The sequence below is a fragment of the Burkholderia territorii genome (genome assembly GCF_001718335.1).
Classification (GTDB): domain Bacteria; phylum Pseudomonadota; class Gammaproteobacteria; order Burkholderiales; family Burkholderiaceae; genus Burkholderia; species Burkholderia territorii.
This window is the reverse complement of sequence record NZ_CP013366.1, coordinates 801269-858287: the sequence shown is the minus strand read 5'-3', so window position 1 is coordinate 858287 and position 57019 is coordinate 801269. Positions and strand designations below refer to the sequence as shown.

Below are 57019 nucleotides of genomic sequence, written 5' to 3'. Positions count from 1 at the left end.
TATGCCGGCGAGCCGCGGCCCGCCCGGCTCGGCGAAGGCCGTGCCGTATGCATCGCGGATCTGCTCGAGCAGGACGCGGTAGAGCGCGTCGGCGTCAATGGAGCTCATGGTCGGACAATTGATCGAGATACTGTTGAAGGATCACGCGCGCGGCTTCGGCATCGAGCATCTCGGCGCGCGCGCGGCCGCGCACGTTGCGCTCGCGCATCCCGGCCTCGGCCTCGACCGACGAATAACGTTCGTCGACCCACGTGACGGGCAGCCCGAAACGGCCGTTCAACTGGTTGCCGAAACGCTTCGCCTGCTGCGTCATCTCGTGCGGCGTGCCGTCGGGATGCATGGGCAGCCCGACGACGAGCGCGTCCGGCCGCCATTCGGCCAGCAATTCGCCGACCGCCTTGAAGCGGTGCTCGCGGTTCAGGTTGGGAATCACGACGAGGGCGCGGGCCGAGCGCGTCAGCGCGTTGCCGATCGCGACGCCGATCCGCTTCTCGCCATAATCGAACGCCAGCAGCGTTGCATCGCGCGCGCTCGCGCCGCTCATGCGTGCCCTGCTTCGCCGGACAGCATCGACGAGCTGACGCCGAGCAGGCCGAGCGCGGCCTCGAAGCGCTCCTCGGCCGGCGTGTCGAACACGATGCGGGGATCGGCGGCCACGGTCAGCCAGCCGTTGCGGGAAATCTCTTCCTCGAGCTGCCCGGCGCCCCAGCCTGCATGGCCGAGCGTCAGCAGGAAACGTTTCGGGCCGGTGCCCGTCGCGACCGCCTCGAGCACGTCCTTCGACGTCGTCATCTCGAGCCCGCCCTCGACCGACATGGACGAGTTGTAGTTCGCGCCTTCGACCGGCTCGTGCAGTACGAAGCCGCGCTCGGTCTGGACCGGGCCGCCGAAGTACACGGGAATGTGCAGCAGCGGCTCGATGTCGAGCTTCAGGTCGATGCGGTTGAACAGCGATTCGAGGTCGATGTCGGTGGGACGATTGATGACGAGGCCGAGCGCACCGCGCTCGCTGTGATCGCAAAGATAGACCACCGTTCCCGAAAACGTCGGATCCGCCATGTTCGGCATGGCGATCAGGAACTGGTTGGTGAGATTGATGCGATCGGAAGGCTTTGACATGGTTTGAATTTTAGCAAAGACGCCGCGACCTGACCGGGCCGCGATCAACAAGCAACGCCGCGCGGCGCTGGCAACGACGCGCGCGGATCACACGGCACTCTAACACGCGCGCGGGTGCTGTCGGCAGCGTGTTGCGGCCCGCGCGACAAGGGCTGCCGCCAAGGTCGCGCCCGTTGCGCATCAGGCGCATCAGGCGCATCTGGCGCATCTGGCGCGGCCGAGCGCCGCGCCGAGCGCCCCGCACGCCGCGGTCAGGTCCGGCGGCGCCACGCCCGCGGCAATCTTCAGCAGCGCGGCACGCAGCATGTCGGATGCACGGGTGTGAGCGTCGAGCCCGCCGTCGGCGAGCGGCAGACCGTGCGCGGCGCGGCGCCACGCGAGCCCGAGCGTGTCGGCCAGCAGCGCCGCATGACCGAGCCCGAGCGCGCACGCAGCGGTGCCGACCCGGTAGGCCGCCGCGGATGCGCGCCATGCCGCCCCCGCATCGGCCGCAGCCGGATCGGCGGCCAGATCGGCCATCGACGCGTCGGCCGTCTGCAGGAAATCCTCATACGCATGCGCATTGACGGTCACGACCCCCAGCATGCGCGTGGGCGCCACGGCGACGGCATCGCGCTCGGCGCGCGCGGCGTCGGCTTCCCACAGCGCCTCGGACGCGGGCGTGCCGGCGACGTGCCAGTCCACGGTCAGCCCGTAGTCGTGCAGCACGTCGACGAGCGCGACGTCTTCCGCGGCTGCGCCGAACAGCGCGAAATCGCGCCACAGCAGCGCAACCGTCTCGCGCACGAGCGCCGGCGGTGCACTGCGCCTGCCTTGCGCGTGCTCGCCGAGCAGCAGGTTGGTTCGCGCGAGGAAACGCTTCAGTTCGGGCGCGGCGCTGGCGCGCAGCGCGCGCAGGCATGCGGCGGCGAGCCGCCAGAAGTCGTACGGCACGCCATCGGCCAGCGCGGTCAGGATCGCGTCGAGTTCGTCGAGCGTCGCGTCAGGCGCGCGTTGCGACGCACGCAGCACGCCGAGCAAAGCCTGCTCGTAGCGGGCGCGCGCGCGGCTTGCGAAGGCGTCGGGCAGCACGCGCAGCGTCGCCGGCGGGATCGCGCGCCCGACGAGCGCCAGCACGTCGAACGGCACGCTCGCGTGCAGGTCGGCCGCGCCTTGCGCGCGCAGCGCACGGAAATGGTCGAACAGGACGGGCGAGCAGGCCAGCTCGCGCAGATTGTGACGTCCGACCGCCGCGCGGAAATCGCGCAGCGCGGCGCGCCAGGTCGCGGAAGTCGGTTCGGCGGCGACGAGCGGCACCGCGGCCGCCAGCTGCCCCGCGAAACGCGCGGCCGGCAGCCAGCCGGCCTCCGCCAGCACGGCGGCAGCGGCCGACAGCGGTGCAGCCGCGTCGTCTCGGTGCGCGAATGCGTCGGCGGCCGCCGCGAGCCACGCGTCGGCCGCGCGCACGGCCCCGCCACGCGGGTTGGGCAGTGCGTCAGGGTGGGGAGGGTTCGCCGGATCGGACGTCATGGACACGCGCGCCTGTCATCGTCAAGTCGCTCGCGTCGGCCGCGGCGCGCAAGCGCCGGGCAATCGCGAGGCCGAAGCGGTGTGTCCGGGGGCCAAGGGTCCGGTCAGATCTGGACCATCTCGAAGTCTTCCTTGCGGGCGCCGCATTCGGGGCACGTCCAGTTGATCGGGACGTCTTCCCAGCGCGTGCCCGGGGCGATGCCCTCTTCGGGCAGCCCGGCTTCTTCGTCATAAATCCAGCCACAAATCAGGCACATCCAGCTCTTGTATTCCATCTTAAGCCGCGTCGGGAAAAGTCGGTAAATTCGGGAGCCATGATGGTACCGTGTCGGGGCCGGACTGCCTAGCAATCGCGCTGGAGTACGGCGACTACGTTGCGCTGCGCTAAAAATTCCGACGTGCGGGCCAAATTCCGCCGCATAATGGCTGAAAAGTGCGGCCTGCCGGGCAACACGGGGGCCAAATGCCCACTTCGCCTCGCCGTCCGCAGTTCTGTCGCTTCCCCGTTTTTTTCTTGCCCCATTTCTACATGTCCAGCAACGCCCCTCCGATCGTCCTCACCTTCGGCCTGTCCGATCCCACCGGCGGCTCCGGCCTCCAAGCCGATCTGATGACCCTGGCGAGCATGGGCTGTCACGGTGTGTCCGTCCTGACGGGCTACACCGTGCGGGACTCCGCCGCCTGCGACGAAGTGACCGGCCTCGATCCCGATGTCGTCGCCGCCCAGGCGCGCATGCTGCTCGAGGACATGCCGGTCGCGGCGTTCAAGATCGGCGCCGCGACGCGCGCGGAAGTCGTGAGCGCGATCGCGGAGGTGGTCGCCGACTACGACGGCGTGCCGCTCGTGCTCGCACCGGACTTCACGCTCGACGACGAGCACGTGCTTGCCGCCGACGACCTGCGCGAATCGATCGCCGACCTGCTCGCACCGCAGACGACGCTGCTGGTCGCCGACCACGCGACGCTGATCGCACTCGCGCAGCCGGACGGCGATGCCGAAGCGCCGAATCTCGATGCCGCCGTGTCGCACCTGCTGTCGCAGGGCTGCGAGTACATCCTGTCGTCGGAAACGGGCTCGCACCGGCTCGTCAATACGCTGTACGGCGAGGAAGGCCAGCTTCGCGAGGACATGTGGGATCGCTCGCCGCACCGGCTGATGGGCATCACCGACACGCTCGGCGCGGCGATCGCGGCGCTGCTCGCCAATGGCCAGGAACCGCCCGAAGCGGTGCGCGAGGCGCAGGAATACCTGTACCAGGCCGTGCGCGACGCGTTCCGGCCCGGCATGGGCGCATATCTGCCCGACCGGTTCTTCTGGGCACGCAGCAACGACGAGGAAGGCGGGCGTCCGGTGACGGAAAGCAGCAAGGCCTCGCCGCGGATCGCCCGGCACTGACGCGTGCGGGGCGGCCTCGCGCCGCCATTGCGCGCAAACTGCGCTCGCTTCGGGGCGGCATGACCGCCCCTTTTTACGTGCGCATAAAAAAAGACCCGCATCGCTGCGGGTCTTTTTCTTTGGCTGGAACGCGCATCGCTGCGCGCCCCGGACATCATCGACCGAAGTCGATTACATGTCCATGCCCATGCCGCCCATGCCGCCCGGCATGCCGCCCGGCATCGGTGCATCTTCCTTCGGCAGTTCTGCGACAGCTGCGTCCGTCGTCAGCAGCAGGCCTGCAACCGAAGCTGCGTTCTGCAGCGCGGTGCGCGTGACCTTGGTCGGGTCGACGACGCCGGCTTCAACCATGTCGACGTACTCGCCCGTTGCTGCGTTGTAGCCGTAGTTGCCCTTGCCTGCAGCAACTGCCGCCACCACGACGCTTGCTTCTTCGCCGCCGTTCGTGACGATCTGGCGCAGCGGCTCTTCCATTGCGCGCAGCACGATCTTGATGCCGGCGTTCTGGTCGGCGTTCGAGCCGGTCAGTTCGGCGATCGCGGTACGTGCACGGATCAGCGCAACGCCGCCGCCCGGGACGATGCCTTCTTCAACGGCAGCGCGGGTTGCGTGCAGCGCGTCTTCGACGCGTGCCTTCTTTTCCTTCATTTCGACTTCGGTCGCAGCACCGACCTTGATCACTGCAACGCCGCCGGCCAGCTTGGCCACGCGCTCTTGCAGCTTTTCACGGTCGTAGTCCGACGTCGCTTCTTCGATTTGCGTGCGGATTTGCTTGACGCGCGCTTCGATGTTCACGGCTTCGCCTGCGCCGTCGATGATCGTCGTGTTTTCCTTGCCCACTTCGATGCGCTTCGCCTGGCCCAGTTCTGCCAGCGTTGCCTTCTCGAGCGTCAGGCCGGTTTCTTCCGCGATGACTTGACCGCCGGTCAGGATCGCGATGTCTTCCAGCATGGCCTTGCGGCGATCGCCGAAGCCCGGCGCCTTGACCGCAACGGTCTTCAGGATGCCGCGGATGTTGTTGACGACCAGCGTTGCGAGCGCTTCGCCTTCGACGTCTTCAGCGATGATCAGCAGCGGACGGCCAGCCTTCGCGACTTGCTCGAGCACCGGCAGCAGATCGCGGATGTTCGACACCTTCTTGTCGTGCAGCAGCACGAACGGGTTTTCGAGGACGGCGACTTGCTTGTCCGGGTTGTTGATGAAGTACGGCGACAGGTAGCCGCGGTCGAACTGCATGCCTTCGACGACGTCGAGCTCGTCAGCCAGCGACTTGCCGTCTTCGACGGTGATCACGCCTTCCTTGCCGACCTTGTCCATCGCTTCAGCGATGCGATCGCCGATCGACGAGTCGCTGTTCGCCGAGATCGAGCCGACCTGTGCGATTTCCTTGTTCGTCGTGCACGGCTTGCTGATCTTCTTCAGCTCTTCGACAGCCGCTGCGACTGCCTTGTCGATGCCGCGCTTCAGGTCCATCGGGTTCATGCCCGATGCGACGTACTTCATGCCTTCGCGGACGATCGATTGCGCGAGGACGGTAGCCGTCGTCGTGCCGTCGCCTGCGTTGTCGCTGGTCTTGGAAGCAACTTCCTTGACCATTTGCGCGCCCATGTTCTGGAGCTTGTCCTTCAGCTCGATTTCCTTCGCGACCGACACACCGTCCTTGGTGACCGTCGGGCCGCCGAAGCTGCGCTCGAGCACGACGTTGCGGCCCTTCGGACCCAGCGTGACCTTGACTGCGTTGGCGAGAATGTTCACGCCTTCGACCATCTTCGAACGGGCGGAATCGCCGAATACGACGTCTTTAGCTGCCATCTTCTAACTCCTTGAATTCTCGAGAATATGTGCGGACAGTGGACGCTTACTTGGCGTTGACCACGGCCATGATGTCTTCTTCGCGCATGACCAGCAGTTCCTGGCCGTCGACCTTGACGGTCTGACCAGCGTACTTGCCGAACAGCACACGATCGCCGACCTTCACGTCGAGCGCGATCGGCGCGCCCTTGTCGTCGCGCTTGCCCGGGCCGATGGCCAGGACTTCGCCTTGATCCGGCTTCTCAGCTGCCGCGTCGGGAATCACGATGCCCGAGGCGGTCTTGGTTTCCTGATCCAGGCGCTTGACGATCACGCGATCGTGCAAAGGACGAAGGTTCATATTCACTCCTCTCTTGACTGAGATTGAAGAACGCTTAGGGAATCTGCCCGGCAGGTTGCCCGGCAGAGAATTGTTAGCACTCTCGTGCAGCGAGTGCTAATTATATGGACGGGTTTTGACAAATTCAAGAAGGGAAGCCGGAGGTTTTTTTGCGCGGCGACGAACGGCCAAAAGACGTGGGCAAATTGAAAAAATCCATTTAAAACAATTACATAACCATCCAGACCGAAGACTGCGAGCGACCGGGATACGGGATTTCCCGACCCCCGCCCCAATTTGACACGGGTCGAGCGCCGAGTTCCCGCGGTCGTCCGGCATCGCATGAAAACGCCTGCTGGGGCATCCGACCGGCCCAAACGCCCGCCGTGGAACGTCACATGTCCGGACAGCCCGCGACCGGCTGGAACGTCCGGCCGTCCGCCTCGACCGTCGCGCCCAGCAGACGCGCGAGGCCTTTCGCGCCTTCGCGCATCACGACGTCGTGATTCCACGCGAACAGCGGTCGCGCGACCGGCTCCAGCCAGTTCATCCAGCGCTCGCGCGTGCGGATGTGCCAGTCGTAGCGCACGACCGTGCGCGTGCCGTCGCCGGCGAACGACCAGCGGCCGTCGCCTTCGATCGCGCCGCTCGCGCGACCTTCGAGCACATGCGGGCGCTCGACGCGCAGCACGCGCATGTCGAAGGTCAGCCGGTACGGCAACGCGCCTTTCCATGTGTATCGCTGCAGCGCGCCGACGCCGCGTGCGTCGCCGCGCTCGAGCTCGACGGTCCGCACTGCACTCTTCCACCAGTCGGGCCAGCGATCGACCTGGTAGATCGCGTCCCAGACAGCCGCGAGCGGCGCGTCCACGCGCCACGTCGTCGAAAACCGGTATTCCGCCATGCTGCCTCCGGCGCGAATCAGAATCGGAATCAGGGCGCGAAAAAGCGGGCGGGAAACGCGACGTCGATCTCGACGTCGTCGAGCGTCACCGTTTCGAGCGGCGCGTCGTCGTCGTCCGCGAAGCTCACCACCTTCAGCGGAAAGCCGTCCTCGGTGTCCAGCCACAGACGATAGCGATGCACGCCGTCGACCACGTGCGCGGGCGCGCCCGTCACTGACACGCGCAGTGTGGTGTGCCCGCCGATCGTCTCCTGGCCTTCGGTCACGGTCACACCGCCCTGCTGCAGCGCATGCACGTTGCGCAGCAGCACGCCGACGTCCGAGCGGTCGACGCGATGCCCGCTGCGGTCGCGCAGCAGCGGATTGGACGGCGACAGCGTCAGCGCGGGCAGCGCATGCTCGCCGAACGGGCGCAGACGCACCTTGCCGTCGCCGGGGTCGTATGCGAGCACCGCGCCGTGATGCGGCGACACGAAGTCCATTCGGACGAAACCGGGTTTGCAGTACGCGTAGCGGAATTCGGCGTGCTCGCCGCTGCGCGCCGACGAGCGGATCGTCGCGCGGTACGACTGGACCTGGTCGAAATGCGTCTGAGCAATGGTCACGGGATCGGCTGTCATGCTCGCTCCTATCAGGCCGGCGGCCAGCAACGCGGCGATCACGGCGCCGCCTCGACGTCGAGCACACCTTCCATGCCGCGCTCGCGATGGCTGCGCAGGAACAGCAGCCGATGCGTGCAATAGTAGGCGAAGCGGCCGGGGGCGGTCGGCGTGAAGCGAAACGTGCGCGGCGTCGCGCCGAGCTCGGTATGCACCGCGATGCCGGCCTGCGGCGAGTCGATCTCGAAACTGTGCGGCACGACGCCCGATTCGGCCGACACGGTCAGCTCGACCGGCACCTGCGCGCGGACGATCACGTGATTCGGACGAAAGAAATAACTGCCGCCGACGATCGCCACCCGCTGCACGCCGTCGGCGTCGACCGGCACGCGCACCGGCGCATCGCCGTCCGCCCGCGCGGGCCCGGCGCCCGCCACGAGTGCAATCATCACCATCGCCGCCATCGTGTTCATCGTCGACTCCCTGCCGATGTCGCCGCGTCATCCCCTCCACGCGTCGGTCGGCCCGCCAAGCGCGCCGCATGCTTCGATCGCGAGCTCGCGCAGGCGTCGTTCGTCGGCACGTCCCGAGAGCGCAAAACCCATGCCGCGATCGGACCAGAAATACGTGTCGCGGCCGCCGGCCGATATCGCCCGGGGCGCAAAGCGCCGCGCATCGTAGGCGGTCATGTAGAGCGTCACGCGCTCGCCGTCCGCACGCTGGTACATCAGTTGCGCGGCCGGCCCCGCGTCGTCCGCCAACAGCCGGCCGCCCAGCAATGCATAGCCGTATTCGTCGAGCGACGGCGCGCGCACGGGCCGCCCGAGACGCGCGGACAGCCACGCGGCAAGGCGCGCCGGATCGCGCGCGTCGACCTCGACCGGATGCTCCCGGTCGGCCGCGTACACGGCGTACGCGACGGACGCGCGCGCGGCGAAGGCCGGCTCGGCGCCGAACGTCGTCCAGCCCGCGTGCAGCGCCACGCCGATCACGAGCCCGGCCGCCAGCCCCGCGAACGCATACGCGACGCCGCGCCAGCGCGGCGCGCGCCGCTGCACGAACAGCGCCGGCGTGGCGGCCGGCAGCGGGAACAGCGCTTGCAACGCGGCGCGCTGCGCGCCGTAATGCGCGAACCGGTCGGCTTCCCGCGGATCGGACGCCAGCCGTTCGAGCACCTCGCGGCGCTCCTGCCCGGACAGCTCGCCGTCGAGCAGCGCCGACAGCAGTTGCGCCGATGCGTCGGCATTGTCGTCCCGATCGTTCGAGGTTTTGCGCGGATCGTCGTCCATCATGTCTTCCCGATCACCCGTAACGCGGCCGCGCCACGCGCCGGCGGCTCGCCGGACAACAGCGCACGCATCTGTTCACGCGCGCGCGACAGGCGCGACATCACCGTCCCGACCGGCACGCCGAGCACCTGGGCGGCATCGCGGTAACTCAACTCCTCGAGCGCGACCAGCAGCAGCACCTCGCGCTGCTCGACGGGCAGCCGGTACAACGCGCGCTGCACGTCGCGCAGCAGCAGGCCGCCGATCTCGTCGGTCGGTGCGGCCATCGTCTGCCATGGCGCGGTCGCATCGTCGACCGCGATCTCGTGCCGTGCGCGCAATTGGTCGATGAAGCGGTGGCGCAGCAGCGTCAGCAGCCACGCACGCAGGTTGCCGCCGTCGCGCGGCGGCCGGTTCAGCGCGCGCTCGAGCGTGTCCTGCACGAGATCGTCCGCCCACGCCCGGTCGCCCGTCAGCGCGCGCGCATATCGCGTGAGATGCGGCAGCCACACCAGCAGGTCCGATTCGTAGCTCATCCGGATGCCTCGCGCGTCGCCGCGCCGCCGTCCGTCGGTCGATCCTCAGGGACGCGCGACGTGCCACATGCCGCCGATCCCGTCGCCGCCCGCATCGCCGGGCTTGCCGTCCATCTTCCAGCGATACAGCGGACGGCCGTGGTAAGCCCATTGCTTACGGCCGTCGTCGCGCGCGACGAGACTCAGCGCACCCGACGCCTTGTCGTATCCGTCGGCGAGCGCCGGCGGCCAGTTGGTCGCGCAGGTGCCGGTGCAGGTACTCTTGCCCGGCGCGTCGCGATCGAACACGTACAGCGTCATGTGATCTTCGTCGACCAGTTTTCCGTCGCCGGCCTGCGGCGGCTCGGCGGCCGCGGGCCGCGCGATCGCGGCCGTCAGCGCGATGGCGAACAGCATCGTCTTCATTCCCGTTCTCCTTGGCGTGGCATTGCGGCACGGCGGCGTCGGACGGGACGTCGACTCCATCATGGTCATTATCCCGCCGTCCGGCCGCATCGAGACTCGGTATGTAAACGGACGAATCCGGCAAGTTATTCCGTGCCGCCCGCAACGCGGCGGCCATGCGTGCCCGCACAGGGAAAACTTCGGGAACCCAAAGAAAACGCGGCATGACATTGCTGTCATGCCGCGTCGTTCGACCCTTTGCGCGCGGCGAGCAATGAACCGCCGCCGCGCGTTTCCGCCGATTACCTCGGCAATGCGCCAGTCACCGCCTGCAGCAGCGTCGACACCGGTGCGAGCGGATTGTTCGCGGAGCCGTTGCCCGAGTGCGGCGTGACCGACAGGCTCGGCGTGGAGCCCAGCGCCGTGCCGACCGTCGTGCCGACAGCATTGACGATCGTCGCCGTCGCGTTGCCGGTCGTCGACACCAGCGAACCGGTAGCGCCCGCCGTGCTGCCGGCCGCGCCCGCGCCGGAGCCGAGCAGGCTGCCGCCCGCCGCCGCTGCCGAACCGGCCACGCCCGACAGCGCGCCGGCCGCCTGCCCGAGGGCTGCCGGACCGTTCGCGAGGGCGCCCGTCACCGAACCGAGCGCACCGGTCAGTGCGCCGGCCGGATTGCTGCCGCCGGTCAGGCCGCTGACGAGGTTCGTGATCGGCGCGATCGGGCTGCCGCCCGCGCCCGACAGCGTGCCGACGACCTGGTTCACGACGCCCTGCACCGGCGCCAGCGGGTTCGTGCCGCCGAGGTTGCCCAGCGCGCCCGTCACCGAGCTGACCGCATTGCTCAGCGCGCCTGCCGGATTGCCGCTGCCAAGCGTGCCGACGACCTGGTTCACGACGCCCTGCACCGGCGCCAGCGGGTTCGAGCCGCCGAGGTTGCCCAGCGCGCCGGTCACCGAGCTGACTGCATTGCTCAGTGCGCCTGCCGGGTTGCCGCTGCCGAGCGTGCCGACGACCTGGTTCACGACACCCTGCACCGGCGCCAGCGGGTTCGAGCTGCCGAGATTGCCAAGGGTGCTCGTGACCGACCCGAGCGCACCGGTCAGCGCGCCCGCCGCATTGCCAGCCGTCGGGAGTGCGTTCTGCAGGCCGCTGACGAGGTTCGTGATCGGCGCGATCGGGCTGCCGCCGCCTGCGCCCGAAAGCGTGCCGACGACCTGGTTCACGACACCCTGCACCGGCGCCAGCGGATTCGTGCCGCCGAGATTGCCGAGTGCGCCCGTCACCGAGTTCACTGCGTCCGTCAGTGCACCGGCCGGGTTGCCGTTGCCGAGCGTGCCGGCGAGCTGCGTGACGGCGCCTTGCACCGGTGCCAGCGGGCTGGACGCGCCGCCGATGTTGCCGAGCGTCCCCGTGATCGTGTTGACCGCGTTGCTCAGTGCACCGGCAGGATTGCCGCTGCCCAGCGTGCCCGTAACCTGGTCGACGACGTTCTGGATCGGTGCCAGCGGGTTCGTGCCGCCAACGCCGCCCAGAGCACCCGTCACCGTGCCGAGCGCACCGGTCAATGCACCGGCCGGATTGCCGCCCAGTGCACCCGTCACCGTGCCGAGCGCACCGGTCAATGCACCGGCCGGATTGCCGCCCAGTGCACCCGTCACTTGATTGACGACGCCTTGAACCGGAGCCAACGGATTCGCACCGCCGCCAACGCTGCCCAGTGCGCCCGTCACCGTGCCCAGCGCGCCGGTCAATGCACCGGCCGGATTGCCACCGCCCAGCGCACCCGTCACTTGATTGACGACACCTTGAACCGGAGCAAGCGGATTCGAGCCGCCACCCACGTTGCCCAGAGCACCCGTGACCGTGCCCAGCGCGCCGGTCAATGCACCGGCCGGATTGCCGCCGCCCAGTGCACCCGTCACTTGGTTGACGACGCCTTGAACCGGAGCCAGCGGATTCGAGCCCCCAGCCACGTTACCCAGTGCGCCAGTCACCGTGCCCAACGCGCCGGTCAATGCGCCGGCCGGATTGCCGCCACCCAGTGCACCCGTCACTTGGTTGACGACGCCTTGAACCGGAGCAAGCGGGTTCGTGCCGCCAACGCCGCCTAGAGCACCCGTCACCGTGCCGAGCGCACCGGTCAATGCACCCGCCGGGTTGCCGGTGCCCAGTGCACCGGTCACTTGATTGACGACGCCTTGAACCGGAGCGAGCGGGTTCGTGCCGCCACCCACGCTACCCAGTGCACCCGTCACCGTGCCCAGCACACCCGTCAACGCACCTGCCGGATTGCCGCCACCAAGCGCCCCCGTCACTTGATTGACGACACCTTGAACCGGAGCGAGCGGGTTCGAACCGCCGCCAACACTGCCGAGTGCCCCCGTGACCGTGCCCAACGCCCCCGTCAACGCACCGGCCGGATTACCACCGCCCAGTGCACCCGTCACTTGATTGACGACGCCTTGAACCGGAGCGAGCGGGTTCGAACCGCCACCCACGTTACCCAGTGCGCCCGTGACCGTGCCCAGCGCACCCGTCAGCGCACCGGCCGGATTGCCGCCGCCCAGCGCACCCGTCACTTGATTGACCACACCTTGAACCGGAGCAAGCGGGTTCGAACCGCCACCCACGTTACCCAGTGCGCCCGTGACCGTGCCCAACGCCCCCGTCAACGCACCGGCCGGATTACCGCCGCCCAGTGCACCCGTCACTTGATTGACGACGCCTTGAACCGGCGCGAGCGGATTCGCACCGCCACCCACGCTACCCAGTGCACCCGTCACCGTGCCCAGCACACCCGTCAACGCACCTGCCGGATTGCCGCCACCAAGCGCCCCCGTCACTTGATTGACGACACCTTGAACCGGAGCGAGCGGGTTCGAACCGCCGCCAACACTGCCGAGTGCCCCCGTGACCGTACCCAGCGCACCGGTCAGCGCACCCGCCGGATTGCCACCGCCAAGCGCACCCGTCACCCCGTTCACCACGCCTTGCACCGGCGCGAGCGGGCTCACCGTGCCGCCCGCGCCACCGAGCGCGCCTTGCAGCGCGTTCACCGCGCCCGACAATGCCTGCGCGGGATCGCCGAGCGACGTCTGAATCGCGCCCGACCCGCCCGCCGCCACGGTGACCGAACCCAGCGGCGACGTGCCGGTCGCGGCCAGCCCAACCGAGACGCTGTTCGTCGGCGGATTCACGATTACCTGCGGAAGCGGCAGCGCATCGAGCGTCCCCGCGATAGCCGAACCGGAAGCCAGCACCCCGAACACCGTCGCGACCGACAGCGCCACACCCGTCAATTTAAGACTTTGTCCCATCGTTATTTACCTCATCTCGGTTGGCACTACGTTGATAAAGCATGGGGACGGATTGCACGAAGCGTGCCATCCGGATAAAACGGATCGATTCGTCGGCCTATTTCAAGGCAATAACGGTCTTATATGGATTTCCGGGCAAATGAATCGATCAGATCGCCATAATCATCTGATGAATAAGGCGTCCAACGGGCGGATGTAACGTAACGTTTGCGAGGCCCGAAGTAACGTGTTCCGGTACATTGGGTGCCGCATCGGAACGTCCGTTACGAAAGCGCCGCCGGATTGCCCGGCCGGCTCGCCTGATTTGCATTTCATTTTCATGAAAATGCATTAATAAATCGCGCGTTTGCCTATTTTCTTATTTCGCGATTTCTTTCCGATCGATTACGCAGATCATTTCCATTTTCGCGGGCCCCGGATTATCCGGATAGCCAATCGAAAAAATGTGACGGCCGCACTCGGGGCGGCCGCCGTATCGAAACGGCTCAACCGAAGCGCGCGGGGCGATACGGACGGGGATCGATGTAGGTGGGCTCGCCCGTCATCATCTCGGCGAGCAGGCGGCCGGTTGCAGGGCCGAGCGTGAGTCCGTGATGGCAATGGCCGAACGCGAACCACAGATGACGATGGCGCGGCGCAGGCCCGATCACCGGCCGCATGTCGGGCGTGCACGGCCGCATCCCGAGCCACGGCGCCGGATCGAGCCGTTCGCCGATGCCGAACGCGTCGCGCGCCAGCGGCTCGGCGCGCGCGAGCTGCACGCCGGTCGGCGGCGCGCCGCGCAACGCGATCTCGACGCCGGTCGTGAGCCGCAGGCGGCCGCCGTCCATCGGCGCGACGACGAAGCCCTCCTCGGTATCGCACACGGGCACGTTCAGCGGCGCGCGGGTCGGCCGGTAATGCATGTGGTAACCACGTTTGGCGCGCAGCGGAATCCGGTAGCCGAGCGGCGCGAACACGTGATCGGACCACGGCCCGAGCGCGACCACCGCCGAGCGCGCCGCGATCGGCCCATGTCCGGTATCGACCTGCCAGCCATCGCGCACCTGCGCGAGCGTCGTTGCGTCGCCGCGCACAAACGTGCCGCCGTCGCGCTCGAACAACCGCGCGTACGCCTTCGTCAGACCGCCGGGGCTCGACACGGTCTTCGGGTCCTGCCAGTGGAATGCGCCGCAGAATGCATCGCCGATGCCGGGCTCGCGTTCGCGCAACGCGCGCGCGTCGAGCACGCTCATCCGCAACCCGTGCGCGTCGGCCATCCGCTGCTGCGCCCGCGCTTCCGCGTCGAACAGCGCAGGCGACCGGAACGCCTCGATCCACCCGCCGTCATGCACGAGCGGTTGCGCATCGGTGCGCGCGAGCAGCGCGTCGTGCTCGACGACGCTCGCCGCGACAAGGGGCAGCATGTCGCGCGCGGCGGCTGCGAGCCGCTGCGGCGACGATTCGCGCCAGAAGCGCGCGAGCCACCCCGCATACGCGGGCAATGCCTTGTAGTCCCAGTAGAGATCGACCGAGCGGTTGCGCGCGTAGCGCAGCAGCGTGCCGAGACGGCGCGGGAATGCGTACGGCACGACGGACGAGCGCTCGATCAGCCCGGCATTGCCGTGACTCGTTTCCTCGCCGGGATCGCGCCGGTCGACGAGAGCGACGCGCAGCCCGCGATCCTGCAGATGCAGCGCCGACGACACGCCGACGATGCCGGCCCCCAGAACGATGACGTCGAAATCCATGCTTCCCCGTACTGCGTCGAGATTCGATGCGACGCGCGCCGGTACCGCGTCCGGCGCGCGGCCACGCTTACTTCGCGATGATGTCGCGCTTGAAGTACTTCTGCGACAGCGCGCTCAGCGTGCCGTCCTTCTTCAGCGCGTCGAGCGCGCCGACGAGCTTCGCCTGCAGCGCCTTGTCGCCCTTGCGCATCCCGAAACCGGTGCCTTCGCCGAGCGTCGCGGGATCCTTCAGCGCATCGCCGACGATCTGGTAGTCGCGACCGGCCGGCTTGTCGAGGAAACCGTCCTGCGCGGTCTGCGCTTCCTGCACGGCCGCGTCGAGACGTCCGGCGACGAGATCGGCATAGATCTGGTCCTGATCCTGGTACGAGACGACGGCCACGCCCGCATTGGCCCAGTGCGCCTTCAGGAAATCCTCCTGCGACGAGCCCTGCAGCACGCCGACGTGCTTGCCGCGCAGGCTCGCGGCATCGGGGCGCAGCGGCGAGCCGCGATGCGCGACCATCACGATCGGCACCACGTAGATCGCCGGCGTGAAGTCGATGCTCTGCTTGCGCTTCGCGGTGATGTTCATCGCCGAATTGATCGCGTCGAACTTGCGCGCCTGCAGCGCCGGGATCAGCCCGTCGAACGCATTCTCGACCCACACGCACTTCATGTTCAGCTTCGCGCACACCGCGTTGCCGATGTCGACGTCGAAACCCTGCAACTGACCGGCCGGCGTCTTGCTCTCGAACGGCGGATACGCGGCTTCGATCCCGAAGCGCAACGTGGTCTGTTCCGCGTGGGCCGTGACGGCCGCGCACGCAAGCGCCGCGACGGCGCAGAGGGAAAGCTTCCAGTTCATGACGGATGTCCTTCGATTCCGGATTGAGGCGATGAAGAGCGGTCATCGTGCGACGACACGACGGCCTGCACGCGAAATATAGACTCTTAGTCTACTATAGACTATAGGGGATACGATAATCGCGGCGGCCCGTTCGTCCGGAGAGGTTCCACCAATCACACGAAACGCCGTTGATTTGTGGATGTTTTTCCGAAGATGCGCACGCCAGTCGCGCGTCGAAAAGAAAAATTCACGCGACCGTTTTTGTCTATATTAGACTTTTAATCCATCACGAACATCGCCGGACACCTGTTTTCGAGACTGTCCTGTCCGGCCCCGACCGGAGAAGTTCCATGACGCAACCCGCCCCGACCCTGCCGCTGACCGTCGACGAAGCCGCGGTACGCGCAGCGCTGCCGTCGCTGGACGTGCTCGGCACGCTGCGCCGCATGTTCGCGTCGCTCGCGTCGGCCCGCGCGGTGCAGCCGCCGCAGACCCTCACGCTGTTTCCCGAGCAGGCCGGCGATTTCATCACGTATCTCGGCGCACTCGCCGACGAGCAGGTGTTCGGCGCCAAGCTGTCGCCGTACGTCGTGACGGGCGCGAAGCCGATCGTCACCGCATGGACCGCGCTGATGTCGATGCGCACCGGCCAGCCGCTGATGTGGTGCGACGCGGGGTTGCTGACGGTCGAGCGCACGGCCGGCACGACGGCGCTCGCGGTCGACTGCCTCGCGCCGCGCGACGCGCGCCGGCTCGCCGTGATCGGCACGGGCGCGGTCGGCCTCGCGCATCTGCGCCACACCGCGGCGTTGCGCGACTGGGCGTCGATCAGCGTCCATTCGCCGACGCTCGCCGACGATGCGGCGCTGCAGGCGACGCTCGCGCGGATCGATCCGCGGGCCCGTGCGGCCGCCAGCGTCGACGCATGCGTGCGCGACGCGGACGTCGTGATGCTGTGCACGTCATCGGGCACGCCGGTGCTCGCCGACGGCATGCTCACGCGTGCGGCGCTCGTCACGTCGATCAGCACCAACGTCGCGCGCGCGCACGAGATTCCGCCCGCGTGGCTGCCCGACATGGACGTGTATTGCGACTACCGGCACACGACGCCCGCGAGCGCGGGCGAGATGCAGATCGCGGCGGCCGCGCACGGCTGGACGCCCGAGCGGATCGTCGGCGACCTGCCGGCGCTCGTCGCCGGCACCTGCGCGGCGCCGTCGCGCACGCGTCATGCGTTCTTCCGCTCGATCGGCCTCGGCCTCGAGGACATCGCGATCGCGCATGCGCTGTACATGCATCTGACGCGCGCATGAGCAGCATGCGCACGCGGGGCCGATACAATGGCGCAACCGCCGTGGCGGCGGCGCGCGGGCGCACGGCCCAGCCGGTCAGCGGCATGCCGGCGCGCCGCGCCGACGCACCGCCCGGCCCCCGCTCACCCGAGATGGCGATTCCGATGCGCAAGAAGCAATCCCCCGTCAAAGACCTGCTGCTCACCCGCTACGCACCGATCGCCGACGGCATCGCGGCGCTGTTCTTCCCGTATGCGGAAGTGGTGATCCACGACCTGCACGACCAGACCGTGCTCTACCTCGCGAACAACCTGTCCAAGCGTGAAGTCGGCGACGACTCGGCACTCGAGGAAATCGATCATTCGGCGCGCGAGCGCGTGATCGGCCCGTACGAGAAGCTGAACTGGGATGGCCGGCGCATGCGTTGCGTGAGCAACGTGCTGTTCGACGACGAAGGCCGCCCGGCCGGGATGATGTGCATCAACTTCAACATCGCGGTGTTCGACGACGTGCGCGCGACGCTCGACGTGTTCATCAAGGGCGCGGGCATCGTCGCGCAGCCGGACGAGCTGTTCCGCGACGACTGGCAGGAGCGCATCAACACGTTCCTGCACGGCTGGCTGCGCGAGCGGCAGGTTGGCCTGAACGGGCTCACGCGCGAGCACCGGCGCGAGCTCGTCGAAGCGCTGTACGCGGAAGGCGCGTTCCGCGGCAAGAGCGCCGCGAACTACGTCGCGAACGTGCTCGGGATGGGACGCGCGACCGTCTACAAGCACCTGAAGCATCTGAAGGAAACACAGGGCGACGCGTAAGCGGCGCGTGCAGCGGGATCGGTCGCGGGTTCACCTCCGGCATCGGCAATCACAACCGGCACGCGCCGTCGTGTCGATCCTTCGTGAATCGCGCGGCGCGGCCCGTTGCGCCCGGGCGGAACCCGCCGAGGCATCGAAGCATAAATGATATAGTCTCGGTTACATTTATTTGCCGCCTCGGATTCCCCATGACAACCCTCCCTGCCCCGACTACCCGCCCGAGCCTGACCGTCGAAATCTGGTCGGACCTGATCTGCCCCTGGTGCTGGATCGGCAAGCGCCGCTTCGACGAGGCGCTCGCCGCGTTCGCGCACGCCGAGCACGTCGACGTCGCGCTGCGCGCGTATCGGCTGATGCCGGGCCAGCCGGTCGAGCCGGTCGAGGCAATGCTCGCCGGCAAGTATCGGATGTCGCCCGCTCAGGTCGACCAGATGCTGCGCCAGGTGACCGACGCGGCCGCGAGCGTCGGGCTCGACTACGATCTGCCCGGCACGTTCGTCGGCGACACGCTCGACGGTCACCGGCTCGTGAAGCTCGCGGAAACGACCGGCCGTGCGCACGCGCTGACCGAGCGGCTGTACCGCGCGTATTTCTGCGAGCACGGTTCGCTGTTCGACCACGCGGCGCTGATCGACTTCGCGGTCGAAGCGGGCCTCGAGCGCTCGGCCGTCGAAGCCGTGCTGCGCAGCGACGCATACCGCGACGAAGTCGAAGCCGACATCGCGCGCGCGGCGCAGATCGGCGGACGCGGCGTGCCGCTGTTCGTGTTCGGCGGCCGCTACGCGGTATCGGGCGCACAGCCGGCCGACGTGTTCGCGCAGGCGCTCGAACAGGCGTGGCGCGACGGCGCCGTCGTCGAATCCGCCGGCGGCGACGGCGCCGCATGCGGCCCCGACGGCTGCGAGCTGCCGCCGCGCGAATAATCTCCGGCGCCGCGCGACGCGCGCCGCCGCTACGCGTCGCTCCTGCCACAAACCGGCAGGAAGCGCGCGCGAATGACGTCTACAATGCAGCCTTTCAAATAACTATCAGAGAGAAGGCGGCCGGCCCATGACCCACGGTATCCACGGCGAGAAGCGCTGGTACGCGTTGATCGTCCTTTGCCTCGGCGTGCTGATGATCGTGCTCGACAGCACGATCGTGAACGTTGCGCTGCCTTCGATCAGTACCGACCTCCATTTCACCGAGACGGCCCTCGTATGGGTCGTCAACGCCTACCTGCTGACATTCGGCGGCTGCCTGCTGCTCGGCGGCCGGCTCGGCGACCTGTACGGCCAGCGGCGCATGTTCCTCGCGGGCCTCGTCGTATTCACGTTCGCGTCGCTCGCCTGCGGCCTCGCGCAGTCGCAGACGATGCTGATCGCCGCGCGCGCGGTGCAGGGCTTCGGCGGCGCGGTCGTGTCGGCCGTGTCGCTGTCGCTGATCATGAATCTCTTCACCGAACCGGGCGAACGGGCGCGCGCGATGGGCGTCTACGGCTTCGTCTGCGCGGGCGGCGGCAGCATCGGCGTGCTGCTCGGCGGGCTCCTGACGAGCACGCTGTCGTGGCACTGGATCTTTCTCGTCAACTTGCCGATCGGCATCGCGGTCTATGCGATGTGCGTCGCGCTGCTGCCGCGCATGCGCGCGCCGGCCGGCGCCGCGCGGCTCGACGTCGCGGGCGCGATCACCGTGACCGCGTCGCTGATGCTCGCGGTCTACGGGATCGTCGGCGGCAACGAGGCCGGCTGGCTGTCGACGCAGACCGTCGTGCTGATCGGCGCGGCCGTGGCGCTGCTCGCGGTGTTCATTGCGATCGAGGCACGCGTCGCGCATCCGCTGATGCCGCTCACGCTGTTCGCCGCGCGCAACGTCGCGCTCGCGAACGTGATCGGCGTACTGTGGGCGGCGGCCATGTTCGCGTGGTTTTTCCTGTCTGCGCTCTACATGCAGCGCGTGCTCGGCTACGGTCCGTTGCAGGTCGGGCTTGCGTTCCTGCCGGCGAACCTGATCATGGCCGCGTTCTCGCTCGGGCTGTCCGCGCGGATCGTGATGCGCTTCGGCATCCGCGGCCCGATCGCGGCCGGCCTGCTGATCGCCGCGTGCGGCCTCGCGCTGTTCTCGCGCGCGCCGGCGGACGGCAGCTTCGTCTGGCACGTGCTGCCGGGCATGACGCTGCTCGGCATCGGCGCCGGCGTCGCGTTCAATCCGGTGCTGCTCGCCGCGATGAGCGATGTCGACCCGGCCGATTCGGGGCTTGCGTCGGGCATCGTCAACACCGCGTTCATGATGGGCGGCGCGCTCGGCCTCGCCGTGCTCGCGAGCCTCGCCGCCGCGCGCACCGATGCGCTCGCGGCCGCGCACGCCGGCCCGCTCGATGCACTGAACGGCGGCTACCACGTCGCATTCGCGGTCGGTGCGGCATTCGCGGCCGCGGCCGGGCTGCTCGGCCTCGCGCTGCGCATCCGCCGCCAGGACGCGGTTGCCGGCGTCGGTCCAGCGATGCATTGACGACGCAGCGGGGCGCGCGTCGCCCCGTCCTTCTCCACGCGCGGTAACCGGGCGGCGATCGCGCGCCCGCCGACGCCGACGCACGGCACCATCAGGTCCGGCATCCGTTCAAACGATCGTTTCACTCACCGCGAGCTGCCCTTCCGGCCGGCCATGCCGGCCGATTTTTAACGTAGTCGTACACCGACGCGCCACTTTTGCGACAATGGCGGACTTTGATGCGCGCGCCGCGGCCGCGCGCCGCCGCCGAACGCCGCATAACCGCCTGCTTCCGATGTCGCTTCCCCATATCGATCTGCTGTACTCCCTGTCCGGCCTGTTCGTCGGCATCCTCGTCGGCCTGACGGGCGTCGGCGGCGGTTCGCTGATGACGCCGATCCTCGTGCTGCTGTTCGGCGTCCACCCCGCGACGGCGGTCGGCACCGACCTGCTGTACGCGGCCGCGACCAAGGCCACCGGCACGCTCGTGCACGGGCTGAAGGGGTCGGTCGACTGGCGCATCACCGGCCGGCTCGCGGCAGGCAGCGTCCCGGCCGCCGCTGTCACGCTGTGGGTGCTGCATACGCACGGGATGAATTCGCCCGGCACCGCGCGGCTGATCCAGCTGGTGCTCGGCGTTGCGCTGCTGCTCACGTCGCTGGCGCTGATCTTTCGGCCGCAATTGACCGCGTTCGCCGCGCGCAATCCGCTCGCGCCGAGCCCGGCGCGCACGCTGTGGTCGACGGTGCTGACAGGCGCCGTGCTCGGCGTGCTCGTGTCGATGACGTCGGTCGGCGCAGGCGCGATCGGCGTGACCGTGCTGCTGCTGTTGTATCCGGCGCTCGCGACCACGCGCATCGTCGGCTCCGACATCGCGCACGCGGTGCCGCTCACGCTCGTCGCCGGCATGGGCCACTGGCTGCTCGGCTCGGTCGACTGGTCGATGCTGCTGTCGCTGCTGCTCGGCTCGCTGCCCGGCATCGTGCTCGGCAGCCTGCTGTCCGCGCGCGCGCCCGAACGGCTGCTGCGCAACCTGCTCGCCGCGACGCTCGTCGCGGTCGGCGTGCGGCTCGTGCTCGCGTAAGCGGCACGGGCGCCTTTCCCTCCGCAGAAAAATCCGCTGTCCGGCCGGTGCGCGGCGCCCCGGGCCCGGCGTCCCGGCGCACAAGAAAAACAGCCCGACCGGCCTATGCCGATCGGGCTGTCGTCCATCCGGAGCGGTGCGATTCACGCACGGCCCGACGGCGAACCGGGTGACGCGAATCGCGTTGCCACGGGCGGCGCGCACGCCGCCCGCCGCGCTTACTGCCCCTGCTGCTTCAGTTGCTGCTGCTTGAGCTGCTGCGTGCGCATCTGCAACTTCAGCACACGCTGCAGCGCCGCACGGTTCGCGAGCACGCCGTCGTAGAAGTTGGCCAGATCGCCCTTCAGCGCGGTCCGGGACGCGTCGTTCAGGTAGATCATGTGGCCCGACGGGTAGTTCTTGATCGTCAGGTTCTGCGCCTTGAGCGTCGGATCGAGCGGCATCTGCGCGAGCGTCAGCTCCGTCTGGTGGAACGGCGTGACCGCATCGAAATAGCCGTTCGCCGACAGCACCTTCAGGTCCGGGTTCACGCTCATCGTCGCCGCCAGGTCGCCGGCCGTGTACAGCGTATTGCCGCCACCCTTGTTCGCGCCGGTCGGGTCCGTGTGGCTGAAGTCCCAGTTGTTGAAGACCTGGTCGTTCAGGTCCACGAACGACGACGTCGACGTGTACTTGAGGTCGGTGTTGATGTAGCTGTTCCACAGCACCGTGTACGCGCCGCCGACGTTCGTGATCGACGGATCGTTGCTGCCCGAGTTCGGCAGGATGTACGGCGCGATGCCCTTGCCCGTGAAGTTCGCGCGACCGTCGTACTGGCCGATCTGCGTGCCCGGCACGAGCGTCAGGAAGAACGTGTACGGCGGGTTGTCGTCCGACGACGGCACGTTGCCGAGCGCGGCCGGATTGCCGAACGTCTGGATCAGCGAGGTCGGATCCGTGCCGATGTACGAGCCCATCTGCTGCGCGGTCTGCAGGTTCAGGTTCAGCCGCACGTTCACGAAGCCGCCGTCCTGCGGGTTCGGCTTCTGCGCGAGCGGCGCGAGCGTGTTGTCCGCGTAGTTGCGGGCCTGCACCATGTACGCGTCGAGATCGGTCGGCGTCGGGTTGAGCGTCGTCTTCTTCCAGTAGAACGCGTCGGCCGCGAGCGTCGGGAACGTGCCGGGCGCCGACAGTGCATTCGCATAGTCGAGGATCGACGATTGCAGCGTGATCCCGTTCAGATCGATGCCATCCTCATGCAGCACCCACGACACGACCGCGCTGCGCGCCGTGCCGTACGACTCGCCATACAGGAACTTCGGCGAGTTCCAGCGCGAGTACTTCGTCAGGTAGCGCTGGATGAAGCGATCGATCGAGCGCGCGTCCTGGTCGGTACCCCAGAAGTCCTTGTTCTTCGCCGGGGCGATCGCCGCCGAGTAGCCGGTGCCGACCGGGTTGATGAACACGAGGTCGGTGCGGTCGAGCAGGCTGTCCGGGTTGTCGAGCAGCTTGTACGGAGCCGGCGGCGTGAAGTTCGGGAACGACGACTGCAGGCGCTTCGGCCCGTACGAGCCGAGCAGCAGGTAGACCGACGACGAGCCGGGGCCGCCGTTGTAGAAGAACGTGACCGGGCGCGGCTTCGACGGGTCCGGGTTGTCCTGCGTGTACGCGACATAGAACATCTTCGCGTTGGGCGCCGACGTGATCGGATCGATCGTGGTCAGGTGGCCCGTGGTGGCCGTGTACTGGATGGTCTTGCCGCCGATCGTGACCTGGCGGTGCACGACCGCGGCCCCTTCGGTCGAATCCGTGACCGCGTCGTTCGGCCCGGTGCCGTACACGTCGTTGTCGACGTACGGCTGGTCGGCCGGGACGGCGGCCGTTGCATTGGTGCTGGCCGCCGTGCTGCCGTTCGACGTCGTCGCGGCCGCCGCGGTGGCGGCGGTCGGGCCGGACCCGTCGTCGCCGCCGCATCCCGTGACGAGCAGCGCCGCGGTCGCGGCTGCGGCGAGCGGCACGCCAAGGGTCGTTCCAAATAGCGCGAAACCGTCTTTCAAGGACTTCAGTGTCGTCATTATTGCCTCTCGAACAGAACGATAAATACCGCCGCTCGCAAAGGATCATTTGCGCCGGCGCTCCGCACCGGGAGCGCATTCGTTTTGCGATGCACTCCGAGTTTTTTACCGGATCGGCGAATACCGATCGGCACGATTTACCCCACCCATATTCCGCGAACGCACTGGAATCAATTCCATTGCAAACGACGATTCGATAATGCGCGGCAATGCGGATTCAGCCCCCGTCATCCGCATGCGCGAAACCGCCAGGCAATAACCTTCCCCGCGAAGCCCGCCCTGCAAGGCGCCTTCGCTTCGAACAGACGAACAATCCCTCTCGGCGAAATGCCGATCAATCGCAAAACGGCGACCAACCGCATTTCGAGCGATTTAATAAATTCGAAAGGATCGATTAACTATATGGAAAGGAATATTGTCTTTACGGTAATTTATTAAATTAAGTGAAAATATCGGCGCATAATAGATTCCGGGTTTTCCGTCGTAAAGTAATAATTTGTTACAGCGCGTGCAGCTCCGATAAGGAGCAGTGCGGGACCGATTCCAGGTGCGAAAAAGAAAAAGCCGGACGACCGTCCGGCTTCCGTATCGCGGCGCGGCGGGCGCCGTCAGAGCGGCACGTCGATCGCGCCGGCGCCGGTCGTGATCGCGTTGGCGCCGGGGGACGCCGAAATCGGCGGCAGGTTCGCGCTCGTCAGCGCCGGTGCGGCGCCCGGTGTGCCGCCGCGCGGCACCGTGCGGATCACCTGCGACGGCGGCAGCGCGGCACCGCTCTTCAGGTGCCGCCACATCAGGTTCAGCGCTTGCAGGTTGTAGTAGTGAACCGGCACGAAGCGCGTGTCGAAGCCCGCGACCGGCAGGAACGCATCGAAGTGCTGCCCGTTCGTCACCTCGTAGAACACGAGCTGGCTGCGCCCGCCCTCACTGACGCCGTTCTGCGCGACGTATGCGCGCGACGCGTGATTCACGGGCACGAGCGCATCGCTGCGGCCCTGCACGATGATCGCGGGCTTGCCCTGCAGGTTCGCGTTCACGCGCACCGCGTCGACGTTCGCCGGCATGTCGAGCATCCCGTTGGTCCACAGCTGCCGCAGGCACAGCGCGCCCGCGAAGCTCGCGTCGGGCGTCGCGAGCCGGTGGTCGACGCCCGCGCCGGTGTTGAACACGAGATTGACGCCCGCCGTCGGCGGCACGCCGTTGCCGAGGCCGAACACGGCCGGCATCGGCGACGCGGCGGGCGGCGCGACCGCGCCCGTCGCAGCGCTCGTCGTCGCGAAGCTGAAATTGCACAGATTGTCGGTCACGCGCGAGCGCGTGTACGCGTTCGCATAGGTGACCGCGATCGCGGGAATCGCCTGCGAATCCCACATCGGCGCCTGCAGCAGATCGGAATCGGCGAGATAGCCGGCCGCATGCAGCTGCGCAAGCGCATCGGCGGCCTGGCTCTGCGTATCGGCGCCGGATACGAGCCCGGCAGCCGCGAGCGTCGCGCAGCGCTGCGTGCGGATCGACTGCGTGGTGGCGGCGGGCAGCGCGCTCAGGTACGGCGCGTCCGCGAGCGACGCCGCCGCGGCCGCGCACGGTTCCAGCAGGTTCGCGAGCGTCGCGTAGTCGGCCAGCGGCCGGCCGAACGACGGCACCGGCTGGCCGCCCTCGCGCACGACCGCGTTCGGCGCCATCCGCACGTTGACCTGCGGCTCGCCGACCACGACCGCGGTGATCCAGCGACGCGTGTCCTGCTCGGCCGCCGCGAGCGCCGCGCCGCCGCCGTTGCTGACGGACGCGGCGATCGTCGTGATGTCGCCCGGGTGGTAGCGCACGCCGTGATGCGAGCCGTCGAGCAGCGGCCCGAACTGCTCGTTGAGTGCCCAGTAGGCGAATTCGACCGCCTGCAGCGTCACGTGCCCCCAGTCCTGCTCGGGGTTCTGCTGCGAATGCGCATGCTTGAACGCGTAGCGGTTCGGGAACCGGCTGTTGAACGCGGCAAGCTCGCCGCTCGTCACGTTGGCGGTGAAGAGGCTGGCATTGCCGGCGAGCACCGCGTTGGCGAGCGTGCCGTCGATCAGCGTGATCGTGTCGGAGCCAAGCTCGTGGGCGCCGTTGCCGCCGCCCTTGTCGTTGTATGCGACCGCGCAACCGCGCTTGAGGCCCCACTCGCCGGCCGCCGAAATCGCGCCGTACACGCCGCGCGAACCGGACGACGTCGCCGTGACGATGCACGGCTGCGCCGGATCGAAGCTCGCCGGCACCTGCACGAGCAGCGTCACGTTCTTGCGGCCGCTGCCGTCGTCGGAATACGCGAGGTACTCGGTGCCGGGGATCTTGCCTTCGCCGAGCGTGTCGTTTCCGTCGAGGTCGACGTTCGGCCCCCAGAAACGGCCATAGCCGCCGTTGGCGCTCATGTCGACGAGCGCGCGGTAGTTCGACCAGATCGCGAGCCGGCGCAGTTCGGCGCTGCTCGGCCGGGACGGATTCGCGAACGAAGGCGCGGTGGCGGCAGCGAGGCCGGTCTTGCCGAGGCCGGCCGTCAGCAGATCGTCGCTGGTGCCGTCATAGGCGGTCGTGCGCACGCTGCCGGACACGAAGCCGGGCAACCGGTTGCGCTCGCCCGAATCGTCGCCGTTGCAGGCGCCGAGCATCGCGACCGCGACCAGCACCGCGCCCAAGAGAATCCGACTGCCCCACCCGTGCGTCGTCATTGCCGCCCTCTCGATATCGTTATCGGTCCGCCGCCGTGTCGCGCGCGGCTGACGACCTCTGATGGAAACGCAGGGTCGCCCGGCGTTTTCCGCCCCGCAGGACGTCGCCTCGGGGATACTCATTCGGGGGCCTGACGCAACGCGGCAGGCCCGGGGCTCACAGCGCAAACGGGCCCCGGTACACCGGGACCCGCCGCAAACGGGCGCGCGGCGCTGGCGCGCCGCCGCCCGGCATCATTGCTGCTGGACCGTCAGCTTGTTCGTGACCGACGTCACGCCCTTGACGCTCTTCGCTGCCTCTTCCGCCTTGTCGATCTGTGCCTGGTCGGGCACCGTGCCCTCCAGCGAGATCGCGCCGCCCTTCGAGCGCACGACGATGTTCGCCACGTCGATGCCGCCTGCCTTCGTAATTGCCTTGCGCACCGCGTAGCCGAGCTTGCGGTTCGCCTTCTTCGCGGTCTTGGCCGCGGCCTTCGGCGAGCTCGCTGCCGCAGCCGGCGCCTCGGTTGCCGCCGCGTCGCTCGACTGCGCATACACGCTGCCCGACAGACAGGCCGCCACGGCCGCAACACCCAACGCTCTCAACACGATCGACTTCATGCTATCTCCTTTTATGACTTCGGAACGGCCGTGCACAGTACGGCCGGATACCCCCAAAGGCGGCCAACCCGCGCGCGAACGGGCGGGACGGCCGATGATTTCCACGGCGATGCGAGAGAGGCGACACGGGCCGGCGACCGGCGCACGCGAATGCGGGCCGGCCGGGCTGGACAGCCGCCGGCCGGACGCGCCCGGTCTCATTGCGTGCCGGGTCGCGCGCGATTCGGTCGCGGCTGCGACGCACAATGTAATCCAGCGCCCGCCGAAGCGCAAAGCTTTTGACGCGCGGCCTCCCGGCAGCCGCCGTCAGGGCCGCCCGCATCGGCCGCCGCGCCACGGCGCCGGACTCGCGCATGCCGGGCGAAACCGGGTACCATCGCCGCGAGAACCTGCATCGCGTACATCGTTCGTGACGCCCGTCATCGACGCGTCACGCCCGTGTCATCCACCAATTCAATGAAGCCTGCCCGCCCTCGCCCGCCCCGCCGCATCCTTGCCCGCTTCGTCGCGGTGTCGTGGCGCGACCTCGCGCTGTCGATCGGCCCGACCGTGCTGCTTGCGGCCGCGGCGGTATGGCTCGCGGTCAGGCTGATCCAGCCGGCGCCGCCGTCCACGCTCGTGATTTCGTCCGGCCCGCCCGGCAGCACGTACTGGAACGCCGCGCAGAAATACAAGGCGATCCTCGCGAAGAACGGCGTCACGCTCGACGTGGAGTCGTCGGAAGGATCCGCGCAGAACCTCGCGCGCCTGTCGAACCCGAACGCGCCGGTCGACGTCGGCTTCGTGCAAAGCGGCATCGGCCCGAAGGAGCGCGACGAGCATCTGGTGTCGCTCGGCAGCATCGGCTACGTGCCGCTCGCGATCATGTATCGCGGCCCGGTGGTCGAGCGCCTGTCCGACTTCAAGGGCAAGCGGCTCGCGCTCGGCGCGGAAGGCAGCGGCGCGCGCGAACTGAGCCTCGCGCTGCTGAAGATGAACGGCATCGTGCCGGGCGGCTCGACGGAGCTGCTGCCCACGGCCGGCGAGGATGCGGCGACCGCGCTGCTCGACGGCAGGATCGACGCCGCCTTCCTGTCCGGCGACTCGACGCAGATCCCGGTAATGGCGAAGCTGTTCCGCGCGCCCGGCGTGCATGTGTACTCGTTCACGCAGGCCGAGGCGTACGCGCGGCGCTTTCCGTACCTGACCGCGATCACGCTGCCGATGGGCGTCTACGATCTCGGCCGCAACCTGCCGCCCGCCGACATCCATACGGTCGCGCCGACGATCGAGCTGGTCGCGCGCGACTCGTTGCACCCCGCGCTGTCCGACCTGCTGATCGAGGCCGCGCGCGAAGTGCACGGTCACGCGACGATCCTCCAGCACGCGGGCGAATTCCCGTCGGCCGTCACGCGCGGCTTCCCGCTGTCCGACGACGCGGCGCGTTACTACAAGTCGGGCAAGACCTTCCTGTACCGGCGGCTGCCGTTCTGGGTCGCGAGTCTCGTCGACCGGCTGCTGGTCGTCGTGGTGCCGCTGATCGTCGTGCTGATTCCCGGGCTGCGGCTGGTGCCGTCGCTGTACGGCTGGCGCGTGCGTTCGCGCATCTACCGCTGGTACGGCGCGCTGATCGCGCTCGAGCGCCGCGCGCTCGGCGAGCATACGGCGGAGGAGCGCATCCATCTGCTCGACGAGCTCGACGACATCGAGGAAGCCGTGAACCGGATGAAGATGCCGCTCGCGTATGCGGGGCAGTTTTACGTGCTGCGCGAGCACATTGGCTTCGTGCGCGAGCGCCTCACCGCGCACGACCACGACGCCGCACCGGGCACACCGTCCAGGCCCGGCGCCGGCGGCATCGCGACGCCACCCGCCGGCGAGGCCCCCCGGGCGACTCCCGGTTCCGCATGAGCGGCCGATCCGCGATCATTGCTGCATCCGCGCGACCGCATCCGCGCGCCGCCGCGTAACATGAAGGCCGCCGCGAGGCGCACACGCCCCATTCTCTGGAGATCTCCATGACAACCGGCCTCGACACTGCCCAGCCCGCCTGGTTCTTCGACTTCGTGTCGCCGTTCTCCTACCTGCTGCTCGAACAGCATGACAAGTGGCCGGACGTGCCGTTCGACCCCGTCGCCGTGTCGCTGCCCGACCTGCAGCGCCACTGGGGACAGCGTTCGAGCGCCGACGTGCCGGCCAAGCGCGTGTTCACGTACCGCCATGCGCTGTTTCGCGCCGAACAGCTCGGCATCCGCTTCAAGATGCCGCCCGCGCATCCGTTCGACTCCGACAAGGTGCTGCGCCTCGCGATCGCGCTGCGCGCCGACATCGCGACCGTGCTGGAAATGTTCCGCTTCATCTGGCACGACGGCAACGATCCGTCGACGCCGGACGGATTCGCCGCGCTGTGCGAGCGCGTCGGCGTCGGGCACGGCGACGAGCTGATCGAATTCGAGGAAACCAGCGCGCAGTTGCGCCGTAACACCGACGACGCGATCGCGCTCGGCGTGTTCGGCGTACCGACGTTCTGGATGAACCAGCAGCTGTTCTGGGGCGAGGACGCGCTGCCGATGGTGCTGTACTGCGCGCGCACGCCGAACTGGCTCGACTCGCGCGAGGTCAAGCGGATCAGCACGCTGCCGAAGGGCCGCGCGTGATGGCCGGTATCACGCACCGCGACGCGTGGCTGCGGTAAGGTTACGCTTCTCCCGAATCACCGCGCACCGATGGAAGACGACGACCGTACCGCCTCGCTCGATATCTGGCTCGTGCGCGTATTGCGCACGCTGCTGCTCGAGCGCAGCGTCACGCAGGCCGCGCTGCGGCTGAACCAGACGCAGCCCGCGATCAGCACCGCGCTGCGCAAGCTGCGCGAGACGCTGAACGACCCGATTCTCGTACGCGGCAAGTCCGGGATGGTGCCGACCGAGTATGGCGCGTCGCTGCTCGGCGCCGCGTCGCGCGCGCTGCGCGAGGTCGACTTCATCGCGACGCCGCACGGCGACTTCGATCCGTCGTCGGCGCGTCGCACGTTTCGCGTCGCCGCGCCCGACTACCTGAACGACTTCTTCATGCCGACGCTGATCGAGCGCTTTCGCGACGCGGCGCCGCATGCGCATCTGGAAATCGATTCGCTGAACCCGGCGCTCGATCACGCGGAGGCGCTCGAATCGGGCGCGCTCGATCTCGTGATCGGCAACTGGCCGAAACCCGACCCGCAGTTCGCGCGCCAGGACCTGTTCTCCGACACGATCGTGTGCCTGATGCGCGACGCGCATCCGCTCGCGCACGAGCCGCTCACGCGCGAAGCGTACGCGTCGGCCGCGCACGTCGCGCCGACGCCGTACACCGGCGACAAGCGCAATGCGATCGAGATCGGCCTCGCACGCGCGCGCCTTACGCGGCGGATCGTGACGACGCTGCCGTACTTCGGGATCGTGCCGCAGGTGCTGCTGCAGTCCGACCTGATCTTCACGACGACGCGCCGCTTCGCAACGCACTATGCGCGATTGCTGCCGCTCGTCGTCGTGGCGCCGCCCGTGCCGTTCCCGCGCATCAAGAGCTACCTGCTCACGCACCCGCAGCCCGACCGCCCGACCGACATCGCGTGGCTGTGCGCGCTGATGCAGAGCGTGTCCGACGAGCTGACGGCCGCGCGCGGCCGCAAGCGCTGACGCCGCATTGCCTGCGCGGCGGGCTGCATCGGCCAGCGCTCACGCCGTACAGAAAGTTTCCTGCAGATGGCTCCAGCGCACGCTGCCTGCCGCGTCGCGCGCGAACACGGCGGTCGCGCGACGCGCGGGCAGTTGGCCCGACGCCGCATGCTGCGCCTCGAGATAGGTGAGCACCGCATGCGATGCATCGGCCACGCGCACGCGGATGTCCGACAGCGCGATCCGCAGCCCCGGCTTCGCGCCGCCGAGCGTCGCGAACAGCGCGCGCATGCCGGCGCGGTCGAGCACGCGGCCGTCGGTCATGATCATCGTGAAATCGGCGGAAAAAGCGGCGAGCAGCGCATCGAGCGCCGCAGGTGCAGTATCGGTGCCGGACAGCCAGCGCTCGATGTCGGCGATGCTTGCATCGAGTGCGTCGAGGTAGACCTGGGGATCGAACATGATGCCTGCATGAAAGGACGCGCGGCCCGATGCCGCGCGATTCGTGCAGTGTAGGCAAAAACGGCCGGACGTGCGTCGTGCGTGCCGGCTCGCGTCGTTATCGCGCGCAGCTCGCGTCGTCGCGCAGGCGCGCCGCCGCGGCCGCCTTCGTATCGGCCACCGGCATCCCCGAGCGGGCCTGCAGCAGTTCCGCGCAGACGGCCACCGCGATCGCGCCGGGCGCCTTGTCGACTATGCCCGCGATGCCGATCGGGCACACCATCTCCGTGAGCCGCGCCGGATCGACGCCGCGCGCCGCGAGCCGGCGCTCGAATTTCACGCGCTTGGTGCGCGAGCCGATCATCCCGAAATACGCGAAGTCACGCCGCCGCATGATCTGCGCGGCCAGCGAGAAATCGAGCGCGTGGTTGTGCGTCATCACGAGGAAGTACGCGCCGGGCGGCGCCGCGTCGACCACGGCCTCCGGCGTGTCGGTCGGCTCCGGCTGCACGTTCGGCGGACATTCGTCCGGGAACAGCTCGTCGCGCGTATCGACCCACTGCACGACGCACGGCAGTGCGCCGAGCAGCGTGACGAGCGCATGGCCGACGTGCCCCGCGCCGAACAGCACGATGTGCATCGGCGGCTGCGCCGCGCGCGCGCGGGGGCGCATGCCGGTGCCTGGCGCGAACGGCTGCATCGGCGACGGCGCGTTGCCGCACGCGCCGTCGCAACCGGCGGCACTCGCATCAGACGCGCGTTGCAGCGAGCGCGGTGAGCCCGGGAGCTGCTTCATCTCAACCTGCCCGCGCGGCGCTTGCACGCACCGCATTCACCGCGCGCAGGATCGACTCGCCGGTGGCCGGTGCGTCGAGCGGCGGATTCACCCGGTAGTCGCCGACCGCCGCAATCGCGTCGCGCACCGCGAAGAACACCGAGAACGGCAGCAGCAACGGCGGCTCGCCGACGGCCTTCGACCGATGGATGCTGTCCTCCACGTTGCGGTTCTGGAACAGCCGCACGTTGAACTCGGGCGGCGTGTCGTTGACGGTCGGAATCTTGTACGTGGACGGCGCATGCGTCATCAGCTTGCCGCCCGCGTTCCACCAAAGCTCCTCGGTCGTGAGCCAGCCCATGCCCTGGATGAACGCGCCCTCCACCTGGCCGATGTCGAGCGCCGGGTTCAGCGACGCGCCGACGTCGTGCAGCGCGTCGACGCGCAACGTGCGCATCTCGCCCGTCAGCGTGTCGATCACGACTTCCGACACGGCCGCGCCGTACGAGTAGTAGTAGAACGGACGCCCCTGCAGCTTCGACTGGTCCCAGTACAGTTTCGGCGTCGCGTAGAAACCGTCGGACCACAACTGCACGCGCGCGAGATACGCCTTCGCGATCACCTCGCCGAACGGCACGCTCGCGCCGCCGATCCACACGAAGTCGTTGGCGAATTTCACGTCGGCCGCGTCGACCGTGCCGTCGCCGAACTGCTTCGCCGCGAATGCCGCGAGGCGCTCGCGCAACTGGCGCGCCGCGTCCTGCGCGGCCTTGCCGTTCAGGTCGGAGCCCGTCGACGCGGCCGTCGCGGACGTGTTTGCGACCTTGCTCGTGTCGGTCGCCGTCACGCGGATGCGGCCGAAGCGGATGCCGAGCTCGTGCGCGACGACCTGCGCGACCTTCGTGTTGAGCCCCTGCCCCATCTCCGTGCCGCCGTGGTTCACCAGCACCGAGCCGTCGGTGTAGATGTGCACCAGCGCGCCGGCCTGGTTGAAATGGGTAACGTTGAACGCGATGCCGAACTTCACCGGCGTGAGCGCGATGCCCTTCTTGAGCACCGCGTTGCGTGCATTGAATTCGCGCACGCCCGCGCGCCGCGCGCGATAGTCGCTCGTCGTCTCGAGTTCGCCGAGCAGCTCGTGCAGCACGTTGTCCTCGACCGTCTGCCCGTAAGGCGTGACGTTGCGTTCGGTCTTGCCGTACAGGTTCGCGTAACGCACGTCGAGCGGATCGCGGCCGAGCGAGCGTGCGATGTCGTCGAGAATGTACTCGATCGCGAATGCGCCCTGCGGGCCGCCGAAACCGCGGAACGCGGTGTTCGACTGCGTGTTGGTCTTGCCGCAGTAGCCGGCGATGTCCACGTCGCCGAGCCAGTAAGCGTTGTCGAAGTGGCACACCGCGCGCGTCATCACCGGGCCCGACAGATCCGCCGAGAAGCCGCAGCGCGACGTCATGTCGAGTGCGACGCCGTCGAGGCGGCCGTCGTCGTCGTAGCCGACGTCGAAGCGGTAATGGAAGTCGTGCCGCTTGCCGGTGATCATCATGTCGTCGTCGCGGTCCGGACGCAGCTTCACCGGGCACAGCAGCTTCCATGCGGCGAGCGCCGCGCAGCACGCGAACAGGCCCGACTGCGATTCCTTGCCGCCGAACCCGCCGCCCATCCGCCGGCATTCGACCAGCACGTTGTGCGACGCGACGCCGAGCACGTGCGCGACCAGATGCTGCATCTCGCTCGGGTGCTGCGTCGAGCAATACACGTGCATCCCGTCGTCGTCCTTCGGCACCGCGTATGCGATCTGCCCTTCCAGGTAGAACTGCTCCTGGCCGCCGAGCGTCATCTCGCCCGACTCGCGATGCGGCGCGGCAGCCAGCCGCGCGGCCGCGTCGCCGCGCGCGAGCTTCAGCGGCGAGATCACGTAGGTCTCGGCCTTGCGCGCGTCCTGCGCGGTCAGGATCGCGGGCAGCTCCTCGTAGTCGACCTGCGCGCGGCGCGCGGCAAGCCGCGCGATTTCGTGCGACGTCGCGACGACGATGAACATCGGCTGGCCGACGTACTGCACGATGCCCTTCGCGAGCACCGGGTCGTCGTGGATGATCGGCCCGCAGTCGTTCACGCCGGGGATGTCGTCGGCCGTGAAGACGGCGACCACGCCGGGCGTCGCGCGCACCGCGTCGAAGTTCATCGACACGATCTTCGCGTGCGGCTTCGCGGACAACCCGAGCGCCGCGTGCAGCGTGCCCGCGACGAGCGGAATGTCGTCGGTGTAGGTCGCGCGCCCGCTGACGTGCAGGTGCGCAGATTCGTGCGCGCGCGACACGTGCACCTGCGCGGCGTCGGCCTGCGGGTCGAGGGTGTTCAGGAACGGTTCTGCTTGCTGGTTCATGTTCGTGTTCTCCGTCTTCAGACGCGCGCCGGCGCATCGGCAACATCGGCGCCGGCTTCGGCGGCCACTTCACGCACGTTCAGCGCTTGCGGCGGCAGCGGGTCGTGCGGGCGCGTCTCCAGCCAGAATCGGTACATCAGGTTCTTCGCGGTATCGAGGCGATACGCGCTCGTCGCACGCATGTCGGTGAGCGGCTGGTAGTCGCGCTCGAGCGCCTGCATCGCGGCCTGCGCGGTGGCTTCGTGCCACTGCGCGCCGTCGAGCACGCTTTCGGCATGCGTCGCGCGCTTCGGCGTCGCGGCCATCCCGCCGAATGCGATGCGCGGCTCGCGGATCAACTCGCCGTCCGCGATGAACGCGAACGCCGCGCACACCGCCGAAATGTCGGAGTCGAACCGCTTCGACAGCTTGTACGTGCGGAACTGCAGCTTCGCGCGCGCGCCGGTGCGGGTCGGCACCTTCAGGCCGACGACGAATTCGTGCGGCGCCATGTCCTTTTGCTGGTAACCGGTGTAGAGCGCCTCGAGCGGCAGCTCGCGCACCGTGTCGCCGCCGCGCAGCACGACGCGTGCGCCCAGCGCGATCAGGCCCGGCATCGAGTCGCCGATCGGCGAGCCGTTCGCGACGTTGCCGCCGAGCGTCCCCGCGTTGCGGATCGGCAGCGACGCGAAGCGCTTCCACATTTCGGTCAGTTCCGGATACGTGCCGGCGAGCGCCGCATACGCGTTCTCGACCGTCACGCCCGCGCCGATCTCGATCCAGTCGTCGCCGTGCGCGACGCGCTGCAGTTCGGCGATCTGGCCGACGTAGATCAGGTCGTCCAGCCGGCGCATCTGCTTGGTGACCCACAAGCCGATGTCCGTGCTGCCGGCGAGGATCCGCGCGGCGGGACGCTCGACCTTCAGCGCGGCCAGCGCGTCGAGCGTGCGCGGCGCGGCAAAGCGCGCGCCGTCGGGCGTCGTGTAGTCGAACGTGCCGTCGCGCGCGAGCGAGGCGAGCGTGCGGGCCAGCGCGGCCGGGTCGACCGGCGCGCAATGCGCGGGCGCACCGTCGCCGGTCGCGCCTTCGCCGGCCACATCGAACATCCGCACGGCCGCATCGACGATCGGCCGGTAGCCGGTGCAGCGGCACAGGTTGCCCGTCAGCGCATCGGCGATCTCGGTGCGCGTCGGCACATCCTTCGCCTTCGCGCACGCGCTGCCGCAGCCTTCGTGGCCATGCTTCTCGTACAGCGCCCACATCGACATCACGAAACCGGGCGTGCAGAACCCGCACTGCGAGCCATGGCAATCGACCATCGCCTGCTGCACCGGGTGCAGCGAACCGTCGGGCTGGCGCAGGTCTTCCACCGTCAGCAGCGCCTTGCCGTCGAGCGTCGGCAGGAACTGGATGCACGCGTTGACGGCCTTGAACGCGACGGTGCCCGCGTCGGTCAGCTCGCCGACGACGACCGTGCACGCGCCACAGTCGCCTTCCGCGCAACCTTCCTTGGTGCCGGTGCAGTGCGCATCCTCGCGCAGATACTGCAGCACGGTGCGGGTGACGTCCGCGCCGCTGACTTCGCGGACCGCGTGACGATGGTAGAAGCGGATCGGCTCACTCATGTCTCTATCGTTCTTCAAGTGGGGGCAAGGCGGCCTGCGCGGGGCGCTCGACCGACGTTTCTCTGACAGTTTGCACGCTATCACCATCAAATTCCGCAACCCATAGCCCAGCGCGCATGCGGCCCATATAACTGCCGCGATATGAGCGCCGCGGCCTGCCCGACGGACGGCTCGCGCGTTGCCCCGTCAGGGTTTCGGGCCAGCCAGCACCATTTCGTCGGCGATTCGTCGGCATCGGAAACGGGGCGCGATTAACTAAGTGGTACCTGCGGGAAAACCGGTTCCATGGGAAAATCCCGATTCCGTTTTTCGCCGCCTTCCGTTCCGTTTCGCTCATTCGTTCCGACCCCATGTCAACCGATTCCGCCACACCGCCGCGCAGCGGCGTTGCCGTCACGCTGCAAATCGTGTCCGTCGTCTGCTTCACGTTCATCTGCTACCTGACCATCGGCCTGCCGCTCGCCGTGCTGCCGGGCTTCGTCCACGACGATCTCGGCTTTTCCGCGATCGTCGCGGGCGCAGCGATCAGCGTCCAGTATTTCGCGACGCTCGCGTCGCGCCCGCTCGCCGGACGCTTCGCCGATACGCTCGGGCCGAAGCAGACGGTGCTGCGCGGACTGATCGGCTGCGGCGTGTCGGGCGTGCTGCTGCTCGTCGCGCTGCTGCTGGCCCACTGGCCGGTCGCGAGCCTCGTGCTGCTGGTCGCGAGCCGGCTGGTGCTCGGCGTCGGCGAGAGCCTGTGCGGCACCGGCGCGATCCTGTGGGGCATCGGGCGGGTCGGCGTCGCGCACAACGCGAAGGTGATCTCGTGGAACGGGATCGCGACCTACGGCGCGCTCGCGCTCGGCGCGCCGATCGGCGTCGCGATCGCGCATACGCTCAATCCGGCGCTGATCGGCGTGATCGTGATCGCGCTGGCCGCGACCGGTTTCTATCTCGCACGCCTGATCGATTCCGTGCCGCTCGTGCACGGCGAACGGATGTCGTATGCGAGCGTGTTCACGCGCGTGCTGCCGCACGGCCTCGGGCTCGCGCTCGGCTCCGCGGGCTTCGGCTCGATCGCCACGTTCGTCACGCTGTACTACGCGGCACGCCACTGGCCGAACGCCGCGCTATCGCTGACCGTGTTCGGCACGCTGTTCATCGGCGCGCGCCTGCTGTTCGCGAACACGATCAAGACGCATGGCGGCTTCCGTGTCGCGATCGTGTCGTTCGCGTTCGAATGCGCGGGCCTCGTGCTGCTGTGGCTCGCGCCCGTACCGCACGTCGCGCTCGTCGGCGCCGCGCTGACCGGCTTCGGCTTCGCGCTGATCTTCCCGGCGCTCGGCGTCGAAGCCGTCGCGCTCGTGCCGCCGGCGAGCCGCGGCGCGGCGCTGTCCGCGTATTCGGTGTTCCTGGACCTGTCGCTCGGCATCACCGGCCCGCTCGCGGGCTATGTGGCAGGCGCGTTCGGCTATCCGCAGGTGTTCCTGTTCGCGGCGGTGGCCGCCGCGGCGGGTGTCGCGCTGTCGATGGTGCTGTACCAGCGGCAGGCGCGGGTCGCGGGGAGCGGCGCGGCGGCTTGACCGAGCCGCGCGCCGGCCGCCGGGCGGCCGCTGCACTGGCATTCAACGCAAAACGCCCGCATCGCGCGGGCGTTTTTCTTTTCGTTTGCGGCGGCCAACGCGACGGCCGCTCCGGTCAGGCCGTGCGCAGGAACAACCGGCGCGTCAGGTCGAACGCGACGAGATTGCCCCCGAGCACGAGCAGCAACCCGAACACCGCGAGCGGCGACCACTGGTAGCCCTCGAAGACCGTCGACACGGCGAGCGCGACGATCGGGAACAGCACCGTGCAGTACGCGGCGCGCTCGGGCCCGATCCGGCCGACGAGCGTCAGGTAGGCCGTGAACCCGATCACCGAGCCCGGCACGGCCAGATAGACGAGCGCGCCGAGATAGCGCGGGCTCGGATCGATCATGAACGGCAGCCCGGCCACCGCACTGCCGACCGTCAGGATCGCCGCACCGATCAGCATCGCCCAGCCGTTGGTCGCGAGCGGGTGCAGGCCCATCGACTGCATCCGGCTCGACAACAGGTTGCCGGCCGAGAAGCACATCGTGCCCGCGAACGCGATCGCGAGGCCCGTCCACGTGGCGTGGTCGTCGAGGTGGCCGGCCATCTGCTGCCAGAACAGGCATGCGATGCCGGTCAGCCCGAGCAGCGCGCCGGCGACCGCGGACGGCCGCAGCGGGCGGCCCATGAACAGCCGGCCGTTGATCGAGTTCAGCAGCGGCGCGGTCGAGAAGATCACGGCGACGAGGCCGCTCGGCACGACCTGCTCCGAATAGTAGAAGCACAGGAAATTCAGGCAGAACAGCGCGAAGCCCTGCGCGACCAGGTAGCGCCACGCCTCGCGCGGCGGGCGCACCGGCCGGCGCATCACGCGCAGCAGCGCGAACAGCACGGCGGCGGCGAGCCAGAAGCGCCACGCGATCGACACGGGCGGCGGCACGGCGCCGAGCTGCCATTTGATCGCGATCCAGGTGGTGCCCCAGATCAGCACGGTGACGAAATAGAGCGACAGGTTCATGGCGGCAACGAAGCGGAACGAGTGAAACGGACTTCGACTGTGCCGCCGCCGTGCGCGCGGCGATTGTCCGGAATTGCGGTCTTTTTCCGGCGGCCGCACGGCGCGCTTCGCGCGCGCTTATACTCGCTGCATCATGAGTTCGCCCCTGTACGCTCCGCCCGTCGACCACGCGGCCGCCCTTGCCGGCGGCGCGATGCCGTTCGGCCTGCAGTCGGTGTGCCGCACGCTCGCCGAGGCGAACGCGACGCTCGAGCGCTTCGCGTGGCTCGGCGACCATCTCGCGATCGCCGAATGGACGCGCATCACCGACGAAAGCGAGACGATCTACGAACGGCCCGGCCACCACACGCTGTCGTGCTATCTGGACGGCGGCTACCGGACGGAGCGCGAGCGCGTGCCGCGCTACGGCGCGCCGAGCCTGCTGTGCGCGCTGCCGGGCGACCATGAATCGCGCTGGTGGGTGCGCGGCGAGATGCACTTCATCCACCTGTACTTCCTGCCCGAGCACTTCACGCAGCGCGCGATCCGCGAACTCGATCGCGAGCCGCGCGAACTCACGCTCGCCGATCGCACCTATTTCGAGGATGCGCGCGTCGCGGCGCAGTTCCGTGCGCTCGCGCTCGAGCGCTGGGACGATGCGGACGGACGGCTGCGCGTGAACGAAGCCGCGCACGACGTGCTGAGCCTGCTGCTACGCGGCCAGAGCACGACACGCACCGACGTGCCGTTCCGCGGCGGGCTGGGGCCGGCCGTGCGCCGCCGCGTGCGCGACTATATCGACAGCTACCTGTCGCAGCCGCTGACGCTCGGCGAACTGGCGAACGTGGCCGCGCTATCGGAATACCATTTTTCGCGGATGTTCAGGCTGTCGTTCGGCCGTGCGCCGCACGCGTGGGTGGCCGAGCAGCGGCTCGCGCGGGCGCGACTGCTGCTGCGCACGACGGCGCTACCGCTCGCGCAGGTCGCGGCCGAATGCGGCTACGCGAACGCCGGCCACTTCAGCCACCGCTTTCGCGACGCGCACGGCACGACGCCGAACGCGTACCGGCGCGCGATGCAGGGCGGCTAGGCGCCGCGGCCCGGCTGCCCACGAGGCGGTTTCGTGGAGCGCACCCGCCTCGCCTCTCCGCGCTTACGTCCCGCGCCGCGACAGTTCCTGCTCGAGCGCGGCCACGCCGGCCGGCAAATCGACCGGCACCTTCAGGTCGACCATCGTGCGGCCGAACGCGTGCAGCGTGCGGAACAGGTTGTGTTCGCGGCACTGTTCGCCCATCTGCCCGATCCGCACGATCGGCAAGCCGAACGAGCCCGAGATCTCGACCTGGTACTGCTTCGAGATGTGACCGCACACCATGCCCGGCGTGAGCCCTTCGGGCGTCTCGATCCCGACCACCGAATTGAGCCGGCAGTCCTTCGGCGCATAGAGCGAGAGCCCCATCGCCTCGACGCCGGCCTGCAGCGCGAGCGAGCACCGCAGGTGGCGCGCGAAGCGGCTTTCGAGCGTCTCCGCGCACACGAGCCGCAGCGCCTCGTGCAGCGCGAGCACGCCCGACACCGGCGCCGTGTAGTGATACCCCGCGTTGTGCCAGAAGTTCTCCGCGAGCGCCATGTCCAGGCACCAGTGCGCATTCGGTTCCGGACGCTGCTTCATCCGCTCCCACGCGGCGTCGGAGAATGCGATCAGCGACACGCCCGGAATCGACGACAGCCCTTTCTGGCCGCCGGTGATCACCGCGTCGATGCCCCATGCGTCCATCTCGAGCGGCATCGTCGACAGCGTGCACACCGCGTCGACCACGACCAGCGCGCCGGCCGCCTTCGCGAGCGCCGCGATGTCGCGCAGATCGCGGTTCCACACGGTGTTCGATGTCTCGCCCTGCACGATCGTGACGATCTCGGGCCGCTCGCGCGCGATCGCGTCGGCGATCTCGTCGAGGCTCGCGACCGAGCGGTCGGCCACCTCGAGCGTGGCGACGTCGGCGCCGACGCGCGTGGCCATCTCGGCCATCCGCGCGCTGAAGAAGCCGTTGCGGATCGACAGCACGCGCGTGCCGCGCCACGCGAGGTTCGAAATCGCCATTTCCATCGCGGCGGAGCCGGGGCCGGCCACGCCGAGCACCCATTTCGTGCGGGTCTGGAACACGTAGCGCGCCATCTCCTTCACCTGCTCGATGATCTTCGCCATCGTCGCGCCGAGGTGGTTGATCACGATCGTGTTCGCCTTCGCGACGGCGGCCGGGATCGGGACCGGGCCGGCCCCCATCATCAGCAGCGGTTCTTCGGGCAGGATCGCGTCGAGCGGCACGACGACGGGACAGGGAATCGGCGAGTAATCGATGGACATGGCTGGTAAAGGAGGAAGGAAGAAAACGCTTGGACGTCGTTCGCCGCACGGCACGGCGAACTGATCGATCATTCCGCGTTCCGCGCCCGCGCGCAAGAGGCACGCGCGGCCGGACAGCGAGACGCTGGCCCGGTTGACGGACCGGGCCAGCCGGCCGCGCGTGCGCCGCACGAGCGGGTTTCGCAATGCCGCGCCATTGCGATGCGCATGCGAAACGGTTCCATCGGCAGTTCGATGTCCGCGATTTTCTCGGACGGTAATGCGAGGCACTCCCGATGCGCTCGTTCTGCGCGATACATGTATCGACCGGAATACCGGTTCATCACGATAAAAATCGCGTAGAGTGGAATCGGTCGACGAAAACCGGACCTGTGCAAAAACATCCACTATCGCAGCATCTATTGGTGACCGATTTCCCCCATTAGCTCGCCCGGCCACCCATGACCGCGAACAATGCATTGATTCATATGGGAAATATTCGAATCACGCGGAGTTTCGTCTAATACACTTCCCGCTATTCCCGGCACCCGCACACAGCATCGATCCGCTAAATCGATACCCGCGATTTCGATTTCACGCAACCCGCCCGTTTTCTCAGGTTGACGGATATCGGTTCCGTATTGAACAATCGTCTGCAGAATCGAAAACGGATTTTTCGATACGGGCCAGAACCTGGTGTCACGCGACGGCTTTCCAGGTCGTACAACGAAAAATCACAACCAAAATCAATCAACCGGGCCAGAAATTCGCGAGCCATGAACCAGATTCAGACCATGCGTGTGTTCGTCTGCGTCGCCGAACAGCAGAGCTTCCGGCGCGCCGCGCACCATCTAGGCGTCTCCAACGCGCTCGTCACGCGCTCGATCGCGATGCTCGAGTCTCACCTGAACACGCGGTTGATTCACCGCACCACGCGCAACCTGTCGCTGACCGAGGCCGGCCTGCGCTACCTCGACGGCTGCCGGGCGCTGCTCGAGGAATTCGACCATCTCGAGGCGTCCGTCACGCACGCCGTGCGCGAGCCGGCCGGCACGCTGCGGGTCGTCGCGTCGGGGCTGCTGTCGCCGCTCGCGCTCACGCCGCTCGTCAACAGCTTCCGGCACCGCTACCCCGAACTGCGCGTGCAGCTCACCGTCGCCGAAGGGCCGCTCGACGTGCTCGATTCCGGCTACGACGTCGGCATCGCGACGGGCGACCGGCTCGACGGCAACCCGACGCTGATCGGCCACGCACTCGCGCCGAACCCGTTCGTCGCGTGCGCGGCGCCCGCGTATCTCGAACGGCGCGGCGAGCCGCGCGCCCCCGAGGACCTGCCGGGCCACGACTGGGTCACGCTCGCGCCGCACCAGCATGCGCCCACGTGGCGGCTGGTCGGCCACGACGGCGCCACGCATTCGATCACGGTGCGCCCGACCTGCACGGTCAACCAGTTGGCGCTCGTGCAGGCGGCAGCCGTCGCCGGCTCAGGCATCGCGGTGCTGCCCGAGCCGAGCATCGCCGATGCGCTGGCCACCGGCGCGCTCGTTCGGCTGTTGCCCACCTTCCGGATCGACGACCCGGACGCGCAGCTCTCCGTCGTCTACCCGAACCGCCAGTACGTGCCGGCCCGCACGCGCAGCTTCGTCGAGCACGTGCTCGAGCATTTCGGCGCGCAGACGGCCCGCGAGCGCGCCGGCTACGGTTTCCTGCGCACGCCCGATCGCGCCGACATCGTCACCGGCCGGCAAACGGGCCTGCAGTAAACTGCACGCGTCAGCCATCGGAGGTGCAGCGTGCGCGTGATCCTGTTCAGCAGCCGGCAGTACGACAACGAATCGTTTACCGCCGCCAACCGGCAATTCGGCTATCGGCTGCACTTCCAGCCGTCGCACCTCGACGCGGAAACCGCGATCCTCGCGCACGGCTACGAGTTCGTCTGTCCGTTCGTCAACGACACCGTCGACGCGGCCGTGCTCGAACGGCTCGCCGACGGCGGCACGCGACTGATCGCGCTGCGCTCGGCGGGTTTCAACCATGTCGACCTGGCAGCCGCCGAGCGGCTCGGCATCGCCGTCGTGCGCGTGCCCGCGTATTCACCGCATGCGGTTGCCGAACATGCGGTCGCGCTGATCCTCGCGCTCAACCGCCGGCTGCCGCGCGCGGTCGCACGCACGCGCGAAGGCGACTTCTCGCTGAACGGCCTGCTCGGCTTCGACCTGCACGGCAAGACCGTCGGCGTGATCGGCACCGGCCTGATCGGCAGCGTGTTCGCGAAGATCATGATGGGCTTCGGCATGCACGTGCTCGCGCACTCGATGCCACCGTACGACGACGAATTGATCGCGTTCGGCGCGCGCTACGTCGAACTCGACGAGCTGCTGCACCACGCGGACATCGTCAGCCTGCACTGCCCGCTGCTGCCGTCGACGCACCATCTGATCAACGCGCAGACGCTCGCGCGGATGAAGCACGGCGCGATGCTGATCAATACCGGCCGCGGCGGCCTCGTCGACGCGCAGGCGCTGGTCGACGCGCTCAAGAGCGGCCAGCTCGGCCATCTCGGGCTCGACGTGTACGAGGAGGAAAGCGGCCTGTTCTTCGAGGATCACTCCGACCTGCCGCTGCAGGACGACGTACTCGCGCGCCTGCTGACGTTCCCGAACGTCATCGTCACGTCGCACCAGGCGTTCTTCACGCGCGAGGCGCTCGCCGAGATCGCGCACACGACGTTGCGAAACATCGAGGCATGGCACGCCGGCACGCCGACCAACGTCGTCACGACGGGGCGCTGAGCGCGGGCGCCCGGCGCACGCAATCCGTCAACGGTTCATCATTTTGTTTCGACTGATGTAACGCCGCATGCCCGGCGTCTGCTATCGTTGCGCCGACTCCTCCTTGCTTGCGCCGCTCATGCGTTTCGACGACTCCGCCATCGCCGCGGTCTACCGCGCCATCTTCGAACGGCGCGACATGCGCCACTTCACGCCGGCGCCCGTCGATCCGGCCACGCTCGCGCGGCTGCTGCGCGCCGCGCACCACGCGCCGAGCGTCGGCTTCATGCAGCCATGGCGCTTCATCCGCATCACCGACCCCGCGCTGCGCACCGCGATCCATGCGCTGGTCGAGACCGAGCGTCGCGCCACCGCCGACGCACTCGGCGAGCGGCAGGACGAATTCATGCGGCTGAAGGTCGAAGGCGTGCGCGAATGTGGCGAGTTGCTCGTCGTCGCGCTGACCGACGATCGCGAGCGCCATGTATTCGGCCGCCGCACGCTGCCGGAGATGGACCTCGCGTCCGCCGCGTGCGCGATCCAGAACATGTGGCTTGCCGCGCGCGCGGAAGGGCTCGGGATGGGCTGGGTGTCGCTGTTCGACGTCGACGCGCTGCGCACGCTGCTCGGCATGCCGGCCGGCGCGAAGCCGATCGCCGTGCTGTGCGTCGGGCACGTCGATGCGTTCTATGCGAAGCCGATGCTCGAGCAGGAGCGCTGGGCCGCGCGGATGCCGATCGAGGCCTGCCTGTTCGAAAACGGCTGGGACGCGCCGGCGACGCAGGCCGCCGATTGCACGATGGCACACGCCGGCATGACGGCCGAATCGTCATCGCCGTCATCGCCATCGCCCGCCGTCGCCGAACCGGATGACCACTCCGGCTCGACGGCAGGCGGCGCCCCGCCGCAGCGCTGACCGAATCGCCGGTCGGCCGGGCTCCCCGAAGGCAAGACGCGCGCAATGGCCGCGCCCCCGGCTTCGTTGCGCCCCGAATTTGCGGCCGAACCCGCACGCAATCCCACACTGTGGTGCACGCGGCCGTGACCGCGTCGCACGCCGGCAACACCTGTTTTGGCCCCAAGCATAGGGGTTTTCACTGAAGTAGAATCGTGGCTGACCTCTCCCGCCCTGCCCGTCCCGCGCATCCCGCGCCGGCTCCCGGGCCGCGACCTTTTCCGCAGCCCACCGCGATGCCATTACCTCTTTTCGCCCTTGCCGTCGCCGCATTTGGAATCGGTACCACCGAGTTCGTGATCATGGGGCTGCTGCCCAACGTCGCCCGCGACCTCGGCGTGTCGATTCCGGCGGCCGGCATGCTCGTGTCGGGCTACGCGCTCGGCGTGACGATCGGCGCGCCGATCCTCGCGGTCGTCACCGCGAAGATGCCGCGCAAGCGCGCGCTGATGGGCCTGATCGGGCTGTTCATCGCGGGCAACCTGTTCTGCGCGATCGCGCCCGGCTACGCGGTGCTGATGGCCGCGCGCGTGGTCACCGCGTTCTGTCATGGCGCGTTCTTCGGCATCGGCTCGGTGGTCGCGAGCAACCTCGTCGCGCCGAACCGGCGTGCGCAGGCGATTGCGCTGATGTTTACCGGCCTCACGCTCGCGAACGTGCTCGGCGTGCCGCTCGGCACCGCGCTCGGCCAGGCATATGGCTGGCGCGCGACGTTCTGGGCCGTCACCGGCATCGGCGTTGCCGCGGCCGCCGCGCTCGCGGTGTGCCTGCCGAAGAACCTCGCGATGCCCGAGGCCAGCATCACGCGCGAATTCGGCGTGCTCAAGCACCCGCAGGTGTTGATGGTGCTCGGCATCAGCGTGCTTGCGTCCGCGAGCCTGTTCAGCGTGTTCACGTACATCACGCCGATCCTCGAGGACGTGACGGGCTTCTCGCCGCGCCAGGTCACCTACGTGCTGCTGCTGTTCGGTCTCGGCCTGACGGTCGGCGGCACGCTCGGCGGCAAGCTCGCCGACTGGCGCCGCATGCCGTCGCTGATCGCGACGCTCGCGCTGATCGGCATCGTCCTCGCGCTGTTCGCGGGCACGATGCACGTGCCGTTCGCCGCGCTCGCGACGATCTTCGTGTGGGGCATCCTCGCGTTCGCGATCGTGCCGCCGCTGCAGATCCTGATCGTCGATCGCGCGAGCGACGCACCGAACCTCGCGTCGACGCTGAACCAGGGCGCGTTCAACCTCGGCAACGCGACGGGCGCATGGCTCGGCGGCATGGCGATCGGCTCCGGCGTGTCGCTCGTGAACCTGCCGTGGGTCGGCGCGGCGATGGCGCTCGCCGCGCTCGCGCTCACGCTGTGGTCGGCGTCGCTCGAACGCCGTCCGGTGAGCGGGCCGGCCGGATACGTATGACGCGCGCCGGTGCGGCGGCCCGCCGCGGCCCGCCGCATTCGTTGCGCACGCAACGCCATGCGAACCTGATGGCCTTCATGGACCTTTCAGGGTTCGCGGTGTAGCATCGCGGCCGATGAAAGCCATTCTCAATCGCGATTTCCTCGCACTGATCCTCAGCGTGGCGGTCGTCGGTCTCGGCACCGGCGCCACGATGCCGCTTACCGCGCTCGCGCTGACCGAAGCCGGGCACGGCACCAACGTCGTCGGCATGCTGACGGCCGCGCAGGCGCTGGGCGGCCTCGCGATCGTCCCGTTCGTCACCGCGCTCGCGCGGCGCATCGGCGCACGCCGCGCGATCGTCGTGTCGGTCGTGCTGCTCGCGGCGGCCACGGCACTCATGCAGTTCACGTCGAACCTGATCGTCTGGGGCGTGCTGCGCGTGCTGTGCGGTGCGGCGCTGATGCTGCTGTTCACGATCGGCGAGGCGTGGGTCAACCAGCTCGCCGACGATTCGACGCGCGGCCGCGTGGTCGCGATCTACGCGACCAATTTCACGCTGTTCCAGATGGCGGGGCCCGTGCTGGTCAGCCAGATCGCCGGCGCGACGAGCATCCGCTTCGCGCTGTGCGGCGCGCTGTTCCTGCTCGCGCTGCCGACGCTCGCGACGATCCGGCGCGCGCCGCTCGCCGGCGACGACGCGCATCACGCGGCGCACGACAGCTGGCTTGCCGTGCTGCCGCGCATGCCCGCGCTGATCATCGGCACAGGCTTCTTCGCGCTGTTCGATACGCTCGCGCTGTCGTTGCTGCCGCTCTATGCGATGGATCACGGCGTCGCGAGCGCGACCGCCGTGCTGCTCGCGTCGATCATGCTGTTCGGCGACACCGCGATGCAGTTCCCGATCGGCTGGCTCGCCGACAAGCTCGGCCGCGAACGCGTGCACCTCGGCGCCGGCTGGATCGTGCTCGCGGGCCTGCCACTGTTGCCGCTCGTGATCGCGAACCCGTGGCTGTGCTGGCCGTTGCTGTTCGTGCTGGGCGCGGCGGCCGGCAGCATCTACACGCTGTCGCTCGTCGCGTGCGGCGAACGCTTCCGCGGCGCGGCGCTCGTCACCGCGAGCTCGCTCGTGTCGGCATCGTGGAGCGCCGCGAGCTTCGGCGGCCCACTGGTTGCGGGCGCATTGATGGAGCAACTGGGCAGCCACGCGCTAATCGGCGTGCTGGTCGTGTGCGTCGCCGCGTTCGTCGCGGCCGCGCTGTGGGAGCGGCGCGCCGCGTTGCAGCGCGCGGTCTGACGCTGGCACTGTCGCTGGCGCAAGCGCCGACGCTCGTGCGCAGCGCCGCACACCGGCACAGGCGCATCGCCATCCTTCGCCACAACGAAAACGGCCCGCGCGATGCGGGCCGCCTTCTCCTTGCTACTACGCGTCGCGAGTCGCGGTGCAGTCCGTCACGCGCCGTGCGCCGGCAGGATCTTGCCGGCACACGCGCCGAAGCCGACGCGATAGCCGTCGCCCTGGCACCAGCCCGCGAGCGTCAGTTCGTCGCCGTCCTCAATGAACGCGCGGCTGCCGCCGCCGTTCAGCGCGAGCGGTTCCTTGCCGTTCCACGTGAGTTCGAGCAGGCTGCCGAACGAGTCCTTCGTCGGCCCGCTGATCGTGCCCGAACCCATCAGATCGCCGACGCGCGTGTTGCAGCCCGCGACCGTGTGATGCGCGAGCTGCTGCGCCATCGTCCAGTACATGTAACGGAAGTTGGTGCGGCAGATCGACGTCGCCTCGGCGGCGCCTTCGGGGCGCAGCGTTACTTCCAGCGCGATGTCGAACGCGTGCTTGCCGGCGTGCCGCAGATATTCGAGCGGCTGCGGCGACTGCTCGGGCTGCGCGACGCGAAACGGTTCGAGCGCATCGAGCGTGACGATCCATGGCGAGATCGTCGTCGCGAAGGTTTTCGCATTGAACGGGCCGAGCGGCACGTATTCCCACTGCTGGATGTCGCGCGCGCTCCAGTCGTTCAGCAGCACCATCCCGAAGATGTGCGCTTCGGCATCCTCGCATGCGATCGGCTCGCCGAGCGCGTTGCCCTTGCCGACGATGAACCCGGTCTCCAGCTCGATGTCGAGCTTGCGGCATGCGCCGAACACCGGGCGCTCCTGGTCGGGCAGCTTCAGTTGCCCGTTGGGGCGCCGCACCGGCGTGCCGCTCACGACCACCGACGACGCGCGGCCGTTGTAGCCGATCGGCATCTCGGACCAGTTCGGCAGCAACGCATTCTTCGGATCGCGAAACATCGAGCCGACGTTGGTCGCATGCTCTTTCGACGAATAGAAATCGGTGTAGCCGGGAATGTCGACCGGCAGGTGCAGCGTCGCATCGCGCTGCGCGACGAGCACTTGCGCGCGCAGCGCGGCGTCATCGCGCAGTCGCGCGTCGTCGCGCGAGAACAGCTGCGACAGCTGCACGCGCACGCTGCGCCACGCGTCGCGACCGAGCGCGATGAACGGATTGAGCGTCGGCGCGGCAAACACGTCGGCGCTGGCCGGCAGCGTCACGAGGCCCGCACGCGCGAGCGCGGCGAGGTCGACAATGCGGTCGCCGAGCGCGACGCCCGCGCGGCGCGCCGGTTGATTCGGATCGCTGAAGATCCCGAACGGCAGGTTCTGGATCGGGAAATCGCAGGCGGGATCGTTCGCCGTGTCGACCCAGCTCTTGCGGGCGGGGTCGAGCGTCGCGCGCCAGTCTTGGGTGTCGCTCATCTTTGCTCCGGATTGAAGTGTTTCTTGATGCCTTGCCAGCATTCGAAGTAGTCGGCCTGCAGCTGCGCGGTGTCGAGCGCGAAGCGCGTCGGACGGATCAACGTGCGGGTTTCGAACATGAACGCCATCGTCGCGTCGACCTTGTGCGGCTTCGTCGTGTCGCTCGCCGACGCCTTCTCGAACGTGTCCGCATCCGGCCCGTGGCCCGACATGCAGTTGTGCAGGCTCGCGCCGCCCGGCACGAACCCTTCGGCCTTGGCGTCGTACGCGCCGTGCACGAGGCCCATGAACTCGCTCGCGACGTTGCGGTGGAACCACGGCGGGCGGAACGTATCCTCGGCCGCGAGCCAACGCGGCGGAAAAATCACGAAGTCGATCGTGTCGACACCGGGCGTGTCGCTCGGCGACTGCAGCACGAGGAAGATCGACGGATCGGGATGGTCGTAGCTGATCGAGCCGATCGTGTTGAACAGGCGCAGGTCGTATTTGTACGGCGCGTAGTTGCCGTGCCACGCGACGACGTCGAACGGCGAATGTCCGATATCCGCGCGCCACAGGCGCCCGTTCAGCTTCGCGATCAGCTCGAACGCGCCTTCGCGATCCTCGTACGCGGCCTGCGGCGTGAGGAAATCGCGCGGGTTCGCGAGCCCGTTCGAACCGATCGGCCCAAGGTCGGGCAGTCGCAGCAGCGCGCCGAAGTTCTCGCAGATATAGCCGCGCGCGTCGCCGTCCGGCAGCGCGACGGAAAAACGCACGCCGCGCGGGATCACCGCGATCTCGAACGGCTCGACATCGAGCCGGCCGAATTCGGTCGCGATGAAGAGCCGGCCCTGTTGCGGCACGATCAGCAGTTCGCCGTCGGCGCTGTAGAAGAAGCGGTCCTGCATCGAGCGGTTCGCCGCGTACAGGTGGATCGCGCAGCCGTTCATCGCAGCCGCCGAGCCGTTGCCGGCCATCGTCACGAGCCCTTCGACGAAATCGGTCGGCTCCACCGGCATCGGCAGCGGATCCCAGCGCAGCTGGTTCGGCGGCGTCGGCGGCACGTCGGCCGAGTCGCCGAATTCCGACACGAGCCGTTGCGGGCTCGCGAACGGTTCGAACGGCCGGTGCACGGCCGCCGGCCGGATCCGGTACAGCCACGAGCGGCGATTGTGGCTGCGCGGCGCGGTAAACGCGGTGCCCGACAGTTGCTCCGCATACAGCCCGTACGGCGCGCGCTGCGGCGAGTTGCGCCCGTGCGGCAGCGCGCCGGGCAGTGCCTCCGTCGCGAATTCGTTCGCGAAACCGCTCAGGTAGCCGGCTCGCGCCGGTGTCGACAGGTCAAGCGTCATCGTTTCCTTTCTCCATCAATTCATGGCGGCGTTCGGCGCCTGCGCACCGCTGCGCCGCGCGACGGCGGCCAGTCCCAGCACGAACAGCGCCGAGCACAGCACGGGCACCGCGGCCGCGTGGAACAACGCGCCGTTGGTCCAGTTGAGCGCAATCAGTTGTCCACCGACGAGCGGCCCGAGCACCGAGCCGATCCGGCCGATGCCGAGGCTCCAGCCGATGCCGGTCGAGCGCAGCGACGTCGGGTAATACTGGCCCGCGAGCGCATTCACGGCCGGCTGCCCGCCGACCACGCAGAATCCGCCCGCGAACACGACGATCAGCAGCCACGGCAGCGCATGCGCGACCGAGCCGATCAGCCCGACCGAGACGGCCGCGCACGCGAAGCACGCGAACAGCACGCGCACGAAGCCGTAGCGTTCGATGAACCAGCCGAGCGACAGCGTGCCGATCACGCCGCCCGTCTGCAGCACCGTGCCGACGATCACGGCCGTGCCCGGCGAATAGCCCGCGTCGCGCATCACCGTCGGCAGCCAGTTCGACAGGAAGTACAGGTCGATCAGGTTCATGAAGCTGATGGCCCACAGCAGCAGCGTGACCGGCAAGCGGCCTTCGCGGAACAGCTCGGCGACCGGCGCGCCGCTCGTCGCACGCTCGCGCACGACGATGCGCGTGTTCGCATCGATACCGGCCTGCGGCGCGAAGCGCGCGAGCCACGCGCGCGCGTGCGCGTCGCGCCCCTTCAGCACCAGGAACTGCAGCGACTCGGGCAGCCGCGCGAGCATCGCGACGGTCAGCACGAGCGGCACCGCGCCGCCGACGAAGAACACCGAGCGCCAGCCGAGCGCCGGAATCAACGCCGCACTGATGAAGCCGCCGATCGCGGCGCCGAGCGTGAAGCCGCACGACACGATCATCATCCGCTTCACGCGATGCGCGGCCGGGCTGAATTCGCCGACCAGCGCCATCGCGTTCGGCATGATGCAGCCGAGGCCGAGGCCCGTGACGAAGCGCAGCGCCATCAGCACCGGGATCGAACCCGCGAACGGCGTCGCGAGCATCGTCGCCGCGAAGAACAGCGTCGAGCCGATCAGCACCGGGCGCCGCCCGATCCGGTCGGCCAGCACCGACAGCCCGAGCGCGCCGAGCAGCATCCCGAACAGGCTCGCGCTGAACACCGGCCCGAGCGCCTGCTTCGGCACGCCCCATTCGGCGATCACGCTGGGCGCGACATAGCCCATCGCCTGCGCATCGAAGCCGTCGATCACGAGACACAGCCCGCACAACGCGAGCAGCATCCAGTGAAAACCCGGGCGGTGGGTCTCGTCGATCACGCGCTCGACCTCGAGCACGCGCGTGTCGGCCGGCGCCGCGCTCATTGCGCCACCTCGGCCGTCGGATGCACGGGCGGCGTCACGCCCTGGCGCGCGAGCGCCATCGCTTCGCGCAGCACGTCGGCATCGCCGATATGGTTCGCGAGCAGCAGGATCAGCTTCGCGTTGACGAGCTGGCTGTCGGCGTCGGACAAATCGCGATGCATGTCGATCAGCGCTTCGTAGAACGCATCCGGATCGGCCAGGCGCGGGCGGGTGTCGAGTCGGGGCATGACGGGTGTCTCCGTTATCGTTGTCGTGTTCAATGCGGTGTTGCGCGCGCGCACGTCGCGCGCGCCAGCGCGTCGGCGATCGCGTGGCGCTCGAGCGAGCGCATCCGCGCGCAGACGTGCTGGTCGGGGCGCAGCAGGTAGAACGTGCCCGGCTTCGCGTCGTAGCGTTGCGCGGCGAGGCCGTCGACGTCCTCCACGACGTCGACCCCGGCCACCGGTTGCGCATGCCCGGCCGGCACGACCAGCACCGGCCGCACCGGCAGCGCCAGGCCGTCGAGCGCCTGCGCGAGCGCGGCGGCGTCGCCCGGCAGCCCGAACAGCACGCCCGTGAAACCGTCGCCCAGGTGCCGCAGCAGCCAGCCCGGCACGCCCTGCGCGCGCACCGGCGCATCGGCCGCCGCCGCGCCCGGGCGCATCGCGCACGCGAACGCGTCGCCAGCGCGGTCCGGCGTATTCAGCGGCGAATCGGCGAGTACGGCCGGCACCGACAGACGGCCGCTGTTCACGAGCTTGCGCGCGAATTCGCAGTCGCGTGCAAGCTTCAGCGTCGCGTCGCGGAACACGCGCGACACCGCGCTCTTCGGCGTGATGAAATCGGTCGAGCGCGTCGAGTTGCGGATGTTCTCGTCGGCCGCGAATTCGCGTTCGCTCGCATACGTGTCGAGCAGGCGGTCGTCCGCGCGGCCGTCGAGCACGAGCTTCAGCTTCCACGCGAGGTTGTCCGCGTCCTGCACGCCGCTGTTCGCGCCGCGCGCGCCGAACGGCGACACGCCGTGCGCGGAATCGCCCGCGAACAGCACGCGGCCGTGCCGGAACGTATCCATCCGCTGGCAGCGGAACGTATAGACGCTCACCCATTCGAGCTCGAACTCGACGTCCGGCCCGAGCAGCGCGCGCACGCGCGGAATGACCCGCTCCGGCTGCTTCTCCGCGACCGGATCGGCGTCCCAGCCGAGCTGGAAGTCGATGCGCCACACGTTGTCGGGTTGACGATGCAGCAGCACCGACTGGTTGCGGTGGAACGGCGGATCGAACCAGAACCAGCGCTCGGTCGGGAATTCCGCCTTCATCTTCACGTCGGCGATCAGGAAACGGTCCTTGAACGTGCGGCCGCGGCTCTCGAGGCCCATGGCCGCGCGTATCGGGCTGCGCGAGCCGTCGGCCGCGATCACGTATTGCGCGCGCAGCGTCTCGATGCCTTCCGGCGTCTCGACCGTGAGCGTCGCGTGTTCGGCCGCTTGCGCGACACCGGTTACCTTGTGCTTCCAGCGGATGTCGATGTTCGGCAGCGCGAACGCACGCTCGGCCAGATAGCCTTCGACGTAGTACTGCTGCAGGTTGATGAATGCCGGACGCGCGTGGCCTTCCTCCGGCAGCAGGTCGAACGCATACAGCTGCTCGTCCTGCAGGAACACCTTGCCGACGTGCCAGCTCACGCCCTTGTCGACGAAGCGCTCGCCGCAGCCGAGCCGGTCGAAAATCTCGAGCGTGCGCTTCGCGAAGCAGATCGCGCGCGAGCCCGTCGACAGCGTGTCGTCGTCGTCGAGCAGCACGACCGGCACGCCCTGCTGCGCGAGGTCGATCGCGGCCGACAGGCCCACCGGGCCCGCGCCGACGACGATCACCGGGTGGATCGCCGCGTCGCCGCCGCCGGCCCGCGTCGCGCGCGGCTTGTAGTCGAACTTCAGCGTCTGGTAATCGATGCTCATGGTCGCCATCCGCTCCTCAGCCCCGCCGTGCGCTCGCCGACGCGCACGGCTTCGTCCCGCTCGTGCCCGTTGCCCGCCGCTGCCGCGGCCCGCCCTGCCTCGCCCACCTGCTGTCAACCGCCACGTCTCGCTCCTTGCTTCCTGTTGATCCGATTCGGGACACGGCGCCGCTCCGGGCGCCGAACGCCGCTTTTCTTGATCGGCGACAAATCCTTGGATTTACGAATAGTAAAACCAATTACGAATAGTGAAATCAACGTAAACCCTAGCCATCGACGCGAGGACGGGATAACGATATGAGCGAAACGCCAAGCCGAGCCGGGCGCGCGCTGCTAATATCAAGACATGAGGCGGCCCTTTCGGCCGCCATTTTTCCTTCCTACGCCGATGATTCCGCCCAACATTCCCGAGCTGGTCGTCCGTGCCGGGCAATTGCCGTATCTGCGCGAACACCTTGCGCTTGCCGAGGGCGGCACCGCGTGCGCAACGCTGCCGGAGCGCACGCTCGCGAGCGCCTATGAGCCGATCTACGACGTGACGATGCCCGGCGCGCCGCAGTCGACGTCGTTCGCCGACGCGATCGAGCGTTACGGCGACGAACTCGGCTTCCAGGCGGTCACGCTGGTCACGGGTTCGGCGCACGATCCGGTCGACTCGGCCGTCGACGACCAGACGCTCGTCGCGATCGACCGGCTGTCGCGCGCGCTGCACGCGATCAACTTCTTCGGCGCGCAACGCCACGGGCTGCTGTTCCTGCGCGTGCACGAACGGTTGCTCAAGAGCGTGAAGTACGACCACGGCAAGCATTTCTCGTCGGTTCTGCAGCGTTTCGGGCTGCCGGCCGAGCGGATCGTGATCGAGCTGCCGGCGGCCGCCGTCGCGCACAAGACCTTCCTCGGTTACCTGACGCGCAGCTACCAGCATCACGGCTTCAAGGTTGCGGACAAGCTGCCCGACCCGGGCCGGATCCTCGCGGTCGAATCGGAGATGGCGCGGCCCGACTACATCAAGATGGATGCGGGCATCGCGCTGCGTGACGGGATGGTGAAGGCGCTGGTCGCGTATGCGCAGCGCGTGCGGATTCCGCTGATTTTCGATGGCGTCGTCGACGAGACGCAGTGCGAGCTGCTGCGCCAGCACGACGTGCGGTTCATGCAGGGGCCGGTGTTCGCGAAGGTCGTCCCGGCGTGAACGGGTAATCGTCGGCCCGCGCTGGGTGCGAAGCGTCCGATGGCGCAGTCCGCGGGCGGTGATTGCGTCGGGAATCGGGGGTGGCGTGCATCGTTGCGCGATGCCGGCCGGTTCCGGTTCCGGTTCCGCTTCCGCTTCTGCTTCTGCTTCTGCTCATCCGTGGAAGGTCCAACACGCTTGCGCAACGTGTCGACGCCGGCAGCATCGACAACCGCCGCCTATGCCCTTCCACCGTCGTCGAATTTCGGCAGATCGTCGTCGATCTCGATGCCCGGGAAGCGATCCCCGTACCAGACGTGCCACGCGGGACGCAGCAGCGCCGGTTCGTCGAGCGTCGCATAGTTGATTTCCACGGTCTTCGGCGCATCGGCCAGACGATACTCCAGCTGCGCACCGCAGCGGCCGCAAAAGCGCCGCTCGCCCCAGGCGCTCGACGCATAGACCGTCGGCTCGCCCCGCAGGTATTCGAATGCGTCGAGCGGGACCGATGCCGACGCAACGACCGCCGCACCCGTCGTGCGCTGACAGAGCCGGCAATGGCAAAAGCCTGCATCGGCCGGAATGCCGGCGATCCGGTAGCGGATCGCCCCGCATGCACAACCGCCTTCCATGGTTTCCAGGTGGGACATCCCGAGCCTCGTCGTCGTCGCGCAATCCGTAGACGATGATGAGCGCGGTTCGCGCGCGGCGCAACCGGCGGCGGCGCCCATCCGACGGGCGGCCGGCGCGGCGCGACGCGGCGCGCCGCTCGCGATGCCCGGTTCAGACTGTCTGCCCGAGTCGCTGCGCGAGCGCCTTCAGCTTCGGCCCGATCTGCGTGCGGAACACGTCCTCGTCCATCGACGACGCGGGCCCGCTGCAGCTCAGGATCAGCCAGCGCCCCTCGCGCGGCTCGCGAAACGGCACGGCCGCCGCGTTCACGTCCATGTGCCACGCGCGGAACGAATAGCAGCATCCGCCCGCGGAGAACTCGGCCACCGCCTGTTGCGCGGCCGCGACGAGCGCATCCGCGTCGGCCGCGCCGCCGGCCGCCCGGTGCAGATCCGCATAGAGCGCGCGGCGCACGTCCTCCGGCTGCGCGGCCAGGTACGCACGGCCCATCGAACTCGTCAGCATCGACAGCCGCGAGCCGGGCGCAAGCCCGAGCGTCAGCGCGGTTTCGCTGCGGATCGTTTCCAGATAGATCATGTCGAGCCCGTCGCGGCAGCCGAGCGACACGGCCGCGCCGATTTCGCGCGCGAGCGCCTGCATGTGCGGGCGGGCGAGATCGAGCGTCCCCGAGCCGGACAGCAGCGCGTAGCCGAGCGACAGCACGCCGGCGTCGAGCGCATACTTTCCGAGCGTCTCGTCATAACGCAGGTAACCGAGCACGGTCAGCGTATAGGCAAGCCGGTTCACCGTCGCCTTGGGCAGGCCGGTGCGCTCGGCGAAGTCGCGATTGCCGAGCATCGTCTCGCCGGGCCGGAATGCGCGCAGCAGGTCGAGGCCGCGCGCGAGCGCAACGACGAACTTGCGTTCGTCGATCGTGGTTTCGTCGATGGTTGAAAGCGCCATGTGATGCTACACTGGGTTCGTTTTGCAAAACATTGTTCCGCACAGCGGAACTCTAGTCAAGCGAACTTTTGACATCGGGCGAGGCAGCGAATCGCCACACCCCGGGACCGACCATAAACGATGGGATCAGGGCAAGCGCTGAAAGCGCCAACTCTGGCCGACGGCGAAGCATGGGGCCAGAGCAAGCGCTGAAGTGCCAAACTCTGGCCGACCGCGAAGCATGGGGCCAGAGTAAGCGCTAAAGCGCTAACTCTGGCCGACAGGAGATGACACGATGACTGCTGCAACTTTTCATTGGGATGATCCGCTGTTGCTCGACCAGCAACTGACCGAGGAAGAACGCATGGTGCGCGATGCCGCGCACGCATACGCGCGCGACAAGCTCGCGCCGCGCGTCACGGAGGCGTTCCGCCATGAACGCACCGACGCCGAGATCTTCCGCGAGATGGGCGAGATCGGCCTGCTCGGCCCGACGATTCCGGAAGAATACGGTGGCCCCGGTCTCAATTACGTGAGTTACGGGCTGATCGCGCGCGAAGTCGAGCGCGTCGACTCCGGCTACCGCTCGATGATGTCCGTGCAGTCGTCGCTCGTGATGGTGCCGATCCATGAATTCGGCTCCGACGCACAGAAGCAGAAATACCTGCCGAAGCTCGCGAGCGGCGAATGGATCGGCTGCTTCGGGCTGACCGAGCCGAACCACGGCTCCGACCCGGGCAGCATGGTCACGCGCGCGAAGAAGGTGCCCGGCGGTTACTCGCTGTCCGGCGCGAAGATGTGGATCACCAACTCGCCGATCGCCGATGTCTTCGTCGTGTGGGCGAAACTGGAAGAAAACGGCAAGGACGCGATCCGCGGCTTCATTCTCGAAAAAGGCTGGAAGGGCCTGTCGGCGCCCGCGATTCACGGCAAGGTCGGGCTGCGCGCGTCGATCACCGGCGAGATCGTCCTCGATGAAGTGTTCGTGCCCGAAGAGAACCTGATGCCGAACGTGAGCGGCCTGCGCGGCCCGTTCACGTGCCTGAACTCGGCGCGCTACGGGATCGCCTGGGGCGCGCTCGGCGCGGCCGAATCGTGCTGGCACACCGCGCGCCAGTACGTGCTCGATCGCAAGCAGTTCGGCCGGCCGCTCGCCGCGAACCAGCTGATCCAGAAGAAGCTCGCCGACATGCAGACCGAGATCACGCTCGGCCTGCAGGGCGTGCTGCGTCTCGGCCGGATGAAGGACGAAGGCACGGCGGCCGTCGAGATCACGTCGATCATGAAGCGCAACTCGTGCGGCAAGGCGCTCGACATCGCGC

The 57019-nt window shown here is 68.5% G+C and carries 50 protein-coding genes (2 of these 50 cut by a window edge); 18 read left to right on the top strand and 32 right to left on the bottom strand.

What is annotated here, in order from left to right; translation table 11 throughout:
- The 5 genes from pyrR to WS51_RS14580 all read right to left on the bottom strand — a co-directional run.
- On the bottom strand, positions 1 to 108 hold the beginning of the coding sequence (pyrR, locus tag WS51_RS14600) for a bifunctional pyr operon transcriptional regulator/uracil phosphoribosyltransferase PyrR (RefSeq protein WP_059448077.1). Its footprint begins 408 nt before the window's first position; the window shows 108 of its 516 coding nt (coding positions 1-108); the start codon lies at positions 106 to 108; its stop codon lies off the left edge, out of view.
- Complete coding sequence (gene ruvX, locus WS51_RS14595) at positions 95 to 544, bottom strand: Holliday junction resolvase RuvX (RefSeq protein ID WP_059448076.1); 450 nt, start codon at positions 542 to 544, stop codon at positions 95 to 97. Before ruvX ends, pyrR begins: the two co-directional genes overlap by 14 nt.
- Positions 541 to 1119, bottom strand: a complete 579-nt coding sequence (locus tag WS51_RS14590; protein ID WP_006751106.1) for a YqgE/AlgH family protein — start codon at positions 1117 to 1119, stop codon at positions 541 to 543. Before WS51_RS14590 ends, ruvX begins: the two co-directional genes overlap by 4 nt.
- A 189-nt stretch (positions 1120 to 1308) precedes the next feature.
- Entirely contained in the window at positions 1309 to 2628 is a 1320-nt protein-coding gene (locus WS51_RS14585; RefSeq protein ID WP_069229368.1) for a hypothetical protein, read from the bottom strand.
- Between the two features lie 104 nt (positions 2629 to 2732).
- Positions 2733 to 2903 (bottom strand): rubredoxin, encoded by a 171-nt coding sequence (locus tag WS51_RS14580; protein ID WP_004186709.1) that lies wholly within the window; start codon positions 2901 to 2903, stop codon positions 2733 to 2735.
- A gap of 254 nt (positions 2904 to 3157) precedes the next feature.
- Here WS51_RS14580 and WS51_RS14575 point away from each other — a divergent pair, with 254 nt between their 5' ends.
- The gene (locus tag WS51_RS14575; RefSeq protein ID WP_059448074.1) at positions 3158 to 4024 is read left to right on the top strand and encodes a hydroxymethylpyrimidine/phosphomethylpyrimidine kinase; all 867 of its coding nucleotides are present in this window, start codon (positions 3158 to 3160) and stop codon (positions 4022 to 4024) included.
- Between the two features lie 171 nt (positions 4025 to 4195).
- Here the strand turns inward: WS51_RS14575 and groL are convergent, their stop codons facing one another.
- The 11 genes from groL to WS51_RS14520 form a co-directional block, all read right to left on the bottom strand.
- On the bottom strand, positions 4196 to 5836 hold the full coding sequence (gene groL / locus WS51_RS14570) for a chaperonin GroEL (RefSeq protein WP_059448073.1): 1641 nt from the start codon (positions 5834 to 5836) through the stop codon (positions 4196 to 4198).
- Between the two features lie 46 nt (positions 5837 to 5882).
- The gene (gene groES, locus WS51_RS14565) at positions 5883 to 6176 is read right to left on the bottom strand and encodes a co-chaperone GroES (protein ID WP_004186661.1); all 294 of its coding nucleotides are present in this window, start codon (positions 6174 to 6176) and stop codon (positions 5883 to 5885) included.
- 373 nt (positions 6177 to 6549) lie between these two features.
- Positions 6550 to 7059, bottom strand: coding sequence for an SRPBCC family protein (locus WS51_RS14560; protein WP_059448072.1), 510 nt, complete (start codon positions 7057 to 7059; stop codon positions 6550 to 6552).
- Positions 7060 to 7088: 29 nt separating this feature from the next.
- On the bottom strand, positions 7089 to 7721 hold the full coding sequence (locus WS51_RS14555; RefSeq protein ID WP_069229367.1) for a LolA family protein: 633 nt from the start codon (positions 7719 to 7721) through the stop codon (positions 7089 to 7091).
- Positions 7718 to 8122: a cupredoxin domain-containing protein gene (locus WS51_RS14550; protein ID WP_167358007.1), complete on the bottom strand. Its 405-nt coding sequence runs from the start codon at positions 8120 to 8122 to the stop codon at positions 7718 to 7720. Before WS51_RS14550 ends, WS51_RS14555 begins: the two co-directional genes overlap by 4 nt.
- 36 nt (positions 8123 to 8158) lie before the next feature.
- Positions 8159 to 8947 carry an anti-sigma factor family protein gene (locus WS51_RS14545; protein ID WP_059507037.1) on the bottom strand — a complete coding sequence of 263 codons (789 nt, stop codon included), beginning with the start codon at positions 8945 to 8947 and terminating at the stop codon, positions 8159 to 8161.
- Positions 8947 to 9462, bottom strand: coding sequence for a sigma-70 family RNA polymerase sigma factor (locus WS51_RS14540; protein ID WP_059507036.1), 516 nt, complete (start codon positions 9460 to 9462; stop codon positions 8947 to 8949). The genes WS51_RS14545 and WS51_RS14540 overlap by 1 nt, the downstream gene beginning before the upstream one ends.
- Before the next feature lie 45 nt (positions 9463 to 9507).
- Positions 9508 to 9867, bottom strand: coding sequence for a COG4315 family predicted lipoprotein (locus WS51_RS14535; protein WP_059507035.1), 360 nt, complete (start codon positions 9865 to 9867; stop codon positions 9508 to 9510).
- A gap of 281 nt (positions 9868 to 10148) precedes the next feature.
- Positions 10149 to 13163 (bottom strand): beta strand repeat-containing protein, encoded by a 3015-nt coding sequence (locus tag WS51_RS14530; protein WP_069229365.1) that lies wholly within the window; start codon positions 13161 to 13163, stop codon positions 10149 to 10151.
- A gap of 485 nt (positions 13164 to 13648) precedes the next feature.
- Positions 13649 to 14893: an NAD(P)/FAD-dependent oxidoreductase gene (locus WS51_RS14525; RefSeq protein ID WP_059507033.1), complete on the bottom strand. Its 1245-nt coding sequence runs from the start codon at positions 14891 to 14893 to the stop codon at positions 13649 to 13651.
- A 67-nt stretch (positions 14894 to 14960) separates the two neighbouring features.
- A complete protein-coding gene (locus WS51_RS14520; protein ID WP_059450877.1) occupies positions 14961 to 15740 on the bottom strand; it encodes an ABC transporter substrate-binding protein in 780 nt (259 codons plus the stop codon).
- A gap of 332 nt (positions 15741 to 16072) precedes the next feature.
- Here WS51_RS14520 and WS51_RS14515 point away from each other — a divergent pair, with 332 nt between their 5' ends.
- The 5 genes from WS51_RS14515 to WS51_RS14495 all read left to right on the top strand — a co-directional run bounded on the left by WS51_RS14515 (position 16073) and on the right by WS51_RS14495 (position 21379).
- The gene (locus tag WS51_RS14515; RefSeq protein WP_059772343.1) at positions 16073 to 17035 is read left to right on the top strand and encodes an ornithine cyclodeaminase family protein; all 963 of its coding nucleotides are present in this window, start codon (positions 16073 to 16075) and stop codon (positions 17033 to 17035) included.
- Positions 17032 to 17826 carry a helix-turn-helix transcriptional regulator gene (locus WS51_RS14510; RefSeq protein WP_060022657.1) on the top strand — a complete coding sequence of 265 codons (795 nt, stop codon included), beginning with the start codon at positions 17032 to 17034 and terminating at the stop codon, positions 17824 to 17826. Before WS51_RS14515 ends, WS51_RS14510 begins: the two co-directional genes overlap by 4 nt.
- Before the next feature lie 188 nt (positions 17827 to 18014).
- Positions 18015 to 18749 carry a DsbA family oxidoreductase gene (locus WS51_RS14505; RefSeq protein WP_069229364.1) on the top strand — a complete coding sequence of 245 codons (735 nt, stop codon included), beginning with the start codon at positions 18015 to 18017 and terminating at the stop codon, positions 18747 to 18749.
- Positions 18750 to 18876: 127 nt separating this feature from the next.
- Positions 18877 to 20316 (top strand): DHA2 family efflux MFS transporter permease subunit, encoded by a 1440-nt coding sequence (locus tag WS51_RS14500; RefSeq protein ID WP_060337905.1) that lies wholly within the window; start codon positions 18877 to 18879, stop codon positions 20314 to 20316.
- Positions 20317 to 20590: 274 nt separating this feature from the next.
- Complete coding sequence (locus tag WS51_RS14495) at positions 20591 to 21379, top strand: sulfite exporter TauE/SafE family protein (protein WP_059507164.1); 789 nt, start codon at positions 20591 to 20593, stop codon at positions 21377 to 21379.
- A gap of 218 nt (positions 21380 to 21597) precedes the next feature.
- Here WS51_RS14495 and WS51_RS14490 read toward each other — a convergent pair whose 3' ends face one another.
- From WS51_RS14490 to WS51_RS14480, 3 genes are all read right to left on the bottom strand, one after another.
- A complete protein-coding gene (locus WS51_RS14490) occupies positions 21598 to 23433 on the bottom strand; it encodes a S10 family peptidase (protein ID WP_059807564.1) in 1836 nt (611 codons plus the stop codon).
- Between the two features lie 608 nt (positions 23434 to 24041).
- Positions 24042 to 26132, bottom strand: coding sequence for a D-(-)-3-hydroxybutyrate oligomer hydrolase (locus tag WS51_RS14485; RefSeq protein WP_069229363.1), 2091 nt, complete (start codon positions 26130 to 26132; stop codon positions 24042 to 24044).
- Positions 26133 to 26366: 234 nt separating this feature from the next.
- Positions 26367 to 26732, bottom strand: a complete 366-nt coding sequence (locus WS51_RS14480; protein ID WP_059468523.1) for a BON domain-containing protein — start codon at positions 26730 to 26732, stop codon at positions 26367 to 26369.
- Positions 26733 to 27188: 456 nt separating this feature from the next.
- Here WS51_RS14480 and WS51_RS14475 point away from each other — a divergent pair, with 456 nt between their 5' ends.
- The 3 genes from WS51_RS14475 (at position 27189) to WS51_RS14465 (ending at position 30385) form a co-directional block, all read left to right on the top strand.
- A complete protein-coding gene (locus tag WS51_RS14475; RefSeq protein WP_059507026.1) occupies positions 27189 to 28622 on the top strand; it encodes a TAXI family TRAP transporter solute-binding subunit in 1434 nt (477 codons plus the stop codon).
- 107 nt (positions 28623 to 28729) lie between these two features.
- Positions 28730 to 29368: a 2-hydroxychromene-2-carboxylate isomerase gene (locus tag WS51_RS14470; protein WP_059507025.1), complete on the top strand. Its 639-nt coding sequence runs from the start codon at positions 28730 to 28732 to the stop codon at positions 29366 to 29368.
- A gap of 69 nt (positions 29369 to 29437) precedes the next feature.
- The gene (locus WS51_RS14465) at positions 29438 to 30385 is read left to right on the top strand and encodes a LysR family transcriptional regulator (protein WP_059450887.1); all 948 of its coding nucleotides are present in this window, start codon (positions 29438 to 29440) and stop codon (positions 30383 to 30385) included.
- 39 nt (positions 30386 to 30424) lie between these two features.
- On the opposite strand, the gene WS51_RS14460 is transcribed toward WS51_RS14465, so the two are convergent.
- The 4 genes from WS51_RS14460 to xdhA all read right to left on the bottom strand — a co-directional run bounded on the left by WS51_RS14460 (position 30425) and on the right by xdhA (position 35567).
- Positions 30425 to 30826, bottom strand: a complete 402-nt coding sequence (locus WS51_RS14460; RefSeq protein WP_069229362.1) for a nuclear transport factor 2 family protein — start codon at positions 30824 to 30826, stop codon at positions 30425 to 30427.
- A gap of 97 nt (positions 30827 to 30923) precedes the next feature.
- The gene (xdhC, locus tag WS51_RS14455) at positions 30924 to 31601 is read right to left on the bottom strand and encodes a xanthine dehydrogenase accessory protein XdhC (RefSeq protein ID WP_059450915.1); all 678 of its coding nucleotides are present in this window, start codon (positions 31599 to 31601) and stop codon (positions 30924 to 30926) included.
- Between the two features lies 1 nt (position 31602).
- Positions 31603 to 33963 carry a xanthine dehydrogenase molybdopterin binding subunit gene (xdhB, locus tag WS51_RS14450; protein WP_069229361.1) on the bottom strand — a complete coding sequence of 787 codons (2361 nt, stop codon included), beginning with the start codon at positions 33961 to 33963 and terminating at the stop codon, positions 31603 to 31605.
- 17 nt (positions 33964 to 33980) lie between these two features.
- Positions 33981 to 35567: a xanthine dehydrogenase small subunit gene (gene xdhA / locus WS51_RS14445; RefSeq protein ID WP_059772360.1), complete on the bottom strand. Its 1587-nt coding sequence runs from the start codon at positions 35565 to 35567 to the stop codon at positions 33981 to 33983.
- 350 nt (positions 35568 to 35917) lie between these two features.
- Between xdhA and WS51_RS14440 the strand changes: the two genes are divergently transcribed.
- Positions 35918 to 37132 (top strand): MFS transporter, encoded by a 1215-nt coding sequence (locus tag WS51_RS14440; protein ID WP_059543573.1) that lies wholly within the window; start codon positions 35918 to 35920, stop codon positions 37130 to 37132.
- Positions 37133 to 37247: 115 nt separating this feature from the next.
- On the opposite strand, the gene WS51_RS14435 is transcribed toward WS51_RS14440, so the two are convergent.
- Complete coding sequence (locus WS51_RS14435) at positions 37248 to 38138, bottom strand: DMT family transporter (protein WP_059507020.1); 891 nt, start codon at positions 38136 to 38138, stop codon at positions 37248 to 37250.
- Positions 38139 to 38271: 133 nt separating this feature from the next.
- Between WS51_RS14435 and WS51_RS14430 the strand changes: the two genes are divergently transcribed.
- Entirely contained in the window at positions 38272 to 39207 is a 936-nt protein-coding gene (locus WS51_RS14430) for a helix-turn-helix domain-containing protein (protein ID WP_069229360.1), read from the top strand.
- Positions 39208 to 39270: 63 nt separating this feature from the next.
- Here WS51_RS14430 and WS51_RS14425 read toward each other — a convergent pair whose 3' ends face one another.
- Entirely contained in the window at positions 39271 to 40482 is a 1212-nt protein-coding gene (locus WS51_RS14425) for a pyridoxal-phosphate-dependent aminotransferase family protein (protein WP_059450894.1), read from the bottom strand.
- Positions 40483 to 41237: 755 nt separating this feature from the next.
- Between WS51_RS14425 and WS51_RS14420 the strand changes: the two genes are divergently transcribed.
- The 5 genes from WS51_RS14420 (at position 41238) to WS51_RS14400 (ending at position 46869) form a co-directional block, all read left to right on the top strand.
- Positions 41238 to 42224, top strand: a complete 987-nt coding sequence (locus WS51_RS14420) for a LysR family transcriptional regulator (protein ID WP_059800259.1) — start codon at positions 41238 to 41240, stop codon at positions 42222 to 42224.
- A 30-nt stretch (positions 42225 to 42254) separates the two neighbouring features.
- A complete protein-coding gene (locus WS51_RS14415; protein ID WP_069229359.1) occupies positions 42255 to 43253 on the top strand; it encodes a 2-hydroxyacid dehydrogenase in 999 nt (332 codons plus the stop codon).
- A gap of 118 nt (positions 43254 to 43371) precedes the next feature.
- Positions 43372 to 44148, top strand: a complete 777-nt coding sequence (gene bluB, locus WS51_RS14410) for a 5,6-dimethylbenzimidazole synthase (protein ID WP_059790098.1) — start codon at positions 43372 to 43374, stop codon at positions 44146 to 44148.
- Positions 44149 to 44423: 275 nt separating this feature from the next.
- Complete coding sequence (locus tag WS51_RS14405; RefSeq protein WP_069229358.1) at positions 44424 to 45593, top strand: MFS transporter; 1170 nt, start codon at positions 44424 to 44426, stop codon at positions 45591 to 45593.
- A gap of 115 nt (positions 45594 to 45708) precedes the next feature.
- Positions 45709 to 46869: an MFS transporter gene (locus WS51_RS14400; RefSeq protein ID WP_059543571.1), complete on the top strand. Its 1161-nt coding sequence runs from the start codon at positions 45709 to 45711 to the stop codon at positions 46867 to 46869.
- Between the two features lie 155 nt (positions 46870 to 47024).
- On the opposite strand, the gene fahA is transcribed toward WS51_RS14400, so the two are convergent.
- Genes fahA through WS51_RS14375 form a run of 5 tightly spaced genes read right to left on the bottom strand, consistent with a single transcriptional unit; the run spans position 47025 to position 52982 of the window.
- A complete protein-coding gene (gene fahA / locus WS51_RS14395; RefSeq protein ID WP_069229357.1) occupies positions 47025 to 48329 on the bottom strand; it encodes a fumarylacetoacetase in 1305 nt (434 codons plus the stop codon).
- Positions 48326 to 49660 (bottom strand): homogentisate 1,2-dioxygenase, encoded by a 1335-nt coding sequence (gene hmgA / locus WS51_RS14390; protein WP_059807589.1) that lies wholly within the window; start codon positions 49658 to 49660, stop codon positions 48326 to 48328. Before hmgA ends, fahA begins: the two co-directional genes overlap by 4 nt.
- Positions 49661 to 49675: 15 nt before the next feature.
- Positions 49676 to 51037: an MFS transporter gene (locus tag WS51_RS14385; RefSeq protein WP_069229356.1), complete on the bottom strand. Its 1362-nt coding sequence runs from the start codon at positions 51035 to 51037 to the stop codon at positions 49676 to 49678.
- Positions 51034 to 51264, bottom strand: coding sequence for a DUF2783 domain-containing protein (locus WS51_RS14380; RefSeq protein WP_059450903.1), 231 nt, complete (start codon positions 51262 to 51264; stop codon positions 51034 to 51036). The genes WS51_RS14385 and WS51_RS14380 overlap by 4 nt, the downstream gene beginning before the upstream one ends.
- A 29-nt stretch (positions 51265 to 51293) precedes the next feature.
- A complete protein-coding gene (locus WS51_RS14375) occupies positions 51294 to 52982 on the bottom strand; it encodes an FAD-dependent oxidoreductase (RefSeq protein ID WP_059847765.1) in 1689 nt (562 codons plus the stop codon).
- Between the two features lie 378 nt (positions 52983 to 53360).
- Between WS51_RS14375 and WS51_RS14370 the strand changes: the two genes are divergently transcribed.
- Positions 53361 to 54164, top strand: a complete 804-nt coding sequence (locus WS51_RS14370) for an EAL domain-containing protein (protein WP_059450905.1) — start codon at positions 53361 to 53363, stop codon at positions 54162 to 54164.
- A 218-nt stretch (positions 54165 to 54382) separates the two neighbouring features.
- On the opposite strand, the gene WS51_RS14365 is transcribed toward WS51_RS14370, so the two are convergent.
- Together WS51_RS14365 and WS51_RS14360 are read right to left on the bottom strand one after the other, a co-directional pair.
- Positions 54383 to 54793 carry a GFA family protein gene (locus tag WS51_RS14365; RefSeq protein ID WP_059450906.1) on the bottom strand — a complete coding sequence of 137 codons (411 nt, stop codon included), beginning with the start codon at positions 54791 to 54793 and terminating at the stop codon, positions 54383 to 54385.
- Between the two features lie 133 nt (positions 54794 to 54926).
- Positions 54927 to 55718, bottom strand: coding sequence for an IclR family transcriptional regulator (locus tag WS51_RS14360; RefSeq protein ID WP_059543566.1), 792 nt, complete (start codon positions 55716 to 55718; stop codon positions 54927 to 54929).
- A gap of 274 nt (positions 55719 to 55992) precedes the next feature.
- Here WS51_RS14360 and WS51_RS14355 point away from each other — a divergent pair, with 274 nt between their 5' ends.
- Positions 55993 to 57019, top strand: the 5' portion of a protein-coding gene (locus WS51_RS14355; protein WP_059450908.1) for an acyl-CoA dehydrogenase. The gene runs 161 nt beyond the window's last position; 1027 of the gene's 1188 nt are visible here — the first part of the coding sequence; it begins with the start codon at positions 55993 to 55995; the stop codon falls past the right edge of the window.

Bases quoted from the DNA above. Each gene is read 5' to 3' on its own strand.
- ruvX (WP_059448076.1), bottom strand. From the start codon at position 544: ATGAGCGGCGCGAGCGCGCGCGATGCAACGCTGCTGGCGTTCGATTAT.
- WS51_RS14590 (WP_006751106.1), bottom strand. From the start codon at position 1,119: ATGTCAAAGCCTTCCGATCGCATCAATCTCACCAACCAGTTCCTGATC.
- WS51_RS14585 (WP_069229368.1), bottom strand. From the start codon at position 2,628: ATGACGTCCGATCCGGCGAACCCTCCCCACCCTGACGCACTGCCCAAC.
- WS51_RS14580 (WP_004186709.1), bottom strand. From the start codon at position 2,903: ATGGAATACAAGAGCTGGATGTGCCTGATTTGTGGCTGGATTTATGAC.
- WS51_RS14575 (WP_059448074.1), top strand. From the start codon at position 3,158: ATGTCCAGCAACGCCCCTCCGATCGTCCTCACCTTCGGCCTGTCCGAT.
- groL (WP_059448073.1), bottom strand. From the start codon at position 5,836: ATGGCAGCTAAAGACGTCGTATTCGGCGATTCCGCCCGTTCGAAGATG.
- groES (WP_004186661.1), bottom strand. From the start codon at position 6,176: ATGAACCTTCGTCCTTTGCACGATCGCGTGATCGTCAAGCGCCTGGAT.
- WS51_RS14560 (WP_059448072.1), bottom strand. From the start codon at position 7,059: ATGGCGGAATACCGGTTTTCGACGACGTGGCGCGTGGACGCGCCGCTC.
- WS51_RS14550 (WP_167358007.1), bottom strand. From the start codon at position 8,122: ATGGCGGCGATGGTGATGATTGCACTCGTGGCGGGCGCCGGGCCCGCG.
- WS51_RS14545 (WP_059507037.1), bottom strand. From the start codon at position 8,947: ATGGACGACGATCCGCGCAAAACCTCGAACGATCGGGACGACAATGCC.
- WS51_RS14540 (WP_059507036.1), bottom strand. From the start codon at position 9,462: ATGAGCTACGAATCGGACCTGCTGGTGTGGCTGCCGCATCTCACGCGA.
- WS51_RS14535 (WP_059507035.1), bottom strand. From the start codon at position 9,867: ATGAAGACGATGCTGTTCGCCATCGCGCTGACGGCCGCGATCGCGCGG.
- WS51_RS14530 (WP_069229365.1), bottom strand. From the start codon at position 13,163: ATGGGACAAAGTCTTAAATTGACGGGTGTGGCGCTGTCGGTCGCGACG.
- WS51_RS14525 (WP_059507033.1), bottom strand. From the start codon at position 14,893: ATGGATTTCGACGTCATCGTTCTGGGGGCCGGCATCGTCGGCGTGTCG.
- WS51_RS14520 (WP_059450877.1), bottom strand. From the start codon at position 15,740: ATGAACTGGAAGCTTTCCCTCTGCGCCGTCGCGGCGCTTGCGTGCGCG.
- WS51_RS14515 (WP_059772343.1), top strand. From the start codon at position 16,073: ATGACGCAACCCGCCCCGACCCTGCCGCTGACCGTCGACGAAGCCGCG.
- WS51_RS14510 (WP_060022657.1), top strand. From the start codon at position 17,032: ATGAGCAGCATGCGCACGCGGGGCCGATACAATGGCGCAACCGCCGTG.
- WS51_RS14505 (WP_069229364.1), top strand. From the start codon at position 18,015: ATGACAACCCTCCCTGCCCCGACTACCCGCCCGAGCCTGACCGTCGAA.
- WS51_RS14500 (WP_060337905.1), top strand. From the start codon at position 18,877: ATGACCCACGGTATCCACGGCGAGAAGCGCTGGTACGCGTTGATCGTC.
- WS51_RS14495 (WP_059507164.1), top strand. From the start codon at position 20,591: ATGTCGCTTCCCCATATCGATCTGCTGTACTCCCTGTCCGGCCTGTTC.
- WS51_RS14490 (WP_059807564.1), bottom strand. From the start codon at position 23,433: ATGACGACACTGAAGTCCTTGAAAGACGGTTTCGCGCTATTTGGAACG.
- WS51_RS14485 (WP_069229363.1), bottom strand. From the start codon at position 26,132: ATGACGACGCACGGGTGGGGCAGTCGGATTCTCTTGGGCGCGGTGCTG.
- WS51_RS14480 (WP_059468523.1), bottom strand. From the start codon at position 26,732: ATGAAGTCGATCGTGTTGAGAGCGTTGGGTGTTGCGGCCGTGGCGGCC.
- WS51_RS14475 (WP_059507026.1), top strand. From the start codon at position 27,189: ATGAAGCCTGCCCGCCCTCGCCCGCCCCGCCGCATCCTTGCCCGCTTC.
- WS51_RS14470 (WP_059507025.1), top strand. From the start codon at position 28,730: ATGACAACCGGCCTCGACACTGCCCAGCCCGCCTGGTTCTTCGACTTC.
- WS51_RS14465 (WP_059450887.1), top strand. From the start codon at position 29,438: ATGGAAGACGACGACCGTACCGCCTCGCTCGATATCTGGCTCGTGCGC.
- WS51_RS14460 (WP_069229362.1), bottom strand. From the start codon at position 30,826: ATGTTCGATCCCCAGGTCTACCTCGACGCACTCGATGCAAGCATCGCC.
- xdhC (WP_059450915.1), bottom strand. From the start codon at position 31,601: ATGAAGCAGCTCCCGGGCTCACCGCGCTCGCTGCAACGCGCGTCTGAT.
- xdhB (WP_069229361.1), bottom strand. From the start codon at position 33,963: ATGAACCAGCAAGCAGAACCGTTCCTGAACACCCTCGACCCGCAGGCC.
- xdhA (WP_059772360.1), bottom strand. From the start codon at position 35,567: ATGAGTGAGCCGATCCGCTTCTACCATCGTCACGCGGTCCGCGAAGTC.
- WS51_RS14440 (WP_059543573.1), top strand. From the start codon at position 35,918: ATGTCAACCGATTCCGCCACACCGCCGCGCAGCGGCGTTGCCGTCACG.
- WS51_RS14435 (WP_059507020.1), bottom strand. From the start codon at position 38,138: ATGAACCTGTCGCTCTATTTCGTCACCGTGCTGATCTGGGGCACCACC.
- WS51_RS14430 (WP_069229360.1), top strand. From the start codon at position 38,272: ATGAGTTCGCCCCTGTACGCTCCGCCCGTCGACCACGCGGCCGCCCTT.
- WS51_RS14425 (WP_059450894.1), bottom strand. From the start codon at position 40,482: ATGTCCATCGATTACTCGCCGATTCCCTGTCCCGTCGTCGTGCCGCTC.
- WS51_RS14420 (WP_059800259.1), top strand. From the start codon at position 41,238: ATGAACCAGATTCAGACCATGCGTGTGTTCGTCTGCGTCGCCGAACAG.
- bluB (WP_059790098.1), top strand. From the start codon at position 43,372: ATGCGTTTCGACGACTCCGCCATCGCCGCGGTCTACCGCGCCATCTTC.
- WS51_RS14405 (WP_069229358.1), top strand. From the start codon at position 44,424: ATGCCATTACCTCTTTTCGCCCTTGCCGTCGCCGCATTTGGAATCGGT.
- WS51_RS14400 (WP_059543571.1), top strand. From the start codon at position 45,709: ATGAAAGCCATTCTCAATCGCGATTTCCTCGCACTGATCCTCAGCGTG.
- fahA (WP_069229357.1), bottom strand. From the start codon at position 48,329: ATGAGCGACACCCAAGACTGGCGCGCGACGCTCGACCCCGCCCGCAAG.
- hmgA (WP_059807589.1), bottom strand. From the start codon at position 49,660: ATGACGCTTGACCTGTCGACACCGGCGCGAGCCGGCTACCTGAGCGGT.
- WS51_RS14385 (WP_069229356.1), bottom strand. From the start codon at position 51,037: ATGAGCGCGGCGCCGGCCGACACGCGCGTGCTCGAGGTCGAGCGCGTG.
- WS51_RS14380 (WP_059450903.1), bottom strand. From the start codon at position 51,264: ATGCCCCGACTCGACACCCGCCCGCGCCTGGCCGATCCGGATGCGTTC.
- WS51_RS14375 (WP_059847765.1), bottom strand. From the start codon at position 52,982: ATGGCGACCATGAGCATCGATTACCAGACGCTGAAGTTCGACTACAAG.
- WS51_RS14370 (WP_059450905.1), top strand. From the start codon at position 53,361: ATGATTCCGCCCAACATTCCCGAGCTGGTCGTCCGTGCCGGGCAATTG.
- WS51_RS14365 (WP_059450906.1), bottom strand. From the start codon at position 54,793: ATGTCCCACCTGGAAACCATGGAAGGCGGTTGTGCATGCGGGGCGATC.
- WS51_RS14360 (WP_059543566.1), bottom strand. From the start codon at position 55,718: ATGGCGCTTTCAACCATCGACGAAACCACGATCGACGAACGCAAGTTC.